The sequence below is a fragment of the Zooshikella harenae genome, from assembly GCF_018837975.1.
In the GTDB taxonomy this organism is placed as follows: Bacteria; Pseudomonadota; Gammaproteobacteria; order Pseudomonadales; family Zooshikellaceae; genus Zooshikella; species Zooshikella harenae.
Genome location: NZ_JAGSOY010000005.1, coordinates 115,344 through 166,115, shown reverse-complemented (window position 1 = coordinate 166,115; position 50,772 = coordinate 115,344). Strand labels below are relative to the sequence as shown.

Here is a 50,772-nt window from a genome sequence, read left to right as displayed (position 1 = left end):
TAGGAATATTGACTTGCTGCGAATTAATAATTTCTTTGAAGTGATCTTTAGAAAAAAAATCATTAATTGTTATATGCTGGTATGGATTAGTTTCAAATTTAGCATCTCTTATTTTGTCAGCCAGATAGTCAAATTCATTAATCATAAAAGTTCCTCAAGTTAAAAAGTTAACTAATTATGACTCACCCTAAGCTATCCTCAGCAATTTTCCTGGTAGCGCAGGCGTTCTCAGTGCAACGTAGGCAAGTCTTGGTATAAAATCTTTTAAATTAAACCGTCGATTAAAACGATACTGAAACTCTGCAAGATAACGTTGTGCATACTTAGGCCGAATTGCATGGTACGTACTGCGTAATGCACTTTTTAAATTCCCCAAAATGGTATTAACCCAATAAAACTCAGGCTCTTCTACTGACGCACGCCCACCACCACAGATAATTTTATCGTGTTTACAGCCCGCATCAACCACACCATTAAAACAAGCTAACCCATCTGAAATAACGGTACTACCACTCACCACATTTTTACGGCTCCAAACCGTTATTTCTTCCTTGAAAAAACCTTTTAAAATGCTGAGCTTAATCCGGACAGGCTGGCCTTCTGCTTCATACGCCATGCTGATTGGTAAGAAATACCTAAATGACGATGAAGCTCTATAGCTGAAATACCCTTTTTGTCTTGAGATATAAGATAAAAAGCTTGAAACCAGGTGGTAAGAGGTAACTTAGTGGACTCAAAAATCGTGCCTGCTGTTATTGAAGTTTGGTGGTGGCATTTATGACATTGCTGAAGGCTTCTCTGTGTCAACTGACAACATTTATTGTATCCGCACTTTGGACATATAAATCCTTCAGGCCATCGCAACTTATACAGGACTTTGAAGCATTGCTCTTCCGTTCCATAATTTTCAATAAACTCGTTTAGACTGAGGCCTTTTTGAAACTGAACTTTGTTGATAGCCATTTTTAACCCCCCTGGCTAAAATTGTCTATAACACAATAGTACTGCAAGTGATGGCTTAAGAATAGTCATAATTAGGTACCCATTTAAACGCATCATTATCAGCACTGAATGTATTGAAGTTAGAGGATCAGCGGTTAAAAGGAAGCAATGATAGAACGGTAATTTCAATGACCTCATGGAAGCGTAAAAAATTTAATCAACATTTAATGGAAAAACTTTTTGACAAGTTAGGGTTGAGCCTAAGTATTCAAAAAGTCGCTCAAGTGTATGAACAGCTGAGTGACTATGGGGCTATGGCTGCGTAAAAGTATCTACAGTATTGCTTAAGGATAGTCATATTTAAAGTTCGTGAAAGCAATTTACAAAATTGCTTATTCAATCAGCCGTTGTTAGCCTATTACAACAAAGTTCCCTGGTAATTAGTTCATCAGTTATCCTTCGGTAAGGATAAATACATTTTAATTCATTTTATCTAATATACAAAAATAATTTAACCCTACATTTTTCCAGCCAAATTTATCAACAACATATTTCCTACCATTTTCAGCTAAACTATTCATTAGCTCATCATTAGTTAATAATAGTTCTATATTATCTGCAATAGATCGTGGGTCACCGGGTTTTGAAAACAAGCCCGTTCTATGATCAATTATAATATCATGTATTGCAGGTAAGTCAGATACAATTACAGCACAACCACACCCAAGAGCTTCAATGATGACTAAACCTAGTCCTTCTTGATCGCCTTCTTTTGTGACTATTGATGGAGTAATGGATATTTTTGATTGTTTCAAAAGTTTAGATACTTCATCACTTTTTTTGGCACCTAATAGTTTAATATTTTTCTTTAAGTCAAGCTCGCTAATTAGCTCACTAATGATACCATACAGCGGACCATCACCAACCACATTCAATAAAATATTTGGATATTTATTTCTCAAAATATCAATAGCTTTCACCAAATATACCAAACCTTTCTTCTCAACCAACCTACCAACAAATATCAAATTTTGTTTTTCTATACTTCTATCGAACACAAATTTATTTTTAAGATCAACCCCCATTGGCCCTACAAATATTTTACTATCATCGATATCAACCATCTCTTTTACAACTTTACACATATATTCACTAACGACTGTTATACCATCACAATTCTTTAATACATAGCCTTTTAACTGCGTAAGCATTCTACTTTTGAGAGAAAACAAATCCCCCCCATGAGATGTACATAGCACTTTCGGCTTTATTTTTCTTGGCATAATTTTTTTAATTAAAACAGCTATTAATCCTTGAGGAATAATCCAATGAGCATTAATCACATTATACCTACATCGAATTTGCAAAAAAAAAACCCAAAAAAATTGCATAACTACAAATAAAATAATCAAAAAATACTTAAACTTATTTTTTTTTAAATTTGACAAAACTCCCCCATTATAACTGAGCCTCTCCAAAAAAGGAAAGAAATAAACAAATCTAAAGATACGACCATAATCTTTCTCTTCAAAAATTTTTGATTTTTTAAAATGAGGGGACAAAATATCAATTTTATGTTTTTTTGAAAGCTCTTTTGCAAAAGATTCGACAAAATAAGGCTCGATATCGCCATCCCACCTTGGAAAAGTTGAGGTTATTATCAGTATTTTTTTTCTTCCATTCATTCATACACTCAGCTAGTAAATAATTAAAAATATTAAGCAGTTGCTTCCTTCAATACCATCAGAACTTGCTCTGCTTGATGCTCCCAGTAGATAGGCTTTATATTACAATGACAGCCAGACAACTTCTTAACGACTTTTAAATACAAGTCATTGATATCACCATATTTGTACAAGCTATTAGGGTGATTTTTCAATATTTCATTCACCTCTCCCACGCTTGCAGCAACAAATGGTACTTCGCATGCTATGGCCTCACATAATTTTTGTGGGTAACAAAAACTCCCAAACCCATCAGGTGTTAATCCAATAATTAAAACATCTATACTTGAGTATAAATATGGCATATCATTATGATCTATATTTCCAACAAAAATCATCTTATCATTTATAGGAAGTCTAATATTATTCTCAAAAGTTCCAGCAAGCAATAAGTATAAGTCATCATACTCCAAAGATAACTTATCAAATAAATGTAACACTTCCTCAAGATCTCTATTTTTATATAAAGAACCAACAAATCCTATTACCTTATCGCTTAACGACAATCCTATCTTCCTCCGGAAAATCATTTTATCTTTTTTTATGAATTTTCTTGAGGCTGCATTACCTATTACATATACTTTATCAGGAGAGTATCCCTCTTCATTTATATACTTTTTCAAATTATTACTTACAACAATCCCACGAGTTGCTCTTTTTACAGAATATTTAAACAATTTATTAAAAATAAATTTCTTTGTTAAAGGATAGCTCTCAATATTATCACAAAGATCTACTAAATAATTAATACCAAACAATTTAGAAACAATAAAACCAGTAAATATATGAACAACATCTCCACTTGTAATTAGCAAGTCAGGCTTATCACCTTTCAAAAACAAAAACAACTTTCTTAAAAACAAAAAGTACCCCAGAAAATATTTTAAATTTAAAGAAAACATATCTATATTAAAATTATCATTAAAAAAATATGATACTTTATACCTCCTTTTCTCTTTATAAGCCAATCCAAAAATATTGACTCTTACACCTTTATTAGCCAAAAAAAAAGGTATTTCGTAATACCTTCCAAACTTATCCAGTATTAAATCTTTATTTGTATAGTATCTTTTTGTCAAAAACACTATATTCATTGACCATCCATACCTATTTTCTATAAATTAACATGGTAATTTGCTCAGCAACCAAACCAATAAGGAATATCATCACCGCATTACTTAATAATAATGCACTCATATTTGTAAATCTACCATCATTAATAAATGTATACAAATAGTAAAGCACCCCAATTAGGATATGAGCCATTGATAATGGAAAAAATATTTTCATAGGGGAATATAAAACCCCAATTTTGAATATAATTATAAAAAATCTCACTCCATCTTTCCAAAGATTGATATGACTACCTACCTCTCCACGTCTCTTTTCCACATTTATTCTTTCATAGCCTACTGTATAACCTGCTCTAAAAAATGCAATGGTTGAAGTCGTTGGATATGAAAATCCATTTGGATATAACTCTATAAACTCTCTCATTTTTTCTGTATTAGCCACACGAAAGCCCGAAGTAAGATCCTTAACTTTATGACCGACTATCCATGTAGTCAGTTTGTTGTATATAATATTTGCATATTTTCTGAAAAGTGAAGCATGATCATTTCTCGATCTTGCTCCGATAACCATATCATACCCTTCTTCATATTTTTTAATTAGTTTTTTAATTTCATCTGGATTATGCTGTCCATCTGCATCCATTAAAATCACATGCTCTGTATCAACATTTCTTAATCCGGTTTTTATAGCTGCCCCATTTCCTTTAGAATAATTATGCTTAATTTCTATCACATTATACTTTTCACAAAGGTTAGAGGTGTTATCTGTTGAGCCATCATTTACCACAATAATTTTAATACTTTGATTTTCCACATTTTTTTGCAGAGTATAAATCACGCCACCTAAATGCTCATACTCATTTTTTGCGGGTATAACCAAGGTATATTTCGACATAAATTAGCCTTTCTCAAGCTTAACCAGATCATCTATCATACTAGCATATATATCTCTGTAGAATTTATCCTTAAAATAATTACCTGATGATATATTCATTGCTTCTTTCAAGGTAGACACCAACATTGAATTAAATTCTAACGCAGATAGCAAAGATATTTTTTTAAACATTAACTGATGATTTTTATTATTCAGCTTTACGCTTTTATTTATAAAATAAAGTGCTTTTTTATATATTTTTTTATGTATATATAAATCATGCTTTATTGAGTAAAGAATTGATCTATCATAATTTCCTTTATAAAACTTATTTAACAAAAACCCATCAATCACATCCTCAACAAAATCATAATTAACTTCACGGCATTTATTATCTCTAGCCAACCTCGACAAAGTATTAATTAAAGCAATACTTCCATTATCATAGTAACCAGAAATTATTTTTCGTTTAATATCTTCATTTTCAACAGCAAAATTTAACTCATTATCGCATCCAACAATAACAGATTGAAGCAACATGTAATTATCACCAGGAAACTTTTCTTTCCCACTAGCAATTAAATATTTTACTGCAGCCATATCCCCACTAAAAAACCTTTCATTAATAAAGGACTGATAAGCTCTTTTTGAATTTGGATGCTCTACGAATAACACTTTGGCTAGTTTACTAGAATCCCCCCATATTACCGCTGATTGACGAGATAAAATCAAACTTATTAAAACCAATACACACATCACACCATATACAATTTCTTTTTGTTTAAGTTGATCTAAAATACCTACTAAGGCAATTATAATGCCTACCATAGGAAGATAATTTCTATGCTCAAAATAGAGTTCAAGCGGCAAGCATGTTGATTCAAGTAAGTGCCCTCCAAAAAACCAAAATATGCCAAATTTAACCAATTTATTTTTAACAAATAAAGCAACAACTAAAAGAGATGCAACAAATATTATTGACAAGACAGTTGTTATTGGCTCAAAAAGATTTTTGGAAAGAATTATATCATCATTGACAAATCCTGACCCTACAGAACTTGGCCTTACAATTTTATCCAAGTAGTCAATTAGAATCCTCGATTCTGTCATTAATCGTTCTAAAGGCGTAAAACCTCTTACTTGCCAAGTAAAACTATCAAAATTAGCATAAAAAAATAACAATCCAATGAAAGCAAGCCCACCAATATAAACAATAAAAACCTGAATCCAATCATTTTTTTCTCTGCGCTGTCCCTGCAATACAATTTCTAAAACACACAAGTAGATAGGTATCAAAGCAGCTGTTTCTTTAGACAAAATTGCTGCAATAAATATTGCCCCACAAATACTAAAAAAGTATACACTTTTATCAAAGCTAACTACTGAATTTCTATTATACAGATAATATATAAAAAAAATCAGCATAAAACCTGTTGCCAGTTGGTTCATTCTCTGTACGACCAACAGTACGCCACTTATATTCATTGGATGCAACAACCAAAAGATCATTACAAATATGGCATATATATTAGCTCTATCTTTGTTTACACCCGCTAAAAATATTATTTTTCGAGCAAAAACAAATATTAAGACCCCCACCAGACAATGAATTAATACATTAGTATATTTAAAAGAAAATTCAGCATTTGATGGCCAATTAGTATCATTCAGGAGAAATGAAGTAAGCGCTAGGGGCCTACCCAAAGGCCCCGCTTTTCCATCAAAAATAAAGATTAATGCTTTTTCTAACGAGTCGACACCACCAAACGCACCTAGTGCTTCTAAGTTGGGAATATCATCAAAAACAAAAGGCCCATTTAGCGAAGGCCAGTATACATAAAGAGTCAATAGTAAAGCACAAAAAAATAGCACAACAACTGCACTATTACTAAAAAAATCTTGGTTTTTATTAGCAGTCATTTTTTAACTTAAACAGGCTCCACTCGGTCACATGAGCACCATGCTCTAAGGAGGAGCCTGACTAATAATTATCTACAATTCGAAGGTAGGTATTTACTCTCTACAGTACCTGAACATGTCCATATAATTGATCCTCCTGAAGCCATTGATGGCGTTAGTACAAGAGTTTTACCGTTTATAGCGCTATCATTTGAATACGTAACGGTTATTACGCCATCGCCACCATTAGCTTTCACCTGCGAAACATTATTGCCTTTTATGCTGGTAGCACCTGCTAACCCATAGCTAGAATTACTCCCTGTTGGAAAACGCCCTAGCGATAATCTTGTTTCAGATACTGCCGTTTTTGCACCGGATGCCAGTGACATTCCTTCAGAGACTTTTGTGCGTACCGTATAGTCCTGGTAAGCAGGTATCGCTACCGCCGCCAAAATACCAATGATCGCGACTACGATCATTAATTCAATTAACGTAAAACCTTGTTGCATTTTTTTCATGAGAATCTCCTCCGATCAAATCCTATTCACTTGAATAGTCATAGTACGGATGTGGGAGCAATGCCAATGCCAATTTTTTAAGTTAGTAGACACTCACTTTGATAGTATTAACATTCAGCATCATTATGAATAACTTAGCACGATAACTAATACAAATTGATGTCAGGATCATTTTTAAACAGTTACCTTTATCACCACTTAGTGACAAAATTTGTCACATACTTTATGTTAATTATATCTCTTTTATAGATTGCTACTTTTCAATCTATACTTTGCGTATCCTTCATCAACTAGACACAGTAGTAACTATTCCATGTCCAGAATCATGCTTACCGGTCTTGCCAAAAGACTTGTTGATGACAAACTGCTTGACGAAGAAACAGCACGAAATGCATACCAAGAAGCTTCAAAGCAGAAAATTCCTTTTGTGACCCATTTGGTTAAATCTGACTTTGTCAAACCACTGGATGTCGCACGATTGGCTTCTGAGGAGTTTGGCTCCCCCTTGATGGACTTGAATAGTTTTGACTTTGAGCTAGCACCTAAAGATGTTGTTGATGAAAAACTCATTCGTAAACACCACACAATCCCGCTTTACAAACGAGGTACACGACTTTTTATTGCTGTTTCTGACCCAACAAACTTATCTGCTCTGGATGAAATTCGCTTTAACACAGGGCTCAACATCGATTCAGTGTTGGTTGAAGAAGACAAGCTTAATACCGCAATCGAGAAGTTTCTTGATAACACAGATGATGGCTTATCTGATCTTGATGATGAAGGTTTAGAAGATCTTGATATTAGTGCGGTTGATGAAGGCAAGGATGAAGGTGGCCCTGTCGCCAGTGAAGCTGATGATGCCCCTGTCGTGAAGTTTGTCAACAAGATGCTGCTATCAGCCATTAAAGGGGGCTCATCTGACTTACACTTTGAGCCTTATGAAAAAACGTATCGGGTACGCTTTCGTACCGATGGTGTGCTACATGAATCGGCTAGACCCCCTATCAGCTTAGCCCCACGGATATCTTCACGCTTAAAAATTATGTCCTCAATGGATATATCAGAACGCCGTAAGCCCCAGGATGGCCGGATTAAGATGCGGATATCAAAGACGAAGTCTATCGACTTTCGTGTGAATACCTGTCCTACCTTGTGGGGTGAAAAGATAGTACTGCGTATTCTTGATCCAACCAGTGCACAAATGGGAATCGATAGCCTAGGTTACGAGGAAGCGCAAAAAGATCTTTATATGACTGCCCTGATGCAACCTCAAGGCATGATTTTAGTCACAGGACCTACAGGTAGCGGTAAAACTGTATCACTCTATACAGGCCTTAACATTCTCAATACTGTAGAACGCAATATTTCTACGGCTGAGGACCCAGTAGAAATCAACCTCGAAGGTATCAACCAGGTTAACGTCAACCCCAAGCAAGGTATGGACTTTGCCCAGGCATTACGCGCCTTCTTGCGTCAAGACCCTGATATTATCATGGTGGGAGAGATTCGAGACATTGAAACAGCTTCTATAGCCATTAAGGCTGCCCAAACAGGCCATATGGTAATGTCTACATTACACACTAACAGTGCAGCTGAAACCTTAACCCGCTTGCTTAATATGGGCGTTCCGGCTTTTAACCTTGCCACAACGGTCAACTTAATCATCGCCCAACGTCTTGCCAGAAGACTGTGCAGCAACTGTAAGCAAACCGTTGAAGTACCCGAAAAAACCCTCCTCGAAGAAGGGTTCACCCCAGAGCAAGCAAAGTCTGCTGTACTTTATGGGCCCAAGGGCTGTGAAAAATGTAATAAAGGCTACAAGGGACGTGTGGGTATTTATGAGGTAGTGAAAATCACCCCCGCTTTATCAAGAATTATTATGGAAGAAGGCAACTCGATAGAAATTGCAGAAGTTGCAGAGAAAGAAGGCTTTAGTAACTTACGCAAATCAGGACTCGTAAAAGCACTACAAGGTGTTACCAGCCTGGAAGAGGTCAACCGAGTTACTAAAGATTAAACAACCTACCAATAAAAACATGAAATAGTTGGCATTAATAAGTATTTAGCCACGTTATCAGTATTCGCAATAATGATAAATAAGCTACACTAATTGTGCGAACTATTTCATGAATAATGTTTTATATTGATCATTTTGTCTGAAAGATAGCGCAAACAAGTATGAAGGTTAAGTCTCTTATAATGTGCAGATATAAAACTGAGATGGTTGTACTTGGATTCACATAATATTGTTACATTCATGTTATGAATTAAAAATAAACTTTTGCACTTCCGTCGTTATCGCCCAATACTTTTTATAATTCTTACTCTTCGGGTCATTGGCGTAGACTCAGCCCAAGGAACAGATCATCATGGCAACCAAAGCAGTAAAAGTAGCTTCCTTTACTTGGGAAGGAAAAGATAAAAAAGGTCGTAAGACTAAAGGCGAAATACAGGGTGCCAACTTAGCCACCGTCAAAGCCGAGTTACGAAAGCAAGGCATCGTCCCAACCAAAGTACGTAAAAAAGGGATGACTCTAGGTGGTAAAGGCAAAAGCATTAAGCCTTTAGATATTGCAGTCTTTACTCGACAGCTTGCAACAATGTTACGCGCAGGGGTTCCTTTAATACAGTCTTTTGAAATCACTGCAGAAGGGGCTGATAACCCTAACTTAAGAGATTTGCTCAATAATATTAAAAATGAAGTGGCAGGGGGTAACACGCTGGCCGACTCCCTTCGAAAACATCCAAAATACTTCGATGACTTATATTGTAACTTAGTTGCTTCTGGTGAACAGTCGGGTAGCCTAGAGTCATTACTCGCACGGATTGCAACCTATAAAGAAAAAACCGAGTCTCTCAAGATGAAGGTTAAGAAAGCTATTCGCTACCCAATCGCTGTCGTCGTCATTGCCATCATCGTAACTGCTATTCTACTCGTAAAAGTCGTTCCTCAGTTCCAAGAGGTGTTCCAAGGCTTTGGGGCTGACTTACCTGCATTTACCCTTATGGTCATTAATCTATCTGAGTTTATGCAAGCTTATTGGTATTATTTCCTTATTGGTATAATTGCTTTTGTAATTATTTCCAGTAAAGCACTTGAAAAAAATAAAGGCCTTAGGGATGCCCGAGACAGAATAGTGCTTAAGTTACCCATTATGGGTGATATTTTGCACAAATCAGCAATGGCCCGCTTTGCCCGAACACTCTCTACCACTTTTGCGGCGGGTGTACCTTTAGTTGACGCTTTGGACTCTGTTGCAGGTGCTGCGGGTAATGTGGTGTTTTATGATGCGACAAAACAAATTAAAGAAGATGTCTCATCCGGTATGCAGCTACAGTTTGCGATGAAAAATACGGCTATTTTCAGTAATATGGCGGTACAAATGGTCTCTATTGGTGAAGAATCAGGTGCTTTGGACGAGATGCTGGATAAAGTGGCCAGCTATTATGAAGAAGAGGTTGATAATGCTGTTGATGGCTTAACCAGTTTGATGGAACCTCTAATTATGTCTGTGCTTGGGGTACTCATTGGTGGACTGATCGTAGCCATGTACCTACCAATATTCCAGTTAGGCTCTGTTGTATAACCGTCTCGTTTAATACTCTAACTGTTGTAACCACTAAGGGCAGCTTCGCTGCCCTTTTTCCTGTTGATAAGCCTATCTCGCTCCTGTAGGAAAATAAATGAGCATTCTTGAATATTTAGCGTATAGCCCAATAGCCTTATTAGTAACTTTGTTAATTTTAGGGCTAATCGTGGGAAGTTTTTTGAACGTTGTGATTCTACGTTACCCAGTCATGCTACAACGACTATATGAGTGTGAGTGTCGTGACCTACTCAAGCTACCTCAGGAAAACCATCAAGAAAAATTTAACTTAGTTTTTCCCCACTCTCACTGCCCGTCTTGTAAAACACCTATAAAGCCCTGGCAAAATATTCCTGTTATAAGCTACTTACTTTTAAAAGGAAAATGCGCCAATTGTAGTACATCAATCAGCATGCGTTATCCACTGGTCGAGCTAATTGCAGGTTTACTTGCACTTTTGAGTGGCTGGTACTTCGGTTTTTCATTAAACACAATTACTGCTTGCTTATTACTGTGGGCATTATTGACCTTAACGATGATTGACTTCGACCATCAAATACTACCTGATGATATTACTTTACCTTTGCTTTGGGTTGGCCTGCTTATCAATTTTCAATGGCAACTCTTTACTACCATTGATCAAGCACTTTGGGGCGTTATTGCTGGCTATTTAACCTTATGGTGTGTTTATTGGCTGTTCAAGCTTCTCACCCAAAAAGAAGGTATGGGCTATGGTGATTTCAAGTTACTTGCAATGTTAGGTGCATGGCTTGGCTGGAAAATGTTACCCTTGATTATCTTACTATCCTCTTTTATAGGCGCTATTATTGGTGGTTTACTCATTCTTTTTAGAGGTCACGACCATCAAATTCCTATTCCTTTTGGACCTTATCTGGCAGGAGCAGGAGCGGTAGCGCTGTTTTGGGGAGAAACGATTGTTCAACAGTATTTTCAGCTAGCAGGCTTTTAATAATGTTTATTGTGGGACTAACAGGAGGAATCGGTAGTGGTAAAAGTGCTGCTGCAGCGTTTTTCAAACAACAAAGCATTCATATTGAGGACGCAGACCAAGTTAGTCGAAGGCTTGTTGAAAAGGATTCTCCTGTACTTTCACAAATTGCGGCACACTTTGGTAACCATATTTTAAATGATGATAACAGCTTAAATCGTCGAAAATTAAGAGAAATCATTTTCCAAGATAAACAACAACGGCAGTGGCTAGAACAGTTACTTCACCCACTGATTAATAAGAAAATGCTAAACGACTTAAACCGTGCATCTTCTCCCTATGCAATAATGGTTTCTCCATTACTATTAGAGACAGGGCAACATAAGTTGGTAAACCGAGTACTGGTCATTGATACAACTGAAGAAATCCAGATTCAACGTGTTTGTCAACGGGATAAGCAAGATTCAGATCAGATTGAAGCGATTATTGCCTCACAACTGCCTCGAGCTAAACGACTAGCGATGGCTGATGATATTATTGATAATAGTGGTAATCTTGATCAGCTTTACAAAAATCTGACAAGTCTCCATCAAACCTACTTATCAATGGTGACAACATGACGCTCAAGGTCAACTGCCCAATGTGCCAAAAAGCTATGGAATGGACGACAAGCAATCCTCATCGCCCTTTTTGCAGTGATCGCTGCAAGCTGATTGACCTAGGGTGTTGGGCTGCGGAGGAACATAAAATTCCTGGTAGTCCTGTTTATGCCGATACTCTTTCAGAACAGCTAGATGAGGCATCAGATGACCTTAACAACGTACACCCACTATTCTCTGATCATCACCAATAGGCACGAATACTGGCTATGCCTTGAGCCCCTTGATACCAGGTCTGAGGCAGCTGATCTTTGCTCATACCACCTAGCCAGTAGACGGGTATGGTAGTTTTGTGCGTTAGTAAATCACGTTCCTCATCAGGTAATGGCATCAATGTAGGGTGACTTTGTGTGTAATTAATTGGCGATAGTGTTATCAGGTCAGCACCAAGTTGCTCTGCCAGTGTTATTTCTTCTTCATTATGGCACGATGCCGCCAATAAATAGCCTGGTTGCTTGAATGACTCTATATCAATAGCAGTAACCTGCTTTAATTGTTGTGCTGTCAGGTGTAGCCCCTTTCCTCCCAGCTGATAGACTGATTGAGGGCTTCCTTTTAGCATCAAACGACACCCTGCAGCTTCACAAAAAAGAAGCAACTCAGAAGCTATAGCGAGATAATCCTTCTCACCAAGCTGTGGCGCTCTAAACTGAATTAACCTATGTCCCTGATCTATTATTCGTCTTACTTTACTGAACAGTTCATCATAATCAATAAAATCTCCAGTAATAACGTATTCAGAAGGTAGCTGTATCGCATGAATTATAGGCTTATTTGCAGAAGGAAAGGTATAAGACCATAGTTCATCCATTGTAACCCAACGAATTGGCTGTCCTTCTAACCCAACAGGCTGTCCTGATAGGTGATCTACATACCACACATCAAGCATAACGCATTTATCACCATAATCATGCGTAATTGCAATCAGCCTTCTTGATGGCTTAACAGTAATGTTTAATTCTTCCTGACATTCACGAACCAGTGCTTCAGTAACCTCCTCACCCGATTCAACCTTACCTCCAGGAAATTCCCACTTATCACCTTGATGTTGATGAGAAGCTCGCTTGGCAATGAGTACTTCACCAGATGTATTAACAATTACAGCAACGGCAACATGAACAGACTTACTGACCATTAACTTCTATACTCCGCATTAATTCGCACATACTCATAAGATAAATCAGTTGTCCACACCGTTTCGCAAGCTTCACCTCGACCTAAAGCAACTTTTATGGTGATTTCTTGCGCCTGCATCACTTGCTGTCCTAGATACTCTTGATAATTTGATGATCTAGCGCCCTTTTCGACAATACAAATATCATTTAAATTAATATTAATCTTACTTATCACTAAATCTGGAATATCAGCTTTGCCTATAGCGGCTAAAATTCTTCCCCAGTTTGCATCCTCTGCAAAAAATGCTGTTTTTACTAATGGCGAGTGAGCAATACTGTAAGCAATAGCTAGTGCCTCTTTTGCTGTTTTTGCCTGAACAATTTCCACAGTAATAAACTTTGTCGCCCCTTCACCATCTTTAACAATCTGTTTTGCTAAAGATACACAACAGTCATTAAGTGCTTTTGAAAAAAGATCATAGTCTGCCTGAGATTCATCATTTATTATTGAATGACCGGCCTGACCAGTTGCTACGATTGCACAGGCATCATTTGTTGAAGTATCGCCGTCAACGGTTATACGGTTAAACGATTTATCTACACTTGAGGACAATACTTTTTGTAATAATTCTTGACTTATATTTGCATCTGTTCCAATAAATGCAAGCATTGTCGCCATGTCAGGCTTGATCATTCCTGAGCCTTTAGCTATACCCGACAGGGTAATTGTGCCTGTTTTTAACTTAACGCTTTTGCTAAAAAACTTTATTTTCGTGTCAGTCGTCATAATAGCTTTTGCAGCAGCCAACCAGCTCGTTGATGACTCTTGTTGCACTAATGTCGGCATCACTTTAGTGATCTTATCTACAGGTAATAGCTCACCAATAACGCCTGTAGAAAAAGGCAATACTTGCTCAGGATTTAATTCACCAATAACTTCTGCAAGCACTTGGCAGCTTATTTTGGCTGCTGTCATCCCTTCTTCTCCAGTACCTGCATTGGCATTACCTGCATTAATTAACCAAGCGAGAGGTCGGTGCGATATGTGTTGTTTAGCAATAATCACTGGTGCGGCACAAAAGGCATTTTGAGTAAAAACCCCAGCCATCATTGCTGTTTGATCCGCGATCATAACAGCAATATCTTCGCCTGATTCTTTTATCCCAGCAGAAGCCGTTGCCCATTTAATACCGGGTACAGGTAATACGTGTAACTCTGACACATCAGACCTCAACTTGTTGAGCAAAAAGTAAAACATAAAAAAAGGCGACATAATGTCGCCTTTTTTTAACTTTCCGTCAACTAGCCCAATCGACCATGGCACTGTTTGTACTTTTTACCCGAACCACATGGACAAGGCGAGTTACGACCCACCTTCTTACCTTCACGGGTAAAAGGCTTATTAGATTCAACATCCTCAACCCCAGCTTCAGCTAATGCCCCACCTTGCTCATGCTCATAACGCATACGTTGAGCCATTGCTTCGCGACGTTGTCGCTCTACCTCTTCAGTATTATCATCTTGGCGGACTTGTACATGTGTCAGGATTTTGATGGTTTCATGAGCAATATCCTGCAACATTTGCTTAAACAGCTCAAATGCCTCTCTCTTATACTCTTGCTCAGGATTCTTCTGAGCATAACCTCTTAAGTGAATTCCCTGACGTAAGAAGTCCATTGTTGATAAATGTTCTTTCCACTTATCATCCAGAACCCGCAACAGCATTTGCTTTTCAAACATTCGCAGTACTTCTGAACCAGTTAAAGCTTCTTTAGCCTTGTACTCGTCAATCAGTGTTTGCGCAACCTTTTGACGAAGAGGTTCTTCATGAAGGGTTTTATCCTCTGCCAACCATTGTTGTATGGGGAGTTTGACATTAAACTCCGATGCTAAGTGCTCTTCTAAGCCCTCAATATCCCATTGCTCAATTAAGCTTTGCGGAGGAATAAATTGATCTATAACAGAGGTTAAAACTTCGTGGCGATATTCATCAATGATATCTGTTACATCATCAAATTCTAGTATTCTATCTCTTAAACCATAAATGTAACGGCGTTGTTCATTCGCCACATCATCATATTTCAGCAAAGCCTTACGAATATCAAAGTTTCTACCTTCAACTTTGCGCTGTGCCTTTTCAATAGCATTGGTCACCATTCTGTGCTCAATGGCTTCACCTTTCTCCATACCCAATGCTTTCATAAACCCTTTAACACGGTCTGAAGCAAAGATACGCATTAAATTATCTTCAAGAGAAAGGTAAAAACGAGAAGATCCAGGATCACCTTGACGACCTGAGCGCCCTCTAAGCTGGTTATCTATTCGGCGAGATTCATGGCGCTCAGTCGCTATAATATGTAAACCACCCGCTTCAAGTACTTGCTTATGACGTTCTTGCCATTCTGCTTTGACTTTTTCTATATCCTGCTCTGAAGGGTTTTCTAATTGGGCAACTTCTGCCTCCCAATTTCCTCCAAGCATAATGTCCGTTCCACGCCCTGCCATGTTTGTTGCTATCGTCACAGCTCCTGGCTTACCAGCCTGAGAAATAATCTCTGCTTCCCTGGCATGAAACTTAGCATTCAGGACTTCATGAGGAATCTTAGCTTTTGTTAAAGCTTGAGAAACTCTTTCAGAGGACTCAATTGATGCTGTACCCACTAAAATAGGTCTTTTATTGGCTACACATTCTTTAATATCAGCAATAATCGCGCTGTATTTTTCCTCAATGGTCAAATACACCAAATCATTGTGATCTTTTCGAATCATTGGTTTATGCGTAGGAATTACAATAACGTCCAAACCGTAGATCTGCCGAAACTCAAAGGCTTCTGTGTCTGCGGTTCCAGTCATACCTGACAGCGTTTGATATAAACGGAAATAGTTCTGGAAAGTTGTTGATGCTAGTGTTTGGCTTTCACTTTGAACACTTAAATTTTCTTTTGCTTCTAAAGCCTGATGTAAGCCTTCAGAGAGTCGTCGGCCAGGCATTGTTCGACCAGTATGCTCATCAACAAGCAAAACCTGATTTTCTTGAACAATGTAATCTACATTTTTATGGAAGATTGTGTGAGCTTTTAGTGCTGCATATACATGATGCAGTAAGTTCAGATTTTGAGCAGCATAGAGGTTATCGCCCTCAGCTAACAAATTAGCCTGTACTAATAGCTCTTCAACATATTGATGACCTTGCTCAGTCAACTCAACTTGACGCGTTTTTTCATCAAGTGTGAAGTGCCCTTCCACAGCCTCTTCTTGACGAGTTAACTTAGGCGCTAATTTATTAATAGCAATATAGAGTTCGGAGCTTTCCTCCGCAGCACCAGAAATAATCAGTGGTGTTCGTGCTTCATCAATTAAAATGGAGTCAACTTCATCGACAATGGCAAAATTAAGCCCCCGTTGGAACTTATCTTCAACACCAAAAGCCATATTGTCACGAAGATAATCAAAACCAAACTCGTTATTGGTGCCATATGTGATATCTGCTTGATACGCTACACGCTTTTCTTCAGGTGTTTGACCTGGAACCACCGCCCCCACAGAAAGCCCCAAGAACTCATAAAGCGGTTGCATCCAGCTAGCATCACGACGAGCAAGATATTCATTTACAGTTACAACATGAACACCTTTACCAGATAAAGCATTTAGATAGGCTGGCAATGTTGCGACTAGCGTTTTACCTTCACCCGTACGCATTTCAGCAATACATCCTTCATGCAGTGTAACTCCACCAATCATCTGCACATCGAAGTGACGCATTCCCATAACACGCTTACTTGCTTCACGCACTACCGCAAACGCTTCAGGCAATAGTTTATCGAGTGTTTCGCCTTGTTCTATTCGCTGCTTAAAATCAACTGTTTTTTGCTGCAGCTGCTCATCAGACAGTTTTTGTAAGCCCTCCTCCTGGGCATTTATGGCTTTAACAATTTTTCTCATGCGCCGTAACTGGCGATCGTTTTTACTACCAAAAACTTTTCGGACTAAGGGGGCTAACATAATGCTCAGCTATATAAAAAAGGTTGGACACATTTCCCAAGGTGGGGATTCCATAGAAATAATAAAAGGGTAATGTTACCGCTAAATTTGTACTATTCGAAACTCAGCACTAACAGTGAGCAAAACAGCTCACTTTCTGGTCAGCATGTTTCTATCTATGTAGCTAGAGGGGTTAACCCTGCGCCCACCTTTAAACACTTCAAAATGAACATGAGGGCCTGTAGAACGACCAGTACTACCTACAAGGGCTATAAACTGACCTTTCTCAACTATGTCTCCAACATCGACCAGTAGGGCACTGTTATGAGCATAAAGCGTTACTAAACCTGTACCATGGTTTATTTCAACTACATTTCCATATCCATTTTTACGGCCAGAAAAAGTAACTACACCAGAAGCTACAGCAAGCACATTTTCACCATGCTTTGCAGCAAAATCAATTCCTCCATGAAATGACCGACGCCCTGTAATAGGATCAGTACGATAACCAAAGCGAGAGGAAATAAAACCTTTAAGAACAGGAACACCTTTTACTAAAAACTCCTCTGAGAGTTTTCGATTGGCTAGAAGGTCTTCAAGAATTTCTAATTGAGTTTCTCGGCTTTCAATCTTACCAATGAGTTGATCCATTAACTCAATAAAATCTGGAGCAGTGTAAGATTGATCTAAATCTTGAGAGGAGGGACCACCTACAGCAGGAGGTTCAGAAAAATCGAACTCACCATCATTAAGCTGTGCCATAGTTGTTAGACGCTCACCCAAAGCATCTAGCCGAACTATACGGCTCTGCAGCTCAGAGACTCGTAATGCTAACGAGTCAAGCTGGACATTAGCCTGCTTTTTTAAGTGTTCAATTTCTTGTTTTTGAAGCGCAATTTGATGTTGCCACTGTTTTGCTGTTTTAGCTGTAACAACAACTTGTGAGCCCATCTGCATGACACAATAAGTTATCCATGCACTGAGCACGACTAAAGATGCTAAAAACAGAATGCTGGCAACAAGAATCGTTGAAAACCGCACATTGACCGTTTTCGACTGTCCATGACTGCGCCTAACGACGATAATATTCATTATGTTTTGCGTTCTACCTGGATCTTAGCGGTCTGAAGTACCAATCCTATTAACGACCAAGTTATAACCTGACGTATTTTCTAGCTCCCTTAATTGACCACTTTCCAATAATTGAAAACTAAGTATAGTTGTTTTCACACATTATGTAGCCAAAAACTATACATAAAGTAACAGTTTAGCTGACGAATTTAACATCTGACTGTAATTCATTCAACTATTGACCTGAAAGAAATACAGAATTTACTGTTGATTTACTTTCAAAGGCATACTTTTGAAAACTCTTTAACCCTTTGTTAACACTCAACATAAATGTGCTTTTATTTATCTGAAAGCACTGGCACCAAAATACTTGAATCATGTTTTTGGTGCAAAAAGTCTAAGACTAGTCTGTGAATGACTCGAAAATTTCAAATATATCCACGCAAGCGCAGTGCAAATTTTATCCTGCACCTACTAAGTGATAACCACAAAGAAACGAGTAAAAATACCTAGCCGACAATGTACAACTTCTATTTTATTCAAAACATTATACTGCGGCTACGGGACGCATATAAGATATGGGAGCTGTTGATGGGTCATCAAATGTAACCATTTCCCAAGCATCTTGCTGAGAAATAAGCTTTCTCAATACTTGGTTATTTAACGCGTGACCTGATTTATATGCACGGAATTCTCCAATAAGGCTATAGCCAAGAAGATATAAATCACCAATCGCATCAAGCATTTTGTGTTTAACAAATTCATCTTCATAGCGCAGACCATCTTCATTAAGAATTCGATAATCGTCCACTACAATTGCATTATCAACACTTCCACCAAGGATAAGGTTCTTTGATCGAAGATATTCAATGTCACGCATAAAGCCAAAAGTACGGGCTCTTGCTACTTCTTTAACAAAAGAAGTACTAGAAAAATCAATACTGGCTTTCTGAGTTCTACTCCGAAATACCGGGTGATCAAAATCAATCTCATAAGTTACTTTAAAGCCATCAAAAGGCAGAAAAGTTGCTACTTTGTCATTATCTTTAATGGTAACTTCACGCTTAATTCTAATGAACTTCTTAGGAGCATTCTGTTCCATGATTCCTGCAGACTGTAACAGAAATACAAATGGACCAGCACTACCGTCCATAATAGGGACTTCATGAGCACTAACTTCAACATAGGCATTATCTATTCCAAGCCCAGCCATGGCAGAAAGTAGATGCTCAACAGTGTCAACACGAATTCCATCAGCATTTATCAAAGAAGTACAAAGTGTAGTATCACCAACATTCTTTGCTTTTGCTGAAATTTCCACCACAGGATCTAAGTCAGTGCGACAAAAAACAATTCCTGTGTCAACGGGTGCAGGTTTTAGTGTTAAATAAACTTTCTCTCCAGAATGAAGGCCAACACCTGTTGCTCGGATTATATTTTTTAACGTTCTTTGTCTGATCATAATTAACGCCGCTTTGTCAAAATCCTGCATAGAGTCACACAGAGCCGGCGATTGTATCAAAGTTGTTCTTCATCACCAACTTTTCGCGAACAACGTCGTACTAATCTGCCTGTCTTCTCAAAAAAGCAGGAATATCTAAGTAATCCATATTATCCGAGTTACGAGCTGCGTCAGGTTTGACAGCCTTTGTTGATGTACTCTCTGCAGCAGCCTGCTTACGCATGACAGTAGGCTTATCCAGTTTATTGTAGTCTAACGTACCATCACTTTTCGTATTATCTACAACTTTAACTGGTTTTTCTGAACTTACATTCTCGCCTAAGCCTGTTGCTACAACGGTGACTCGTAACTCATCAGACATATCGGGGTCTATCACAGTACCAACTACTACGGTAGCATTTTCAGATGCAAACTGCTCTACAGTATTACCCACTTCTGAGAACTCTCCCAAAGAAAGATCGAGACCTGCTGTAATATTTACTAAAATTCCTCGAGCCCCATGTAAATTAACGTCTTCTAACAAAGGACTACGAATTGCAGCTTCTGCAGCCTCAACAGCTCGATTGGACCCTGTGGCAGAGCCTGTCCCCATCATAGCCATCCCCATTTCAGACATGACAGTACGGACGTCTGCAAAGTCAACGTTAATCATACCTGGACGTATAATTAAGTCAGCTATACCCTGTACCGCTCCCAGTAATACATCATTTGCCGCACTAAAAGCGGAAAGTAAACTAGCATCTTTACCAAGAACAGGCAGTAACTTTTCATTAGGAATAGTAATTAACGAGTCAACACTCTCAGCCAACTCAATCATTCCTTCATTAGCAATAGTCAAACGCTTTTTGCCTTCAAAAGGAAAAGGCTTCGTAACAACAGCTACTGTCAGAATCCCTAGTTCTCTAGCAACTTGAGCAACTACAGGTGCAGCACCTGTTCCAGTTCCTCCCCCCATACCTGCTGTTATAAAGACCATATCGGCACCAGAAAGCACTTCAGCAATCCGGTCTCTATCTTCTATAGCAGCATTACGACCAACTTCTGGGTTAGCACCAGCACCAAGTCCTTTGGTGATTGCCGTACCTAACTGTAATAAAGTTTTCGCATGTAAATGCTTTAGTGCTTGGGCATCGGTATTTGCACAGATAAAATCCACCCCATCCACATGTTTACTTAACATGTGGTTTACGGCATTACCACCTCCGCCACCAACACCGATGACTTTAATGACCGCATTTTGCGGTACATTATCGACTAACTCAAACATAACCCTCTCCTTTCTATCGCTTCACATCAGTTTTGCGTAAGGTTGTAGTCCACACCCCAGGCTCTCGTCATTATCAAAAGTTACCCTGAAACCACTGCTTCATCCGCATTAAGATCCCTTCTTGTGATTCCCGAATAGGCACACTCAACCGGCCTTCCTTTTGATGTTTAATGCCATACATTAATAATCCGACACCTGTTGAATAGATCGGGTTCTGTACAACATCAGCCAAACCTTTCACATTTTGTGGAACACCCAATCGAACTGGCATATGAAATATTTCTTCAGCCAATTCAACGGCCCCTTCCATTTTTGCGGTACCTCCTGTTAAAACAATACCTGCAGCAGCAAGGTCTTCAAACCCACTGCGACGAAGCTCAGCCTGCACTAAAGTAAACAGCTCATCGTAACGAGGCTCTACAACCTCTGCTAACGCCTGACGAGACAAGTCTCTCGGCGGCCTATCCCCCACACTTGGTACCTTTATCATTTCTTCAGCACCCGCCAACTGTGTTAATGCACAGGCATACTTAATTTTTATTTCTTCAGCATGCTGTGTAGGGGTTCTCAAAGCCATAGCAATATCATTAGTAACTTGATCACCAGCAATAGGAATAACCGCAGTGTGCCGAATAGAACCCTCAGTAAAAATGGCAATATCTGTCGTCCCCCCACCGATATCAACCAAACACACACCGAGTTCTTTTTCATCATCAGTCAAAACAGCATAACTTGATGCCAACTGTTCAAGGATTATGTCTTCTACATCCAGACCACAACGCCGAACACACTTCTCGATGTTTTGTGCTGAATTTACTGCACATGTCACAAGATGCACCTTAGCTTCCAAACGCACCCCAGACATTCCTAATGGTTCTTTCACACCTTCCTGAGTATCAACAACATACTCTTGAGGTAATATATGCAGTATTTTTTGATCCGCAGGAATAGCTACAGCCTGTGCTGCATCAATAACCCGAGCAATATCTGCAGTTGTTACTTCTCTATCACGAATAGCAACGATGCCATGAGAGTTAAGGCTACGGATGTGGCTGCCTGCTATGCCTGCATACACAGAGTGAATTTGACACCCTGCCATTAACTCTGCTTCTTCAATAGCACGCTGGATAGACTGCACGGTAGACTCAATATTAACCACCACACCCTTTTTAAGCCCTCGGGAAGGATGTGCGCCAATACCAATTATTTCCAGTGAGCCTTCATCATTCAGCTCACCAACAATGGCCACTACCTTGGAAGTGCCAATGTCTAGTCCCACAATCATTTTTCCGCCAGTTGCAGCAGCCATTCAATCAGACCTTCTTACGCCAACTATTTTCATACTTTCATATTCTTTAAATACGACGTTTAACCACGTTGTTCTCGCCAAGCAACTGCAACACCATTTGAATAACGTACATCAACAGACTTAATTCGTTGCTTTTGCGTTTGCAACTCTGCTTTATAAATCAGCGCAAAACGTTGCATTTTTTCTAAAAGATCATCTCTCCCCAACAAAATCTTTAACCCATTTACTTTTAACGTCCAACTACCCCGCTCACTTTGTTGTAGTGATACAATGGATAATTTTAAAGGCCTCAACTGTTGACTGATAGAGTGGTATTGCTTCATCATCTCTAATTGAGTACCTTTAGGTCCTACCAAATGTGGTAATCCCTCAAACCCATTTACATCTTCTGGGGTAAAGCTTTCTCCATTAGCGTTTAATAACGAACGTTGATTCCATCGTGCTACAGGAATTTGCTCAATTATATGGACAGCAAGCTGATCAGGCCATAACCGTCGTATAACGACAGTCTCAACCCATGGCAATTTCTCCAATGTCAGCTGTAGCTTTTTTATCTTTAAGCTAAAAAAACGCTGCTCAAGAAAAGGCTCTATTGTCTTCTGGACATGCTGCTCTTTTAAAGCAGCAAATTTACCTTGCACCTTTACTCTAGCTATAGGTTGATTTACTTTTTTTTCAATGTAAGGCCAAGTATATCCCCCTATAAAAATAATACCGCATAATGCCAATAGTTTCCCGACGATTTTTAGATAAAAAACGAACGCACGGCTCCCTTTTTTATTCGAAGTATTGCGGCTTGCTCCACGCGTTTTTTTTCGTTTACCTCTCACATTGACATCACTATAACCATACACGTCAAGCATTATCGCTTTACCCAAACTGTTTGGCAAATAATCAACTTTTGGAAGTTGCTAAAATAGACATCACCAGCTGGTTAAAATCAATTCCCGCGACTTTAGCCGCTTTAGGAACTAAACTGTGTGTTGTCATGCCTGGTATTGTATTGACCTCTAACAACCAAAAATTGTTCGCATCATCTTGCATAATATCTACACGCCCCCACCCTTTACAGCCAAGAGCAGAAAATGCGTCTAATGCTAGCTGTGTAATTTGTTTACGTTCCTCACTTTGAAGCTCACATGGACAAATATACTGGGTATCATTTGTAGTATATTTTGCCTCATAGTCATAAAACTCACGTGGTGTTTTCAACTCAATAACAGGTAATGCTTCACCATGTAAAATTGTTACAGTAAATTCTCGTCCTGTAATCCAGGTTTCCGCTAACACCTGTTCATCAAACTGATAGGCTTTCTTTAACGCATTTTGCAACTCATCAAGACTTTTTACTTTTGTCATGCCAATACTAGAGCCCTCATGTACAGGCTTTAATATGCAAGGCAAATTTATTGCTAAAGAAGACAACTCACCACGTCGAAATAATTGATAAGGCGGTGTTGGTAAACCTAACCCCTGCCATAATAATTTTGATCGAAACTTATCCATTGCCAGTGCACTGGCTAACACCCCTGATCCAGTATAGGGAATATTAAACATTTCAAGCAGGCCCTGAATGGTACCATCTTCGCCAAAGCGGCCATGCAAGGCGATAAAAGCCCGGTCAAATGCTTTATTTGCTAATTGATCACGTAGATTTTGCGCATCTACATCAAGCAAAAAAGCATCAAATCCTTGTTGAACCAGAGCCTCATAAATAGCTTGGCCAGTGAGTAATGAAATCTCCCGCTCTGCTGTATGTCCACCATAAAGCACAACAATACGGCCAGCTTGTTCCGGTGTTATCACTGCTTTTGCAACATATATCATCGCCACATTACTCTCTATTTTTTGCCTGTCCAACGAATAAATTTTGCTGTGCTAATTCGCTCGCAAGACCTCCAATATCCCCAGCTCCTTGTGTTATAACAATATCACCTGGCAACAACACGTCTTCTAATATTGAAGCAATATTTTCTCGCTGCTTAACATAAATTGGTTCTACTTTTCCTCGTTGACGAATACTTCGACATAAGCTTCTACTGTCTGCCCCAGGAATTGTTTTTTCGCCTGCAGCGTAAACTTCCATTAGCAACAAAACGTCAACTTCAGATAAAACGTCAACAAAATCCTCATATAAATCACGCGTTCGAGAAAAACGGTGAGGCTGATAAATCATCACTAAGCGTTTTTCTGGCCAACCATTTCGTATTGCATTAATAGTTGCCAACACTTCTCGCGGATGGTGGCCATAATCATCAACCAGCATAACTTCACCATCACGCACAGGATAATTGCCATATATTTGAAAGCGTCTACCAACCCCCTGAAATTGCATCAGCGCATGACAAATATCTTCATCAGCAATACCTTCATCCTGAGCAATAGCAATGGTTGCAAGTGCATTTAATACATTATGTCTACCAGGCATATTCAGACAAATATCAAGCGACTTTCCAGAAGGACACACAGCTGTAAAGCTCGTTTTTTGTCCATCTTGCTTTATGTTCACCGCCTGATAATCTGCACCCTCTGCACAACCATAGGTAATCGTTGGTCGCTTAACCAGTGGTAGTATTTCCTGTACAACAGGATCATCCGTACACAATACGGCCAATCCATAAAATGGCAGATTATGTAAGAAATCGATAAAGGTTTTCTTTAGTTTTTCAAAGTCACCTTCATAGGTTGACATATGGTCTGCATCAATATTTGTTACCACAGCAATCATTGGCTGCAAATGTAAAAAAGATGCATCTGACTCATCAGCTTCTGCAACCAGGTAGCGGCTTGCACCTAATTGAGCATTGGTACCTGCCGAGTTTAATTTTCCTCCGATAATAAAAGTAGGATCAAGGCCTCCCTCTGCAAGTACTGATGCCACTAAGCTGGTTGTAGTTGTTTTTCCATGTGTTCCGGCCACCGCAATTCCATGTCGATAACGCATTAACTCTGCTAGCATTTCTGCTCTGGGAACAATTGGAATGCGAGACTCTTTTGCAGCAATCACTTCGGGATTATTTGCTGCGACTGCACTTGAAACAACAACAACATCTGCACTCACAATATTCTTCTGGTGGTGACCAATTGCTATTTCAACACCTAACTGTTGTAAGTGCTCTACTGTTGCTGAAGACTTAATATCAGATCCTGAAATTTCGTACCCTTGGTTGAGCAAAACCTCAGCAATACCACACATACCCACACCACCAATTCCAACAAAATGTATACGCTTTATTCTGCGCATTTCTGGAATAGCAAACATTGGAACTGGTTTACTTAATAACGTACTAGCCACCTTTTACAACCTCCAAGCAATGCTCTACCACTTCATTTGTCGCATCCGGCCTGGCTAACGAATAGGCAGCAGTAGCCATTTGAGTCAAACGTTCTCTATTTGTCATGAGCTGTGTTAATAAAAATTGTACATGATCTTTCGTAAATGCTTGCTGCATAACTAACTCAGCAGCACCATGATTAACCAAATAATGTGCATTTTTTGTCTGATGATCATCAACCGCATAAGGAAAAGGAACTAAAATTGAGGGGACGCCAGCATTAGCCACTTCAGCAATTGTTAATGCCCCAGCACGACATACAACAAGATCAGCCCACTGATAGGCAGCTCCCATATCCTCAATAAACGCCTCAATTTTTCCTGCCACACCATGCTGTTTATATAGTGCCTGAGTTTGTGTCAGATTTTTTTTACCTGTCTGATGCCAAATATCAATCGTCATCTTCTGTTGTAGTTCTGCAATGACAGATGGCATGACTTCATTAATTGCAACAGCCCCTAAACTACCACCCAATACAAGCAGTCTAAAAGGATGCTCACTACCCTCTTTTTTATGTACTTCTTCCAGATTAACAATATTCTTTCTTACTGGATTACCCGTACAATAAACTTTATGTAAACTTGAAAATGTACCTGGAAATGCTTCAAGTACACGCGTAGCAATTCGTGATAACAAACGGTTTGTAAATCCAGCAATTGCATTTTGTTCATGGATAACTAGAGGAATACCAAGTAATTTAGCCGCTACCCCTCCAGGTCCTGCAACATACCCCCCCATGCCTAAAACACAGTGTGGCTTCAGGCTCCTTAAGTGAGATTTCGCCAAACAAATCGCTTTAGTAACCATGAGTGGCGCTTTAACCCATCGCTGAATTCCTTTACCCCGAAGCCCCCCAACATCGATTAATGTCATGGGAATTTCTTCTTTTGTTATCAAGTCAGCTTCCATACTGTTAGGTGTACCAAACCAGTGAACACTATGGCCTTGAGCTAATAATTGCCGCGCAGTTGCCAGCGCAGGAAATATATGTCCACCTGTCCCCCCTGCCATAATCACAAATGTTTTTTGTTCACTCACGGCGTTTACTCCTGCTTTTAGACTTAACAGAAGCTCTAGACCTTCGTGTTTCAAAATCGATACGCAACAGAAATGCAACAGCCATACAACTCACCAATAAACTACTACCACCATAACTCAACAATGGCAGTGTTAACCCTTTAGTTGGCAATAATCCTGTATTTACTCCAATATTAATTAATGCCTGCATGCCAAGAAGTAAACCTAACCCATAAGCTATATAGGCAGAAAATAAACTGTTTTCACGCTCTGCTTCTACTCCAATACACAAAGCACGCCAGGCAACAAAAACCAGCATAAATACGACAAACAGTGCCCCAATTAAACCAAACTCTTCTGCTAACACAGCAAATACAAAGTCGGTATGCGCTTCCGGTAAATAAAACAGTTTTTGAATACTATTACCTAGCCCAACACCGAACCATTCACCTCGTCCAAATGCAATTAATGCCTGAGTTAACTGATAACCACTATCAAATTGATGTGCCCAAGGGTCAATATAGGTTGTTAATCGTTGTAGCCTATATGCTTGTGAAAACGCCATTAAAGCAACAGCACCACCACATGCCATCAGCATTAAAATAAAGTGCGACAGTTTCACCCCAGCCAAAAATAACATGCCAACAACAGCACTTATCAACACGACAGCAGCACCAAAATCAGGCTCTAATAAAAGTAAAAAGACAACTAAAGCCAATAAACACATCGGCTTTAAAAAGCCTGACCAGCGTTGGCGAACTTCTTCCTGGCGTCGTACTAAGTAACCCGCTAAATAAATAATGATAAATACTTTCGCTAATTCAGAAGGTTGAAAGTTAGCAATACCCAAGCTCACCCAGCGCTTACTACCATTAATTTCACGACCAACCAGTAACACGGCTGATAACATCAATAGTGAACTTAAAAACAATAACCAGCCTTTGCTTTCCCACCAGCTCATTGGCACCATTAAAACGCTTATTACCATCACAAAACTGACGCTTAAATAAAGCAACTGCCTGATACAAAAATAAAAAACATCATCATACTGGCTGTAGGCAATTTCTGTAGATGCAGACGTCACCATAACCAGCCCTGTGGCAATCAACATAATTGAGGCTACGACTAGAGGTAAATCATAAGCCATAGCAACATTATTTTTTGATATCCAAGGCCACCAGGATTTAGTCATTCACTAACTCCCTGACCCATTGACAAAACTCATTACCGCGAGCCTCATAATTTGCAAACATATCTAAACTGGCACAGGCAGGGGATAATAAAACAACATCCCCAGGCTGGGCCATTTCAGCTGCCCTAAAGACAGCACTCTGCAATGAATCATGTTCTTCACCTGGAATACCTGCTGACCGACCCACAGCAAGAAGCGGTTTAGCATCACGTCCTATTGCCACCAGATATCGGCAATATTGATTAAATAAATCACCTAAAATATCAAAATCTGCATTTTTGCCGTCGCCACCAACAATAAGTATTATTTTCCCAGTTATTTCGGAACCAATACCTTCTAATGCCGCTGATGCAGCGCCCACGTTTGTTGCTTTTGAGTCATTGATAAATATGACTGTATTTTTTTCTGCAACCCACTCACAACGGTGTGGAAGACCTTTATACTCTCTTAATGCCGAGCACATAGCTTCTACTGGTAAACCAACTTGGAAACCAAGGGCAAATGCCGCAAGTGCATTCGCATAATTATGATGTCCTACAATCTTCAACTCACGCGTATCTAACAGCCGTTCTTGTCCCTTCGCTAAAAATGTTCCCCCAACAGTACTATCTTCAATAATTCCAAACTCTTTTAAGTCAGGTTCATGCAGGGTAAACGTAACATGCGGTATATGTTGTGGAAGTAGAGGCTGGGTTAAAGCATCATCTTTATTACTTACTGCAGCTTTGCAATTACGATAGATTTTTTGTTTTGCTTGGTGATAAGCCATCAGCGAAGGATAGCGGTCCATATGATCTGGACTGATATTTAAAATAGTGCTTACCGCAGGTGAAAACGTATCAACTGTTTCCAACTGAAAGCTTGACAATTCTAGAACAAAAATATCGAAACCATGAGCTAAAAGAGATAGCGCAGGGACGCCTAAATTTCCTCCTACGCCTGTTTTTAAACCCGCTGCTTTACACATGTCACCCATCATAGTGGTGACAGTACTCTTTCCATTGGAACCTGTTATCGCAATAATTGGTTTTTCACAGTAATAACCGAATAATTCAATATCACCAATAACCCGAACACCTTTTGCTTTAGCATTAGCGATAGCGGGTTCAGTAAGTGGTACACCAGGGCTTACAATTAGTTCAGCTGCCCGCGACAAAACCTCTTCAGGAATTCCGCCAAGATAAACCTGTATTAAAGGAAATTCTGCTCTAAATACAGCTAACTCAGGTGGCGACTCCCTACTATCAACAACAATAAATTTAATACCTTGTTGCTGCAAAAAACGAGCACACGCCAATCCGGTTTTACCCAAACCGACAATGACGCGAAGCTGATCAGAAGCAATTAAGCTCTGCTGTTTTTTCATGCTCATATTACCGCAGTTTCAAAGTAGCTAAACCAATTAACACTAAAATCAATGTGATAATCCAAAAGCGAACAATAACACGAGGTTCAGGCCAGCCTTTTAATTCAAAATGATGATGCAAGGGTGCCATTCGGAAAATTCGTCGTCCCGTCAATTTATAGGAACCTACTTGCAAAATAACGGAAACAGTCTCCATGACGAAGATGCCACCCATAATAAATAATACGATTTCCTGACGAACAATTACTGCAATAACCCCAAGTGCAGCCCCTAATGAAAGTGCACCAACATCTCCCATAAAAACCTGAGCTGGATATGTGTTAAACCATAAAAAACCTAACCCAGCCCCCACTAAGGCAGAACAAAAAACAACAAGTTCACCTGCACCTGCGATATAAGGAATATGTAAATAATCTGCAAAACCAATATGGCCACTTAAATATGCAAAAATACCTAAAGCACTACCAACCATAACGGTGGGCATAATCGCCAGCCCATCTAACCCATCTGTAAGGTTCACCGCGTTGCTGCTACCAACAATCACAAAATACGTCAGTACGATATAAAAAATGCCAATATCCAAAGCCACTTCTTTAAAAAATGGCACGATCAACTCAACTTCTGCTGCTGAAGGAGCAGTCTTAAATAAAAAAATTGCAGCCCCAAGACCACCCACTGACTGCCAAAAATATTTCCAGCGGGCGGGTAACCCTCGCGAATTTTTTTCAATTACTTTCCGGTAGTCATCAACCCAGCCAACAGCTCCAAAAATTAATGTAACGCTTAATACCACCCACACATAACGATTACCCAGATCCCCCCATAACAAAGTACTGATAGCAATCGCAACAAGAATTAAGGCCCCTCCCATGGTAGGGGTCCCTGCCTTGCTCAAGTGCGACTGAGGTCCATCATCTCTGACAGACTGGCCAATTTGATAATGTGTCAGTTGTTTAATCAATTTTGGTCCCAACCAAAGCGCTAACCCTAAAGATGTCAACACCCCTAAAATGGCCCTAAATGTTAAATACTGAAAAACGGTAAAACTGCTTTCATACTGCGCTAGAAATTCCGCCAACCACAACAGCATTTATTAATTACTCCCATCATTCCTATCCAAACAGGCCATAACAACATCTTCCATTTTTGCACTGCGAGACCCTTTAACTAAAACAGTAGTTTCATCTGTTAAAAGTCCTTGCAGCTCATCAATAAGATTTTGTTTATCCGTATAGCCATGCCCACATTCACCAAAACTAGCCACAGTATGTTGACTTAAAGAGCCAACCGTTAACAAATGATTAATACCCATTTTTCGAGCATAATCACCTAACTCAACATGAATAGCCTCAGCATCTTGGCCTAACTCAGCTAAATCCCCTAACACCAAAATACGCATACCTGGCTGTAGCGAAAGCAAATCAATAGCTGCCTTTACAGAGCCTGGGTTAGCATTATATGTATCATCAATTAATACGGCTCCCTTTTTTCCTGGTAGCCGGTTTCCCCTACCTTGGACAGGCTGAACCTCTGCCAATGCACTAATAATTATTGGCATTGCAACACCTAAAGCGATAGCCCCAGCAATAGCGGCTAGTGCATTGGCGACTTGATGCTTACCTCCCAGTTTGAGTTCAACAGGAAACACCTGTGCCTGATAGCGCAAGTTGAAATGAATCCCCCCACTGGGTATTGGCTCAATTGCCGTTGCTTCTAGATCAGCCGCACAATCATCAATCGCAAAGGACAAAACATGACACGATGAAGCTTCTGCTTGCCAGTATTCAAAAAACACATCGTTTTTATTGAGAATTGCAACACCATTGGTTGGCAAGGTATGTAAAATTTCTGCTTTTGCCTGGGCTATTTTTTCAACTGTCCCAAACCCACCTAAATGCGCACGCGTCACATTGGTAATAATGCTAACGTCAGGCTTGGCTAAATCAGCGGTATAAGCAATTTCTCCGACCTCACTTGCGCCAAGCTCAATAATGGCAAATTGCTGATCAGCCGTTAACTGTAAAAGCGTTAGTGGTGCACCAATTGCGTTATTTAAGTTACCTTTAGTTGCCAACACAGAGCCTTGCTTACGCAATATGGCTGAGAGCATTTCCTTAACCGTGGTTTTTCCACTATTACCTGTAACTGCAATCAATTTTCCTGAGTAATGCAGCCGGTTCAACCCAGCTAATTTACCCAACGCCTGTAGTGTATCCTCTACACATAGCTGTGGGATTGGCACACTTGTTTGAACCTGGCTAACAATGGCGGCACTGGCCCCTTTTTCATAGGCAGAAGCTACAAAATTATTGCCATTAAAATTTGGTCCTTGTAGTGCAATAAAAATATCTCCAGGCTGCAACTGCCGGGTGTCAGTAGAAACATTACCTATCACAACATCCTGGCCATGCAACTGAGCATCTAATTGGGAGATAACATCCGACAGGTGCAAGTGCTTAATCATAAGCGTACTCCTTCAATACTTTTGCCACTTGCACAAGATCACTGTAAGGATGACGCTGACCACTAACCTCCTGATAGTCTTCATGACCTTTACCTGCCACAACAACAATATCATCAGGTTTTGCTGTTAAAATAGCCTCTTGAATGGCTTTGGCTCGATCAGCTTCTACATGAACCTGAACCAAAGAATTTTTAAACCCTGGCATGATGTCATCAATAATGGCATCAGGATTTTCACTTCGCGGATTATCACTGGTCACCACACATTCATCAGCATACTGAGCCACTGCTTTCGCCATCAGTGGTCGTTTTCCTTTATCTCTATCACCACCACAGCCAAAAACACACACTACTTTGCCACGAGAATGTAAGCGAACTGCTTTCAGTAAATGTATAAGTGCATCAGGGGTATGGGCATAATCTACGACAACCGTAGGTTGTTTTTCTTCACCGAAATATTCCATCCGCCCAGGCACAGTTTTAAGTGTTGATAGTGCATCAACTATTCGTTCAACAGGTTGTCCATGACAACCTAGTGCAGCAACTGCAGCTAATACATTTTGTAAGCTGAAATGACCTAATAGTGGAATATCGGCTAAAGAGCTACCCCAAGGTGTATGTAGCCAACATTGAATGCCCTGAGGTAAATACTGGATCTGACTTGCATACACATTTGCAGAGGTATTCCTTAAGCTGTAAGTGACTAATTCTGTCGCTTCATCCACAAAGTGTTTTATAAAAGCGGCATAATCATCATCCAAATTAATAACAGCATGCTTAAGACCTGGCCATGCAAAAAGCTTGGCTTTGCTTTGTGCATAAGCCTCCATCGTGCCATGAAAATCTAAGTGATCCCGACTAAGATTTGTAAAAATCATGGTTTCAAACTCACAGCCCAGCAGCCTGCCTTGCTCCACACCATGAGATGAGGCCTCCATCGCTAAATAAGCGACTTTTTTTGCCGCTAACTCTGCGAGGTGAGACTGAATAACTAAGCTACTCGGCGTGGTATTGACACTGGCATTGAGGGCATCAAGCATGCCATAACCCAAGGTACCCATAACGCCTGCGGATATATTTAACGCACCAAACAGTTGGGCAATAAAATGAGATGTCGATGTTTTGCCATTAGTGCCCGTGACGCCAATAACCTGAATATGCTCACTAGGGCTATGGAAATAACGACTAATAATGTAACCGGCTTGAGCACTTAAATTATGCATCCAAAATACAGGGATAGAATAATCATGCGGTTCATATGTTTCTGAACTATTTGGCTCAGCCAACACCGCAACCGCACCTTGCTGTATTGCTTGAGCAATAAAATGGTGGCCATTTACACGAGTACCGGACAACGCTATAAATAAATCACCAGGCTTCACTTGTCGGCTATCCAGCGCAATACCTGTTATCGTGATATGCGCATCAACAACCACATCAAAGCCTGATAATAGTGCCTGTAACAACCATGTTTTTTGATCGACTTGCTGCGTATTCATATACTTTTACGACTTATCTTTGATCCCTGGTTTAGCTTCTTGTTTGGCAACAGCAGGCATATTGTCAGGTGGAACGCCTAGCATCCTCAAAGCACCTGCTGTTACATTAGAAAAAATAGGGGCTGCAACTGCACCACCATAATATTTTCCTGCTTTCGGGTTGTTAATCATCACCACTGTTACCACACGCGGATTTGACGCTGGAGCCATACCCGCAAAAATCGACATATACTTTTTCTCTTCATAACCATGTGCACCCACTTTATGTACAGTGCCTGTTTTTCCCGCCACCGTATAACTATCTACCTTGGCACGCGTTCCTGTTCCTCCCCGCTCAATAACGGTGGTCAACATGCTCACCACTTGTTTTGCTACTTTTTTAGGTAAAACTTGTTGTGCTTCGACTCTGGAAGGATCATCTACTTTTAGTAGTGATATAGGACGCTTAATACCACCTGAGGCGAGTACCATATAAGCTTGCGCGACTTGAAGTGGTGTTGAAGAGAGACCATAGCCATAAGACAGTGTGGCAATCTCTACTGGACGCCACTTTGTATGAACAGGTAAAGTGCCACTTCGCTCCCCCGGAAAACCAACGCCTGTAGACTCCCCAAACCCAACACGGCTGAGTAAAGACCATATCCGCTCGACACCAATATCCTGAGCGATTTTTGTGGTTCCCACATTGCTTGATTTAGTCAGTACAGTAGTTAAATCAATGACGCCATAATTTCGGTGGTCTTTCACCGTTTTACGGCCAACCATGATATAACCTGGACGTACATCAATTTTGGTATCAGGTGTATATTTTCCAGTTTCTAAGGCAGCAGCAACAGTAAACGCTTTCATGGTTGAGCCTGGCTCGAATACATCTGTCACCGCACGATTTCGTAGCGCAGAAACTTTCACGCCTTTTCGATTATTGGGGTTATAAGACGGGTTATTAACCATCGCTAATACTTCACCCGTCGTAACATCTAAGACGACAACTGAGCCACTATCAGCTTCATTTTCTTTAATCGCCTCTTTTAGTGAGCGGTAGGCATAATACTGAATGCGCATATCAATGCTCAGCATTAACTCTTTGCCAGGCTCAGCACTTTTAATCGACTGCGCTTGTTCAATAAGACGGCCACGACGATCTTTCAGTAAGCGAACCTTCCCAGGCTTGCCATCAAGCCATTCACTGTACGCTAGCTCTATGCCTTCTTGCCCTTGACCATCAATGTTCGTGAAACCTATAAGGTGAGCAACAACTTCACTGGCAGGGTAGTAGCGACGAAACTCATCCATGGCATAAACGCCAGGAATATCCAGAGCTACGACCTTCCCTCCCTGTTTAGGGGTTAAATGACGGCGTAAATAAATAAACTCTTTGTCTGCACTACGTAAGACTCGCTTGGCTAGCGTTTTACGCTTAATGCCCAAGGTATCTGCCAGCACTGGCCAGCGCTCTTTGTGCTCCACAAGTTCTTTTGGATTGCCCCAAAAAGACTTAACAGGTGTACTAACAGCAAGTGGTTCACCATTTCGGTCAAAGATAATGCCTCGTGTTGCAGCTATCTCGGTATAACGTACTGTACGTTTGTCGCCCTGATCCTGCAGAAACTGACGATCTATGACATGCAAATCAATAATACGCCAGGTAATGACGCCCATCACCAGCATCAAACAAGTCACGACAATACGAAAGCGCCACAGGTAAGGCCCTGTTTGCTTGACCTTCCTCATGGCACCACCATTTTTATCTGATCGGGATTTGGTGCTTCCATATCCAGCTTCTCTGTTGCAATCCTTTCAACACGCTTTGGTGTAGTGAGTGTGCTGTGTTGTAAAAGCAACTGTCCCCACTCAACTTGTGCCGAATTTTTGACAACAAGCTGGCGCTGCAAATCATTAAATGCGCGACGATTCATGTGAGCAACATAAGTAATGGCTACTGAAGAGACAACAATCACCACCATCAGTAAAAAAAACACCACTACTTGCTTTTGCTTCAGCTGCGCTACTACATGAGTCATAGGGACCCTCTTACTAATTAACGCTAACGCAATTTAGTGGCCACCCGCATAATTGAGCTTCTAGCACGGGGGTTTTGCTGAACTTCTTCTTCACTTGGACGAACAGGCTTTCTCTCACCACGAAGACGCTGTGTACTTGCGACCATATCAGCAGTCACGGGTACACCTGGTGGATACTCTGTGCCTTTTTCATGCTTTCGTATAAAGCGCTTTACAATACGATCTTCAAGTGAATGAAAGCTGATAACAACCAGCCGACCACTGACGTGTAAACACTGGAGCGCATCATCTAATCCTTGTTGCAAATCATCCAGCTCTCTGTTCACAAAAATGCGAATTGCTTGAAATGAACGTGTTGCTGGGTGCTTATGCTTTTCCCATGAAGGATTAGCTTGCGCCACGATCTCTGCCAACTGTTTTGTAGTTGTGATATCTGCTTCCTCTCGAGCATGCACAATGGCATTTGCTATCCGACGCGCAAAGCGTTCTTCACCATATTCTTTCAAAACAGTCGCAATATCTCGCACTTCTGCTCTTGCTAACCAATCTGCTGCACTCACCCCATGGTCAGGATTCATTCGCATATCCAGAGGGCCATTCTGAAGAAAGCTAAACCCTCGTTGGGCATCATCAAGCTGGGGGGAGGACACCCCCAAGTCCAGTAAAATACCATCTACCCGCCCCAGCCAGTGATGCTGTTTCACCCACTCCTTTAACTGTGCAAATGAACCATGGGCAACGCTTACCCTTGAATCCTCCTCCGCCAACTGATTAGCAATAGCTATCGCTGTAGGATCTTTATCAATAACCAAAAGTTTTCCCTCAGCCCCCAGCTGAGACAAAATCCTCTGGCTATGTCCACCACGACCAAATGTGCCATCAATATAAATTCCATCAGCAACAATATTCAGCTGCTTAACGGCTTCACCTAGCAGCACAGTGGTATGTTTCAGTTCTTCAATCATAAGCTCACTACAACGACAAGGACTGCAGCTCATCTGGCATTTCACTTCCTTGACTGGCTTCCGCCAGGTAGGCATCGCGACGCTCGTTCCAGCGCAGTTCACTCCAAAGTTCGAATTTTTTACCTTGGCCCAGTAAGATCACTTTCTTCTCAAGACCAGCATAATCTCTAAGCAATGGTGGGATTAACACCCTTCCACTGCCATCTATTTCTAAATCAGTGGCATGCCCAATCAGCAGCCGCTGTATCCGTCTGGCAACAGGGTTGAAGCTTGGTAATGCTTCAATCTTTGCCTGAATGGCTTCCCACTCATCAATGGGATAAATCAACAGGCAAGGTTCTTCTGTATCAATCGTGGCCACTAAGGCCCCATTACAATGGGCATTTAGTACTTCTCGGTAACGGCTTGGAATAGCAAGCCGCCCTTTGGCATCCAGACTGATCGCATTGACTCCACGGAACACAACTATACACTCTCGCCACTTTTACCCCAAAAAAATCCACTTTCACCCACTTTGTACCACTTTCAGACACTATAGGAACGGCCCAGAGTTCCGTCAAGGCAACCCCAAAAGCCAACCGACCCAAAAACGTGATGCAGTTGACAAAACCGTACGAATACGGGTTATTACATAACCTAATGCCATGAGCAATTATCAAGGGGATTCAGCGAGTTAACTCAATTGTTGAATTGAAGTGACGTATGGATTAATTATTTCTGTAAAACACCTAATTGAGGGAAAAGTATTGAAGTGCAACTTAGTTGTTGAACATTTTGCAGAGCACTGCGCTTTCAGATGTTATACCCCATACCTGTCTGCCTAAAGTAAAAAAAGCAGACAACAAGGGAGAAAAGAAATGAGTTGGCCGATAAGCCGGGTTCTGTCTAGGACAGTCATTCATCTGGGATGTATATCACTATACACCTCTAGCAACCTACCCGAATTCGGTGCGGACCACACCAATGAATTCCTATTTGGTCTTGCTCCAAGCGGGGTTTACCATGCCGTGACGTGTTACCACTCACGCGGTGCGCTCTTACCGCACCGTTTCACCCTTACCGGCAAAGTGAATCACTTTGCTTAGGCGGTCTATTCTCTGCTGCACTTTCCGTAGGCTCACACCTCCCAGGCGTTACCTGGCGCTTTGCCCTATGGAGCCCGGACTTTCCTCCATAATGCAAATGCATTACAGCGACTGTCTGGCCAACTCAGCCGCGAAGCTTAGCTACCTTTATTTGAAAGTGCAACTTTGTATAGCAGGTTTTTCTTTAACCCAGAAATTTTCGCAGTCAAGTTTGCTGCCTGTTTGACAGGAAGCTCTGCTTGCAGTGTTTGCAAGATATGTAAAACATCTTCAGGGATCTCATTTTCGGTACTGACAGACTCCGCCTTCCCTTCAACAAGTACAACAAATTCGCCTTTTTGCTGAACAGGCTCTTGCTGTAAACGCTCAAGTAATTCACTAGCAGAGCCAGATAAAAGTGTTTCAAACTGTTTGGTAAGCTCTCGTGCAATGACAACCTGTGTCCCAAGTGGCAACACCTGTTGCATATCAGTCAAACAATCAATAATACGGTGTGTGGATTCATACACTACCCACGTTGCCTGCAATTGTGCCAGTTCCAGAATACGCTGCTTTCGCCGCGTTGCTTTAGCAGGTAAAAAGCCTTCAAACCAAAACCGGTCTGTTGGTAAACCAGCCACAGAAAGTGCCGACATGATGGCACTGGGTCCTGGAATCGGACTTACTTGAATACCCGCGTTCCTTGCTTCTCTCACGATAACAAAGCCAGGATCTGAAATAAGCGGTGTCCCAGCATCAGAAATCAAGGCAATCGCTTGCCCCTGCTGCAACTTAGCCAATAGCTGCTCTGTTCGCTGAGACTCATTATGTTCATGGTATGAAACCATTGGTGTGGTAATCCCAAAGCGAGATAACAGCCGCGAAGAGTGACGTGTGTCTTCTGCTGCAATTAAATCAACTTGCTGTAAAATTCTTTGTGCACGAGGACTAAAATCATCCAGATGCCCAATAGGCGTTGCAACAATATATAAAACACCCGATGTCATTATAATTAGCGCCTTTCCCACCAAGTTAGCCAAATGACTGATTTACTTTTTAGTGAAGCCAGTCATTATGAATCTTATAAAAAAAGTGTGATTTTCAGATAAAATAGAATAACGAAAACTATTTGTTTTACAGTGAAATTCTGCAAAGCAGTAAACGTTAGGTGTTAATCCATTGATTATGCTGCACCTCACTTTACACATTGCCAGCAAACTGTAAAGCCAAACAGACAAATAAACTCTAGCAAGTGCACCTAAATATCAGGATTCAGATCCTCTGTAACTTGTTAAAGTAAGTTATGTTGAGCCCTTGGTATTAAAATGAATGCCATTAGCTGTAATAGCCTATCATAATGGTTAGAGATGCTGTTTCCTGTAATAGCAGTCTTTAAGTTTTAGTGTTCTAGGTATAACGCTTTTGCGGCATTGTTGTTAATCCCTAAAGTAAAGCTCACCATGTTAAAATTAATAAAGGTTATTTTGACCCGCATAAACCAACGCAACAGGAATCGCATTCAAGCATGACAAGCACGATAAAGATCAAAGCCCCCTTCAAGAAAGCCATTAAGTCGCTCGTCGCCGTTTGCCTAATCAGTGGTCTACTTGCGGGCTGTGGCAACTCATTTATAAATCGATCTGGAAGCACGCAAAGTGATCCCCTAGCAACACAGTCAATGGCTGAAGTACAACAACTGCTCTCCAGTGCAGAGCAAAGTACAGGGGAAGAACAAGATGCTCTACGTCTTGATGCAGTAAGCATTTTATTAGAGCAGCAGAAGACAGACGAAGCCAAAAATATTTTGCAACAGCTGTCGCCTAATGCTCAAACTGGTTCTAACCAGGGCCGTTATGCTGTTGTTCAAGCTCAGCTTGCTCTGGCTGATATGAATGCTATGAAAGCTTTTGACTGGCTTGACTCCCCAGCGGTGATTAATAACTCAGATAGCCAAGTAGGGAAGCGTGCTTATGCTGTTCGTGCTGAAGCCTATGCATTGAATAAGGAATATCGAGCCGCAATTGACGAAGTCATGCTGGCTATTCCTTTGCAAACGGAAAGAGAAAAACAGTTATCTTACCAAAAGCTATGGCGTTACTTACTCAACGCTGATACTCCAACACTGGATGCAATGGCGGCTAATACCTCTGACACCTTACTAACAGGTTATATTCAACTCGCTAATATTGTTAAACAGTCAGATAACATTGAAAGCCAGCTTCAAGCCTTTGCTAACTGGCAACAGCAGTGGCCTAATCACCCTGGTCATCAGCAACTCCCTCAAACACAGCAACTATTGAGCAAAGCAACTCAAGAGCGCCCACGAAAAGTTGCGCTGTTGTTACCTCGAAATGGAGCATTAAAAGTTGCAGGTAATGCAATAGAAAAAGGCTTTTTTACCGCTTACTTCCATGCACAACGAAGTGGAGGCCAGGTACCAGAAATTACCCCTTATGACACAACATCTGCCGACCCACTAGCGCTTCTCAATCAGGCCGCAGCAGAAGGAGCTCAGTTGGCAATAGGCCCACTCCGCAAAGAAGCCGTTCAACAGCTACAGAATAATGCCGCACTCCCCATTCCAGTAATGGCTTTAAATTATGCAAACCGAGGCCAAACAGCTGGCAATCGTCCATTCTACCAATTCGGTCTATCAGCTGATGATGAAGCGCGTCAAGCCGCTCGACAAGCCATACATGATGGCCATCGCTTTGCTGTAGTGATCACGCCTGAGAGTGACTGGGCAATACGGGCAAGCGAAGCCTTTCAACAAGAACTACAGTCGCTTGGTGGTGAAGTTGTAGGCATTGGACGCTTTAATGAAGCAAACAATAATTACAAAGCCGTCATTGGCCGTCTAATGAATGTCAATGCAAGCAATGCAAGAGCATTAGAAATTCAACGCCTTGCAGGAAAAGACGTTCAATTTAGTGGACGCCGGCGCCAGGATGTCGACTTTGTATTTTTAGCCGCTAGTGCAACTCAGTCACGTCTGGTTAAGCCTTTTCTGGCCTACCACTTTGCGGGAGATCTGCCCGTTTATGCTACAGCTAATGTGTTTTCAGGCATAGTTAATCCTCAGATTGACCACGACCTCAACAATATTCGCTTTACTGGTATGCCCTGGCTTAAAGACGACTTCAATGACCCATTAAAAGACCAAATTGTCAAAGCACGTCAGGAAAATGGTACCTCATATGCCCAACTCTATGTATTAGGTATTGATGCATTCCGCTTATACGATCGCTTGAGCCAGCTTGCTTCTTTAAGTGGTACTCAAATCAGTGGTGCTTCAGGCTCTCTGACCATGAATCAGTATCAAGAAATTGAGCGAACTCAACCTTGGTATATTTTTAAAGCAGGTACACCCCAGCGCTTACCCACTATGACCTTTAACCAACGCAATACACAGTAAATTTAAGTATGTTTTGGCGCCTTTCCCATCGGCACCGTGGAAGCCAGCACGAAGACCTAGCGCTGGCTTTCCTAAAACGACAAGGATTAACACTGGTACAACGGAATTACGCATGGAAAGGCGGTGAAATAGATCTCATCATGCTCGATAAAACTACCCTTGTTTTTATTGAGGTTCGCTACCGAAAAAACGCTACTTTTGGTGCAGCGACTGAATCCTTAACCAAAAGTAAACAGCGTAAGCTCATAAACACAGCTAAGCATTTTCTACTCACACAGGCAAAGCACAATCCAGCCTGTCGTTTTGATCTGCTAGCAATAACAGGACAGACATCCAGTGAACAAATAGATTGGCTTAAAAATATAATCCAACTAGATTATTAACCCTGTTCACTCAATTTATCGAAGATCTTAACTGCTGTATTTTTGTTTTTTATCTGTCATCATCCCTGTCCTGATATTATTGATTCAGGTTACAATAGCGTCTTCAACAACCATCAGCCAAGCGTAACACTGTTGCCAAACTGTCAAAATGATAGTTTATTAGCACGCCGTATTTATCGTTTGCTGCAACCACTTTATTTCTTCAACTGCTGTCTTTATCCTCAGCAATAAAACAATGAAAGGCTGTTTAACCAATGCATGAACGCATAACACGTCATTTTGCCGAAAGCATCGATGCAGTGGCCCATGCAGCTGAAATTCTCAGCCCCCTTATTGGTCAAGCCAGCGAATTAATGGTCAATACATTACTCAATGAAGGAAAGATTCTGGCTTGTGGAAATGGCAATTCAGCCAGCAGTGCTGCCTACTTTACAGCTAAACTGCTTAATCGCTTTGAGCGAGAACGCCCTGCATTACCTGCTGTCGCACTATCTGCTGATGCAGCAACACTGACCGCGATTGCCAGTGACTATAGTTTTCATGAAATATACTCTAAACAAGTACGAGCACTCGGCCAACCAAATGATATTTTATTCGTTATTTCAGCCAGCGGCCGTTCAACAAATATTGTTCAGGCAATTCAAGCGGCTCATGACAGAGAAATGCTCGTAGTGGCCTTAACAGGTGGTGATGGTGGTGATATTTCTGCTTTATTGGATGCAGAAGATGTAGAAATTAGAGTACCCGAAATTAATTCTCAGCGCATTCAAGAAGTTCAACTGCTCACCATACACTGTTTATGTGATTTAATTGACGAGTTTTTGTTTGGCGGCATTTAACTTTGGTGGAGCTTAACGAAATGAAAAATCCTATCTTATGGTTCCTTTTAATCAACCTGATTACTTTCTCTACAGCATGTACCCCAATTCTAAAAGCAACCAATGATGGTCCCATTCAGCAAGACAAAAGCACGCGCACAATGGGTGATTGGGTCGATGACAACACCATTGAAACGGTTACCCAGGTCAATATTGCCAAAGCTGATCCAGCACTGGAACACTCGCATATTGTAGTAACCAGTTATGACGGTATTGTCTTATTAACAGGGCAAGTCGCGAATGAACGACTCCGTAGCCTCACGGGTGATGTTGCTCGTAATGTGAAAAAAGTACGACGTGTCTACAATGAGCTAGAAATTGGCCCAGCTACTACATTTTTAATTCGCAGTAATGACAGCTGGCTAACCTCAAAAATCAAAACCAAAATGCTTGCTGAAAAGAACTTTCCAGCAGGCAAAATAAAAATCGTGACAGAAAATGGTATTGTTTACCTAATGGGAAAAGTCAGTCAGTCTGTGGCTCGCCATGCAGTAGACATTAGCCGTACAGCTTATGGCGTACAAAAAATAGTTAAGATTTTCGATTACACTGATTAAAAAATAGCAAGCTTCTGCTTGCTATTTTGCACTATCTCATCACCAACCTTTACTTAACCACTTTCAAGCTTGGTTTACCACTAGGACGGGCGCCAGATTGTCCGTCAGTACTAGGGGAGGTTGGTGTTGGCTCTGGATCAGTAGGTGTCTGCTCAACCTCAAATACCATACCTTGTCCATTTTCCTTAGCATAGATAGCCATTACCGCACCAGTTGGAACATAGACATGCATGGGGGATCCACCAAATCGCCCATTAAATTCAATTTGCTCATTACTCATCAACAAGTCCCGCACAGCGACTGGAGAAATATTGAGTACGATCTGATCATCCTTAATGTATTCTTGTGGTACCACTACACCAGCTTGTGCAGTATTAACTAATACATAAGGGGTACAGTTGTTGTCGACTATCCACTCATATAACGCTCTCATGATATATGGGCGGCTACTGCTCATTGACATCAATTGTCTCCTTTACTTTGGCGGGTATCTTATTTCACGGCAAATGAGAGGGCTAGTTAGCCCTCTCATCGCATAGAGAAAAACACGGCACGGCATATGCCCTGCTTAGATACGCATTTCCTTTTCTGCTTCTGACAGACTTTCTTTAAACGACTCCCTTGCGAATAGCCTCTCAGAATATTCAACCAAAGGTCGAGCCTGTTTTGGCAGCTCAATACCCATTACTGGCAACCGCCACAAGATTGGAGCAACACAACAGTCAACCAAAGTAAACTCTTCGCTCATGAAGAAAGGTTTCTCCATAAAAATAGGCGTGGTTGATACCAAGCTTTCCCTAAGTTCTTTACGTACCCTATTGGCTGTCGTCTCTTTAGTTTTGGCATCCAATAGTGTATCTACCTTCATGGCCCAGTCCTTGGCAATTCGGTGCATCCACAAACGACTTTGTGCCCGAGCTACAGGGTAGACAGGCAACAGCGGTGGATGGGGGAAGCGCTCATCGAGATACTCCATCATCACATTGGCTTCATACAAAATTAGGTCTCGATCCAACAGTGTTGGCAGACTATTGTATGGATTAAGATCTGCGAGTTCAGCAGGCTTGTTTTCAGGATCTACATCCTGAATATCAACAGCTACACCTTTCTCAGCAAGAACAATTCTCACGCGATGACAATAATGATCCTTGGGATCGGAGTAAAAAGTCATTGAGGAACGTTTGGCGACTACGCCCATGTTTAACCCCACATTTTGACTGATCCAAAAAACAAACAATGCGCGTACCCTTTAGGAGTACACGCTGTTAACCGTGGCTAAATAGCCATTGTATCAAGCAATAATCGCTTAATGTACGTCTTTCCAGAACTCTCGCTTCAGCAAGTATGCAAAAACAAAGAATACTGCCAAAAACAATAGCACATAGACGCCAACTCGTTTCCGCTCTAGCTGAACAGGCTCCCCTGCATAAGCTAAGAAAGTCACTAAGTTTTTGGTCGCTTCTTTATACTCTTGCTCTGACATTGACCCTTCTTTACCTGTAATAGGCTTAAATCCACATAAACGTTCACCAGTTAAAGTATCACGCTTAGATGGATCAGTATCACCACAGGTATCTTCCTGCAAACCTTGTAGCTCGGCCAATACATGTGGCATAGCCACATCAGGAAATACTTTGTTGTTGACTCCCCAGGGACGCTTGGAGTCAACATAAAAGGTATTCAGATAAGTGTATAACCAATCTGAACCTCGCACCCTTGCCACAAGCGTCAAATCGGGTGGTGCAGCACCAAACCAACGTTTAGCCTCTTCACCACGCATGGCATTTTCCATCAGGTTGCCAATTTTTGCGTCATCAAAGATTAAGTTTTCCATAAACAACTCATGAGGAATACCTAAGTCATCCGCTACTCGCTCATAGCGCTGAAACTCAGTACTGTGGCATCCCATACAGTAGTTTATATAAAGCTTGGCCCCTTCTTGCAAAGCGGCTTTATCTTCCAAGTCAATATTAACATGAGTTAATGGATAACCAGCTCCACCAGCAGCCATCAAGGCAACTGGTAACCATGCTAATAACAGCGCAATCAGTTGTTTTTTCATTAGCCTGTCACCCTATCTGGAACTGGTTTAGTCTTCTCAACCCGCGTATACCATGGCATCAACAGAAAAAATAAAAAGTAGATAACCGTACATACTTGGGCCCAAAAAGTTCGAGTATCAGTGGCAGGCATAGCACCCAGATAACCAAGCCATAAAAAGCTAATAGCAAACAGCACGATGGCTACTTTGCTCATCCAACCTTTATAACGAATTGATTTTACTGGACTGCGATCTAACCAGGGCAAAACAAACAAAATGGCAATCGCCGCACCCATAGCGATAACGCCCATTAGTTTATCAGGAATTGCCCGTAAAATGGCATAAAAAGGCGTAAAATACCAAACAGGTGCAATATGATCAGGCGTTTTCAGACTATTTGCTTGCTCAAAGTTAGGTTTTTCTAAGAAAAATCCCCCCATTTCAGGGAAAAAGAAAACGACAATACAAAAAACAAATAAGAAAACAACAACACCGACAATATCTTTCACGGTGTAGTAAGGATGAAAAGGAATACCATCTAAAGGTACACCATTGGCATCTTTTTTCTTCTTAATCTCAATACCATCAGGGTTATTAGAGCCAACTTCATGAAGCGCTAAAATATGCAGAACAACCAGACCTACTAGTACTAAAGGTAAAGCTATTACGTGTAATGCAAAGAAGCGGTTCAGGGTAATATCAGAGATCAAGTAATCGCCTCTGATCCACTGCTGCAGATCAGCCCCAATGACAGGTATGGCTCCAAACAGGGAGATAATTACCTGAGCCCCCCAATACGACATTTGCCCCCAGGGTAATAAATACCCCATAAATGCCTCAGCCATTAAGAGCAAATAAATGGCCATGCCAAAAATCCACACTAACTCACGGGGTGTACGGTATGATCCGTATAAAATACCACGAAACATGTGTAAATAAACAACAACAAAAAATGCAGAGGCTCCAGTTGAGTGTAAATAGCGGATCAACCATCCCCACTCAACATCTCGCATTATATATTCGACGGAAGCAAATGCCTCTGCAGCAGAGGGCTTATAGCTCATAGTCAGCCAAATACCCGTCAATAACTGGTTAACGAGTACGAGCAAGGCCAAAGAGCCAAAAAAATACCAAAAGTTAAAGTTTTTCGGCGCGTAGTACTTACTTAAATGTTCTTCCCACATCTTTGTGGCGGGAAAACGCGCATCGACCCAGGCCATGAATCTTTGCATTGTGCTCATATTAAGCGTTCTCCTCATCAATCCCGATGACTAGGGTATTTTCATCCTCGAATGAATAAGGGGGTACCTCTAGGTTCAGTGGTGCAGGTACGCCTTTAAAAACCCTGCCAGCAAGATCAAACTTGGAACCATGACAGGGACAGTGAAAACCACCCAACCATTTTTCGTCGAAGTCCATGGCCTTAACTTCAGGGTGATATTTTGGTGAACAACCCAAGTGTGTACACAAACCAATCAGCACCAAAAACTCTGGCTTACGCGAACGATACTCATTTTTTGCGTAAGCTGGTTGCTGTGCCTCACTTGAGCTGGGATCAACAACACGCTTATCCATTTTCTTAATGTTGGCTAATATTTCTTCCGTACGCCGGACAACAAATACAGGTTTACCACGCCATTCAGCAACAATTTGCTGACCTGGCTCTACCTTGGCGATGTTCACTTTAACTGGGGCTCCCGCGGCTTTAGCCTTAGCACTTGGGTTCCAGGATTTAACAAATGGGATGGCGACTCCCACTGTACCAACAGCCCCGACTACTGATGTAGCGCCCACAAGAAAGCGACGCCGGGTTTTATTCACGCCGTCATTCGTCATTAATTATTCTCCCCATCAGAGACATGACCCGTCGAATTTGCAGCTGAAGAATCAGAACAGATATAAAGCGTCAGACTTATAAAAATGATTAAAATTTTGCGAATGTTAAAGAAAATCCCTTCACCTAGCAACCTTAAGGGTATTTTGTAAGACTTAAATAGTGGAAACGCTTAACGATTAAACAAAAAAATACCCGGTCGATGCCGGGTATTTTATAGCCACAATGGGCAAAACAGTGCAAGTACGTAAATTAACGCTTAGAGTACTGAGGACGCTTACGCGCTTTACGCAACCCGACTTTCTTACGTTCAACCTCACGAGCATCACGAGTTACATAACCCGCTTTACGCAATGAAGGACGAAGATTATTGTCGAAATCCATCAAGGCACGAGTAATACCATGACGAATCGCACCAGCTTGACCAGCAGCACCACCACCAGTCACAGTGATTTTTATATCAAACTTGTCAGTCAATTCGACCAGCTCAAGAGGCTGACGAACGACCATGCGAGCAGTTTCACGACCAAAATATTGGTCAAGCTCACGACCATTAACAGTAATTGCACCAGAACCTGATTTTAGGAAGACACGAGCAGTCGAAGACTTACGACGACCTGTTCCATAGTATTGAGTAGCAGACATAGCCAGACCTTATCTTAAATTTCCAGAACCTGTGGTTGTTGCGCAGTATGAGGATGCTCAGTGCCAGCATACACTTTTAGCTTGCGATACATCGCACGACCAAGTGTATTCTTAGGCAGCATGCCTTTAACTGCGGATTCAATAACACGCTCAGGTGCTTTATTGATCAGGCCTTCAAAGTTGATGCTACGCAATCCACCTGGGAACCCAGTATGGCTGTGATACATTTTATCTTTGCTCTTGTTACCGGTTACCCGGACTTTTTCCGCATTGATAACAACAATGTAGTCACCAGTATCAACGTGAGGAGTATACTCTGGCTTATGCTTGCCACGTAACCGACGAGCAAGTTCAGTAGCAAGACGACCAAGGGTCTTATCTGCTGCGTCTACAATGTACCAGTCGCGCTTAACTGTTTCTGGTTTAGCACTAAACGTTTTCATTAAACAATTGCCTCATTGACCGAAATAATTACCGGCAAAACCAAACACCCCAATCACCTTGGCATGAGATGTAAAGTGATGTTTGCGTTTAAGGGGCATTAGACGTTGGGAAACGAATGCGCAATTATACGCATCGAGGTAAATTTTAAAAGTCCTAAGCAGCTTGAATGCCACTTTAACGACCGAAAACTGACAAAACTCCACAATATAATTAGGTCAGAATGGCCTGCAAAGCTATGTAGACTGGGTCTGTATACATTCCATCCAAGCAAAGTCTGCAAACCTTCAACCGTTTCAGCCTTATGAAAAAGCCTATCATTGAGTAACGCCAAATGTGCCTCCAAAAACACACCATACTGCACTTTAACAGGCTACAACTCATTCCTTTACCCATGAACAGCAAGGACTTTTCTCATGGACTATAGACCATTAGCAAACACTTCGCTAAATGTGAGCCGACTGTGTTTAGGCACCATGACCTGGGGAGAGCAAAATAATAAAGCTGAAGCTTTTCAACAGCTTGACTACGCGACCAGCCTTGGTGTTAATTTTATTGATACAGCAGAACTCTATCCAGTTCCGCCAAAAGCCAATACCTACACAACCACTGAGAAAATTCTTGGCAAGTGGTTAACCCTTCACAAACACCGAAACGATCTCATTATCGCGACTAAAGCTGCAGGTCCAGGCGACTGGGTCAGTTATATCAATGAAACGGGGCCAACCTTAAAGCGCTCTGATATTATGCGGGCTGTAGAAGGCTCATTAAAACGTTTAAACACTGACTATATTGATCTTTACCAAATCCACTGGCCCGCTCGCAGCACAAACTTTTTTGGTCAACTGGGTTATCAGTTTGCTGAAGATAAACCCAATATCGCTTCCATAGAAGAAACACTTTCTTCCCTGAACGAGCTAGTGAAAAGTGGCAAGGTACGATATATAGGCGTATCTAATGAAACACCTTGGGGCGTCAGCCAGTACCTACAGCTTGCGGATAAGCATGACTGGCCTAAATTAGTCAGTATTCAAAATCCTTATAACTTGTTGAACAGGACGTATGAAATTGGCCTGGCCGAGTTTGCTCAACGAGAGCATGTGGGTTTACTCGCTTACTCACCGCTTGCGTTTGGTGTTCTGTCTGGAAAGTACCTGTATGGCGCTAAACCTGCTGGAGCCCGTCTAACACTCTTTAGCCGCTTTAGTCGTTACACTAACCCCTATGCTCAAAAAGCCACTGAGGCCTACGTTCAACTAGCCGAGCAATATGGACTTGATCCAGCGCAAATGGCACTAGCGTTTGTCAGTAGCCGCCCATTCACCACAAGTACCATAATGGGTACAACAACTATTGAGCAGTTAAAAACTGATATTGCAAGCTGGGATGTAACACTAAATGATGAAGTGCTTAACGCCATTGAACGGATCCACCAACAATATTCAAACCCTGCCCCATAATATTTACTCAATTGACAAACAACTTGGCAGCAAGCGTTTTATAATAATAGGCTCAACTCATCAGGTATCCAAAGGCAAGAAGAGTTAGAGCCCTTGCAAAATTTATGGTTGATGAGCACGCGCCAAATATTCATGAGACTGCATTTCTTGTAAGCGGCTGACTGTTCGCTTAAATGGAAAGCTTAGATTCTGTCCTAGATAAAGTTCATTAACCGCCACTGCTGCTGACATAATCACATTCACATTGCGATCATAAAACTCATCAATCAAGTTAATAAAACGTCGGGCTAAATCATCATCTTTTGCGGTAAGCTGAGGGATCTCACCCAGCAAAACTGTATGAAACTGCCGACTGATTTCAATATAGTCATTTTGACTACGCGGCCCATCACAGAGCTGAGCGAATGAAAACCAGGCAATACCATCACACAACTTCTTAAAGGGAATGTCTCTGCCCAGAATTTCTATGCTTGAATCTTCAACTATATTCCCCTCGCCTAACGCAGATAAACTCTTAAAGTTTTCAGTTAGCTGCTGACTGGCTTGATTGTCCAAGGGATAGTGATAAATCTCTGCTTGTTCTAAAACTCTTAGTCGATAATCAACACCGCTATCGACATTAACGATTTCTGTATAAGTCTTGAGCAGATCAATCGCGGGTAAAAATCGTTGCCTCTGTAAACCGTCTTTATATAAATCATCTGGAACAATATTAGACGTTGCAACCAGTGTTACTCCCTTAGCAAAAAGCTGCTCTAACAATCCAGCCAGAATCATGGCATCCGTTATATCTGTAACAAAAAACTCATCAAGACAAATAATACGAAAGTCAGTGGATAATTTATTAGCCACTAGCTCCAATGGATTTTTTTCTCCTGGAATAGCTTTTAATTCTTGATGAACACGCATCATAAAACGGTGAAAATGCGTACGCCATTTTTTTGGCGTTTTCAAACTTTCAAAAAAAGTGTCTACCAAGTAGGTCTTACCTCTGCCAACCCCCCCCCAAAAATAGAGGCCTTTAATTGGTGCTTCTGCTTTTTTTGAACGAAAAAAGAGCCATGAACGCTTAGTTGATCTATCAGGTGCTGATTGAAGCGCTAGATATAATCGCTGAAGATGTTTTACTGCATTTTCCTGTGCCGCATCATATAAAAACTCCTCTCGTTGTAAATCCTGCTGGTAACGCTCGATAGGGCTCATGATAAATTCTCTTAGTTTTTTCTACTTCTAAGTAAATGGCACAATCAGTTGTACTCAAATACTGTCAGCGAATATTACGGAGGCTTGCGATATACCCCCCTTTATGTGTTTAATGTCGCTGTAAGATAGGAAACTTTAATGGCCAAACCCATAAATGGCAACTTAGTGAAAACTCGATGAAACCTGGGTTGGTCACTACAATGTCATAATACCTGAAACACAATTAACACTAAATCTGCACAAATCTTGCTTGAATAAATTTAACTTCAGTATCAAGTGAGAGGGGAAAACAACATGGAACTGACAGAGAATCTTTGGCTTGCCAGCTGTATTAGCTTTGTCATAGGCTCGATTATTGGTGCTTGGCTGTATCGAGCCTCAACTGGCGGCGGAGAGCGGAGCCAGCTAGAAGCAAAGCTATCCGCCATGGAAAAGCAAATGCAAAAACACCAACAAGAACTAGATGAGCATTTCAATCAAACAGCACAACTATTTAATCGTGTCACAGATGCTTATAAAGACTTACAAGCACATATGGCAAATAGTGCAGCTACACTGAGTCA

At 40.9% G+C, this 50,772-nt stretch carries 46 protein-coding genes, 1 other RNA gene and 1 pseudogene (1 of these 48 cut by a window edge); 12 read left to right on the top strand and 36 right to left on the bottom strand.

Features of this window, described 5'->3' with window-relative positions; genetic code table 11:
• Window positions 1–187 precede the first annotated feature (187 nt).
• Window positions 188–963 (bottom strand): annotated as a pseudogene (locus KCG35_RS04190) (IS1595 family transposase).
• Window positions 964–1,130: 167 nt separating this feature from the next.
• On the opposite strand from KCG35_RS04190, the gene KCG35_RS04185 reads away from it, so the two are divergent.
• On the top strand, window positions 1,131–1,268 hold the full coding sequence (locus tag KCG35_RS04185) for a hypothetical protein (protein WP_215818406.1): 138 nt from the start codon (window positions 1,131–1,133) through the stop codon (window positions 1,266–1,268).
• Window positions 1,269–1,421: 153 nt separating this feature from the next.
• Here KCG35_RS04185 and KCG35_RS04180 read toward each other — a convergent pair whose 3' ends face one another.
• The 5 genes from KCG35_RS04180 to KCG35_RS04160 all read right to left on the bottom strand — a co-directional run bounded on the left by KCG35_RS04180 (window position 1,422) and on the right by KCG35_RS04160 (window position 7,030).
• Window positions 1,422–2,627 (bottom strand): glycosyltransferase family 4 protein, encoded by a 1,206-nt coding sequence (locus KCG35_RS04180; RefSeq protein ID WP_215818405.1) that lies wholly within the window; start codon window positions 2,625–2,627, stop codon window positions 1,422–1,424.
• Between the two features lie 32 nt (window positions 2,628–2,659).
• Entirely contained in the window at window positions 2,660–3,760 is a 1,101-nt protein-coding gene (locus KCG35_RS04175; protein WP_215818404.1) for a glycosyltransferase family 4 protein, read from the bottom strand.
• Window positions 3,761–3,773: 13 nt separating this feature from the next.
• The gene (locus tag KCG35_RS04170; RefSeq protein WP_215818403.1) at window positions 3,774–4,634 is read right to left on the bottom strand and encodes a glycosyltransferase family 2 protein; all 861 of its coding nucleotides are present in this window, start codon (window positions 4,632–4,634) and stop codon (window positions 3,774–3,776) included.
• A 3-nt stretch (window positions 4,635–4,637) separates the two neighbouring features.
• Window positions 4,638–6,533, bottom strand: coding sequence for a hypothetical protein (locus KCG35_RS04165; protein WP_215818402.1), 1,896 nt, complete (start codon window positions 6,531–6,533; stop codon window positions 4,638–4,640).
• A gap of 68 nt (window positions 6,534–6,601) precedes the next feature.
• Window positions 6,602–7,030, bottom strand: a complete 429-nt coding sequence (locus KCG35_RS04160) for a pilin (protein WP_215818401.1) — start codon at window positions 7,028–7,030, stop codon at window positions 6,602–6,604.
• A gap of 313 nt (window positions 7,031–7,343) precedes the next feature.
• Here KCG35_RS04160 and pilB point away from each other — a divergent pair, with 313 nt between their 5' ends.
• The 5 genes from pilB (at window position 7,344) to yacG (ending at window position 12,419) form a co-directional block, all read left to right on the top strand.
• Window positions 7,344–9,047 carry a type IV-A pilus assembly ATPase PilB gene (gene pilB / locus KCG35_RS04155; RefSeq protein ID WP_215818400.1) on the top strand — a complete coding sequence of 568 codons (1,704 nt, stop codon included), beginning with the start codon at window positions 7,344–7,346 and terminating at the stop codon, window positions 9,045–9,047.
• A gap of 352 nt (window positions 9,048–9,399) precedes the next feature.
• Entirely contained in the window at window positions 9,400–10,617 is a 1,218-nt protein-coding gene (locus KCG35_RS04150; protein WP_215818399.1) for a type II secretion system F family protein, read from the top strand.
• A 97-nt stretch (window positions 10,618–10,714) separates the two neighbouring features.
• Entirely contained in the window at window positions 10,715–11,587 is an 873-nt protein-coding gene (locus tag KCG35_RS04145; RefSeq protein ID WP_215818398.1) for a prepilin peptidase, read from the top strand.
• 2 nt (window positions 11,588–11,589) lie between these two features.
• Window positions 11,590–12,186, top strand: a complete 597-nt coding sequence (gene coaE, locus KCG35_RS04140) for a dephospho-CoA kinase (RefSeq protein WP_230408992.1) — start codon at window positions 11,590–11,592, stop codon at window positions 12,184–12,186.
• Window positions 12,183–12,419, top strand: coding sequence for a DNA gyrase inhibitor YacG (gene yacG, locus KCG35_RS04135; RefSeq protein WP_215818397.1), 237 nt, complete (start codon window positions 12,183–12,185; stop codon window positions 12,417–12,419). The genes coaE and yacG overlap by 4 nt, the downstream gene beginning before the upstream one ends.
• Here the strand turns inward: yacG and KCG35_RS04130 are convergent.
• From KCG35_RS04130 to rsmI, 22 genes are all read right to left on the bottom strand, one after another.
• On the bottom strand, window positions 12,410–13,360 hold the full coding sequence (locus tag KCG35_RS04130) for a Nudix family hydrolase (RefSeq protein ID WP_215818396.1): 951 nt from the start codon (window positions 13,358–13,360) through the stop codon (window positions 12,410–12,412). The genes yacG and KCG35_RS04130 overlap by 10 nt on opposite strands.
• Window positions 13,360–14,613 carry a bifunctional glutamate N-acetyltransferase/amino-acid acetyltransferase ArgJ gene (gene argJ / locus KCG35_RS04125; RefSeq protein ID WP_230408991.1) on the bottom strand — a complete coding sequence of 418 codons (1,254 nt, stop codon included), beginning with the start codon at window positions 14,611–14,613 and terminating at the stop codon, window positions 13,360–13,362. The genes KCG35_RS04130 and argJ overlap by 1 nt, the downstream gene beginning before the upstream one ends.
• Window positions 14,614–14,642: 29 nt before the next feature.
• Entirely contained in the window at window positions 14,643–17,342 is a 2,700-nt protein-coding gene (secA, locus tag KCG35_RS04120) for a preprotein translocase subunit SecA (protein ID WP_215818395.1), read from the bottom strand.
• A 129-nt stretch (window positions 17,343–17,471) separates the two neighbouring features.
• The gene (locus KCG35_RS04115) at window positions 17,472–18,413 is read right to left on the bottom strand and encodes a M23 family metallopeptidase (RefSeq protein ID WP_215818394.1); all 942 of its coding nucleotides are present in this window, start codon (window positions 18,411–18,413) and stop codon (window positions 17,472–17,474) included.
• 526 nt (window positions 18,414–18,939) lie between these two features.
• Window positions 18,940–19,854 (bottom strand): UDP-3-O-acyl-N-acetylglucosamine deacetylase, encoded by a 915-nt coding sequence (gene lpxC, locus KCG35_RS04110; RefSeq protein WP_215818393.1) that lies wholly within the window; start codon window positions 19,852–19,854, stop codon window positions 18,940–18,942.
• A gap of 100 nt (window positions 19,855–19,954) precedes the next feature.
• The gene (gene ftsZ / locus KCG35_RS04105; protein ID WP_215818392.1) at window positions 19,955–21,121 is read right to left on the bottom strand and encodes a cell division protein FtsZ; all 1,167 of its coding nucleotides are present in this window, start codon (window positions 21,119–21,121) and stop codon (window positions 19,955–19,957) included.
• 73 nt (window positions 21,122–21,194) lie between these two features.
• Window positions 21,195–22,430, bottom strand: coding sequence for a cell division protein FtsA (gene ftsA / locus KCG35_RS04100; RefSeq protein ID WP_215818391.1), 1,236 nt, complete (start codon window positions 22,428–22,430; stop codon window positions 21,195–21,197).
• A gap of 59 nt (window positions 22,431–22,489) precedes the next feature.
• Entirely contained in the window at window positions 22,490–23,293 is an 804-nt protein-coding gene (locus tag KCG35_RS04095; RefSeq protein ID WP_215818390.1) for a cell division protein FtsQ/DivIB, read from the bottom strand.
• A 31-nt stretch (window positions 23,294–23,324) separates the two neighbouring features.
• Window positions 23,325–24,257, bottom strand: coding sequence for a D-alanine--D-alanine ligase (locus tag KCG35_RS04090; protein WP_215818417.1), 933 nt, complete (start codon window positions 24,255–24,257; stop codon window positions 23,325–23,327).
• A gap of 7 nt (window positions 24,258–24,264) precedes the next feature.
• Window positions 24,265–25,692 carry a UDP-N-acetylmuramate--L-alanine ligase gene (gene murC / locus KCG35_RS04085; RefSeq protein WP_215818416.1) on the bottom strand — a complete coding sequence of 476 codons (1,428 nt, stop codon included), beginning with the start codon at window positions 25,690–25,692 and terminating at the stop codon, window positions 24,265–24,267.
• Between the two features lie 25 nt (window positions 25,693–25,717).
• Complete coding sequence (gene murG / locus KCG35_RS04080) at window positions 25,718–26,803, bottom strand: undecaprenyldiphospho-muramoylpentapeptide beta-N-acetylglucosaminyltransferase (RefSeq protein WP_215818389.1); 1,086 nt, start codon at window positions 26,801–26,803, stop codon at window positions 25,718–25,720.
• Window positions 26,796–27,974, bottom strand: a complete 1,179-nt coding sequence (ftsW, locus tag KCG35_RS04075) for a putative lipid II flippase FtsW (RefSeq protein WP_215818388.1) — start codon at window positions 27,972–27,974, stop codon at window positions 26,796–26,798. Before ftsW ends, murG begins: the two co-directional genes overlap by 8 nt.
• The gene (gene murD, locus KCG35_RS04070; RefSeq protein ID WP_215818387.1) at window positions 27,967–29,340 is read right to left on the bottom strand and encodes a UDP-N-acetylmuramoyl-L-alanine--D-glutamate ligase; all 1,374 of its coding nucleotides are present in this window, start codon (window positions 29,338–29,340) and stop codon (window positions 27,967–27,969) included. The genes ftsW and murD overlap by 8 nt, the downstream gene beginning before the upstream one ends.
• Window positions 29,341–29,347: 7 nt before the next feature.
• The gene (gene mraY / locus KCG35_RS04065; RefSeq protein ID WP_215818386.1) at window positions 29,348–30,430 is read right to left on the bottom strand and encodes a phospho-N-acetylmuramoyl-pentapeptide-transferase; all 1,083 of its coding nucleotides are present in this window, start codon (window positions 30,428–30,430) and stop codon (window positions 29,348–29,350) included.
• A 3-nt stretch (window positions 30,431–30,433) separates the two neighbouring features.
• Window positions 30,434–31,804 carry a UDP-N-acetylmuramoyl-tripeptide--D-alanyl-D-alanine ligase gene (locus KCG35_RS04060; RefSeq protein ID WP_215818385.1) on the bottom strand — a complete coding sequence of 457 codons (1,371 nt, stop codon included), beginning with the start codon at window positions 31,802–31,804 and terminating at the stop codon, window positions 30,434–30,436.
• On the bottom strand, window positions 31,797–33,302 hold the full coding sequence (locus KCG35_RS04055) for a UDP-N-acetylmuramoyl-L-alanyl-D-glutamate--2,6-diaminopimelate ligase (RefSeq protein WP_215818384.1): 1,506 nt from the start codon (window positions 33,300–33,302) through the stop codon (window positions 31,797–31,799). The genes KCG35_RS04060 and KCG35_RS04055 overlap by 8 nt, the downstream gene beginning before the upstream one ends.
• Window positions 33,303–33,308: 6 nt before the next feature.
• Window positions 33,309–35,033, bottom strand: coding sequence for a peptidoglycan D,D-transpeptidase FtsI family protein (locus KCG35_RS04050; protein WP_215818383.1), 1,725 nt, complete (start codon window positions 35,031–35,033; stop codon window positions 33,309–33,311).
• Window positions 35,030–35,323 carry a cell division protein FtsL gene (gene ftsL, locus KCG35_RS04045; RefSeq protein ID WP_215818382.1) on the bottom strand — a complete coding sequence of 98 codons (294 nt, stop codon included), beginning with the start codon at window positions 35,321–35,323 and terminating at the stop codon, window positions 35,030–35,032. Before ftsL ends, KCG35_RS04050 begins: the two co-directional genes overlap by 4 nt.
• A gap of 23 nt (window positions 35,324–35,346) precedes the next feature.
• Window positions 35,347–36,321, bottom strand: coding sequence for a 16S rRNA (cytosine(1402)-N(4))-methyltransferase RsmH (gene rsmH / locus KCG35_RS04040; protein WP_230408990.1), 975 nt, complete (start codon window positions 36,319–36,321; stop codon window positions 35,347–35,349).
• Complete coding sequence (gene mraZ / locus KCG35_RS04035; RefSeq protein WP_215818381.1) at window positions 36,296–36,751, bottom strand: division/cell wall cluster transcriptional repressor MraZ; 456 nt, start codon at window positions 36,749–36,751, stop codon at window positions 36,296–36,298. The genes rsmH and mraZ overlap by 26 nt, the downstream gene beginning before the upstream one ends.
• A 391-nt stretch (window positions 36,752–37,142) precedes the next feature.
• An RNA gene (gene rnpB / locus KCG35_RS04030) (RNase P RNA component class A) lies at window positions 37,143–37,500 on the bottom strand.
• A 10-nt stretch (window positions 37,501–37,510) separates the two neighbouring features.
• Window positions 37,511–38,359: a 16S rRNA (cytidine(1402)-2'-O)-methyltransferase gene (gene rsmI, locus KCG35_RS04025; RefSeq protein WP_215818380.1), complete on the bottom strand. Its 849-nt coding sequence runs from the start codon at window positions 38,357–38,359 to the stop codon at window positions 37,511–37,513.
• Between the two features lie 518 nt (window positions 38,360–38,877).
• Here rsmI and KCG35_RS04020 point away from each other — a divergent pair.
• The 4 genes from KCG35_RS04020 to KCG35_RS04005 all read left to right on the top strand — a co-directional run bounded on the left by KCG35_RS04020 (window position 38,878) and on the right by KCG35_RS04005 (window position 42,585).
• Window positions 38,878–40,767: a penicillin-binding protein activator gene (locus KCG35_RS04020; RefSeq protein ID WP_215818379.1), complete on the top strand. Its 1,890-nt coding sequence runs from the start codon at window positions 38,878–38,880 to the stop codon at window positions 40,765–40,767.
• A gap of 8 nt (window positions 40,768–40,775) precedes the next feature.
• Window positions 40,776–41,150, top strand: coding sequence for a YraN family protein (locus KCG35_RS04015; RefSeq protein WP_215818378.1), 375 nt, complete (start codon window positions 40,776–40,778; stop codon window positions 41,148–41,150).
• A 254-nt stretch (window positions 41,151–41,404) separates the two neighbouring features.
• Window positions 41,405–41,989, top strand: coding sequence for a phosphoheptose isomerase (locus KCG35_RS04010; RefSeq protein WP_215818377.1), 585 nt, complete (start codon window positions 41,405–41,407; stop codon window positions 41,987–41,989).
• A 20-nt stretch (window positions 41,990–42,009) separates the two neighbouring features.
• Window positions 42,010–42,585 carry a BON domain-containing protein gene (locus tag KCG35_RS04005; protein WP_215818376.1) on the top strand — a complete coding sequence of 192 codons (576 nt, stop codon included), beginning with the start codon at window positions 42,010–42,012 and terminating at the stop codon, window positions 42,583–42,585.
• Between the two features lie 49 nt (window positions 42,586–42,634).
• On the opposite strand, the gene KCG35_RS04000 is transcribed toward KCG35_RS04005, so the two are convergent.
• The 7 genes from KCG35_RS04000 to rplM all read right to left on the bottom strand — a co-directional run bounded on the left by KCG35_RS04000 (window position 42,635) and on the right by rplM (window position 47,548).
• Window positions 42,635–43,048 carry a ClpXP protease specificity-enhancing factor gene (locus KCG35_RS04000; protein ID WP_309227281.1) on the bottom strand — a complete coding sequence of 138 codons (414 nt, stop codon included), beginning with the start codon at window positions 43,046–43,048 and terminating at the stop codon, window positions 42,635–42,637.
• Window positions 43,049–43,153: 105 nt separating this feature from the next.
• Entirely contained in the window at window positions 43,154–43,783 is a 630-nt protein-coding gene (locus KCG35_RS03995; RefSeq protein ID WP_215818375.1) for a glutathione S-transferase N-terminal domain-containing protein, read from the bottom strand.
• A gap of 108 nt (window positions 43,784–43,891) precedes the next feature.
• Window positions 43,892–44,647: a cytochrome c1 gene (locus tag KCG35_RS03990; protein ID WP_215818374.1), complete on the bottom strand. Its 756-nt coding sequence runs from the start codon at window positions 44,645–44,647 to the stop codon at window positions 43,892–43,894.
• On the bottom strand, window positions 44,647–45,858 hold the full coding sequence (locus KCG35_RS03985; RefSeq protein WP_215818413.1) for a cytochrome b: 1,212 nt from the start codon (window positions 45,856–45,858) through the stop codon (window positions 44,647–44,649). The genes KCG35_RS03990 and KCG35_RS03985 overlap by 1 nt, the downstream gene beginning before the upstream one ends.
• 10 nt (window positions 45,859–45,868) lie before the next feature.
• Window positions 45,869–46,462, bottom strand: a complete 594-nt coding sequence (gene petA / locus KCG35_RS03980) for a ubiquinol-cytochrome c reductase iron-sulfur subunit (protein ID WP_215818372.1) — start codon at window positions 46,460–46,462, stop codon at window positions 45,869–45,871.
• A gap of 250 nt (window positions 46,463–46,712) precedes the next feature.
• Window positions 46,713–47,105: a 30S ribosomal protein S9 gene (gene rpsI / locus KCG35_RS03975; RefSeq protein WP_215818371.1), complete on the bottom strand. Its 393-nt coding sequence runs from the start codon at window positions 47,103–47,105 to the stop codon at window positions 46,713–46,715.
• Window positions 47,106–47,119: 14 nt separating this feature from the next.
• Window positions 47,120–47,548 (bottom strand): 50S ribosomal protein L13, encoded by a 429-nt coding sequence (rplM, locus tag KCG35_RS03970; protein ID WP_215818370.1) that lies wholly within the window; start codon window positions 47,546–47,548, stop codon window positions 47,120–47,122.
• Between the two features lie 414 nt (window positions 47,549–47,962).
• Between rplM and KCG35_RS03965 the strand changes: the two genes are divergently transcribed.
• On the top strand, window positions 47,963–49,006 hold the full coding sequence (locus KCG35_RS03965; RefSeq protein ID WP_215818369.1) for an NADP(H)-dependent aldo-keto reductase: 1,044 nt from the start codon (window positions 47,963–47,965) through the stop codon (window positions 49,004–49,006).
• Window positions 49,007–49,108: 102 nt separating this feature from the next.
• Here KCG35_RS03965 and zapE read toward each other — a convergent pair whose 3' ends face one another.
• Window positions 49,109–50,209 (bottom strand): cell division protein ZapE, encoded by a 1,101-nt coding sequence (zapE, locus tag KCG35_RS03960; protein ID WP_215818368.1) that lies wholly within the window; start codon window positions 50,207–50,209, stop codon window positions 49,109–49,111.
• Between the two features lie 294 nt (window positions 50,210–50,503).
• Here zapE and KCG35_RS03955 point away from each other — a divergent pair, with 294 nt between their 5' ends.
• Window positions 50,504–50,772 carry the 5' portion of a Z-ring associated ZapG family protein gene (locus KCG35_RS03955; protein WP_215818367.1) on the top strand. It continues 205 nt past the right edge of the window, so only the first 269 of its 474 coding nucleotides appear in the window; the start codon lies at window positions 50,504–50,506; its stop codon lies beyond the right edge, outside the window.

Bases quoted from the DNA above. Each gene is read 5' to 3' on its own strand.
- rsmH (WP_230408990.1), bottom strand. From the start codon at position 36,321: ATGAGCTGCAGTCCTTGTCGTTGTAGTGAGCTTATGATTGAAGAACTG.
- KCG35_RS04170 (WP_215818403.1), bottom strand. From the start codon at position 4,634: ATGTCGAAATATACCTTGGTTATACCCGCAAAAAATGAGTATGAGCAT.
- KCG35_RS04050 (WP_215818383.1), bottom strand. From the start codon at position 35,033: ATGAGGAAGGTCAAGCAAACAGGGCCTTACCTGTGGCGCTTTCGTATT.
- rpsI (WP_215818371.1), bottom strand. From the start codon at position 47,105: ATGTCTGCTACTCAATACTATGGAACAGGTCGTCGTAAGTCTTCGACT.
- coaE (WP_230408992.1), top strand. From the start codon at position 11,590: ATGTTTATTGTGGGACTAACAGGAGGAATCGGTAGTGGTAAAAGTGCT.
- KCG35_RS04150 (WP_215818399.1), top strand. From the start codon at position 9,400: ATGGCAACCAAAGCAGTAAAAGTAGCTTCCTTTACTTGGGAAGGAAAA.
- murC (WP_215818416.1), bottom strand. From the start codon at position 25,692: ATGTTTGCTATTCCAGAAATGCGCAGAATAAAGCGTATACATTTTGTT.
- KCG35_RS03965 (WP_215818369.1), top strand. From the start codon at position 47,963: ATGGACTATAGACCATTAGCAAACACTTCGCTAAATGTGAGCCGACTG.
- KCG35_RS04000 (WP_309227281.1), bottom strand. From the start codon at position 43,048: ATGTCAATGAGCAGTAGCCGCCCATATATCATGAGAGCGTTATATGAG.
- ftsW (WP_215818388.1), bottom strand. From the start codon at position 27,974: ATGACTAAATCCTGGTGGCCTTGGATATCAAAAAATAATGTTGCTATG.
- KCG35_RS04090 (WP_215818417.1), bottom strand. From the start codon at position 24,257: ATGATATATGTTGCAAAAGCAGTGATAACACCGGAACAAGCTGGCCGT.
- KCG35_RS04165 (WP_215818402.1), bottom strand. From the start codon at position 6,533: ATGACTGCTAATAAAAACCAAGATTTTTTTAGTAATAGTGCAGTTGTT.
- argJ (WP_230408991.1), bottom strand. From the start codon at position 14,613: ATGTCGCCTTTTTTTATGTTTTACTTTTTGCTCAACAAGTTGAGGTCT.
- KCG35_RS04145 (WP_215818398.1), top strand. From the start codon at position 10,715: ATGAGCATTCTTGAATATTTAGCGTATAGCCCAATAGCCTTATTAGTA.
- petA (WP_215818372.1), bottom strand. From the start codon at position 46,462: ATGACGAATGACGGCGTGAATAAAACCCGGCGTCGCTTTCTTGTGGGC.
- KCG35_RS04015 (WP_215818378.1), top strand. From the start codon at position 40,776: ATGTTTTGGCGCCTTTCCCATCGGCACCGTGGAAGCCAGCACGAAGAC.
- rsmI (WP_215818380.1), bottom strand. From the start codon at position 38,359: ATGACATCGGGTGTTTTATATATTGTTGCAACGCCTATTGGGCATCTG.
- KCG35_RS03990 (WP_215818374.1), bottom strand. From the start codon at position 44,647: ATGAAAAAACAACTGATTGCGCTGTTATTAGCATGGTTACCAGTTGCC.
- lpxC (WP_215818393.1), bottom strand. From the start codon at position 19,854: ATGATCAGACAAAGAACGTTAAAAAATATAATCCGAGCAACAGGTGTT.
- KCG35_RS04185 (WP_215818406.1), top strand. From the start codon at position 1,131: ATGACCTCATGGAAGCGTAAAAAATTTAATCAACATTTAATGGAAAAA.
- rplM (WP_215818370.1), bottom strand. From the start codon at position 47,548: ATGAAAACGTTTAGTGCTAAACCAGAAACAGTTAAGCGCGACTGGTAC.
- zapE (WP_215818368.1), bottom strand. From the start codon at position 50,209: ATGAGCCCTATCGAGCGTTACCAGCAGGATTTACAACGAGAGGAGTTT.
- yacG (WP_215818397.1), top strand. From the start codon at position 12,183: ATGACGCTCAAGGTCAACTGCCCAATGTGCCAAAAAGCTATGGAATGG.
- mraY (WP_215818386.1), bottom strand. From the start codon at position 30,430: ATGCTGTTGTGGTTGGCGGAATTTCTAGCGCAGTATGAAAGCAGTTTT.
- pilB (WP_215818400.1), top strand. From the start codon at position 7,344: ATGTCCAGAATCATGCTTACCGGTCTTGCCAAAAGACTTGTTGATGAC.
- KCG35_RS04020 (WP_215818379.1), top strand. From the start codon at position 38,878: ATGACAAGCACGATAAAGATCAAAGCCCCCTTCAAGAAAGCCATTAAG.
- KCG35_RS04060 (WP_215818385.1), bottom strand. From the start codon at position 31,804: ATGATTAAGCACTTGCACCTGTCGGATGTTATCTCCCAATTAGATGCT.
- KCG35_RS04130 (WP_215818396.1), bottom strand. From the start codon at position 13,360: ATGGTCAGTAAGTCTGTTCATGTTGCCGTTGCTGTAATTGTTAATACA.
- KCG35_RS04115 (WP_215818394.1), bottom strand. From the start codon at position 18,413: ATGAATATTATCGTCGTTAGGCGCAGTCATGGACAGTCGAAAACGGTC.
- KCG35_RS04010 (WP_215818377.1), top strand. From the start codon at position 41,405: ATGCATGAACGCATAACACGTCATTTTGCCGAAAGCATCGATGCAGTG.
- secA (WP_215818395.1), bottom strand. From the start codon at position 17,342: ATGTTAGCCCCCTTAGTCCGAAAAGTTTTTGGTAGTAAAAACGATCGC.
- KCG35_RS03995 (WP_215818375.1), bottom strand. From the start codon at position 43,783: ATGGGCGTAGTCGCCAAACGTTCCTCAATGACTTTTTACTCCGATCCC.
- KCG35_RS04095 (WP_215818390.1), bottom strand. From the start codon at position 23,293: ATGCTTGACGTGTATGGTTATAGTGATGTCAATGTGAGAGGTAAACGA.
- KCG35_RS03985 (WP_215818413.1), bottom strand. From the start codon at position 45,858: ATGCAAAGATTCATGGCCTGGGTCGATGCGCGTTTTCCCGCCACAAAG.
- ftsL (WP_215818382.1), bottom strand. From the start codon at position 35,323: ATGACTCATGTAGTAGCGCAGCTGAAGCAAAAGCAAGTAGTGGTGTTT.
- KCG35_RS04005 (WP_215818376.1), top strand. From the start codon at position 42,010: ATGAAAAATCCTATCTTATGGTTCCTTTTAATCAACCTGATTACTTTC.
- KCG35_RS04180 (WP_215818405.1), bottom strand. From the start codon at position 2,627: ATGAATGGAAGAAAAAAAATACTGATAATAACCTCAACTTTTCCAAGG.
- ftsZ (WP_215818392.1), bottom strand. From the start codon at position 21,121: ATGTTTGAGTTAGTCGATAATGTACCGCAAAATGCGGTCATTAAAGTC.
- KCG35_RS04055 (WP_215818384.1), bottom strand. From the start codon at position 33,302: ATGAATACGCAGCAAGTCGATCAAAAAACATGGTTGTTACAGGCACTA.
- ftsA (WP_215818391.1), bottom strand. From the start codon at position 22,430: ATGGCTGCTGCAACTGGCGGAAAAATGATTGTGGGACTAGACATTGGC.
- KCG35_RS04175 (WP_215818404.1), bottom strand. From the start codon at position 3,760: ATGAATATAGTGTTTTTGACAAAAAGATACTATACAAATAAAGATTTA.
- KCG35_RS04160 (WP_215818401.1), bottom strand. From the start codon at position 7,030: ATGAAAAAAATGCAACAAGGTTTTACGTTAATTGAATTAATGATCGTA.
- murD (WP_215818387.1), bottom strand. From the start codon at position 29,340: ATGAAAAAACAGCAGAGCTTAATTGCTTCTGATCAGCTTCGCGTCATT.